The following is a 57,671-nucleotide window of genomic DNA, read 5'->3' as shown; positions in this document are numbered from 1 at the left end:
GGCCACTCTATGGTGCCCACCCTCCACGACCGGGATCTCCTGCTTCTCCAGTCCATCGGCTACACCCCCCGGCAGGGGGACGTGGTGGTTCTGCGGAAGGAGGGCTTTATCGAGAGCGACGCCCCCATCGTCAAGCGGGTCATCGCCGTGGGCGGACAGCACGTCCAGGTGGACTATTCCACCGGCACCGTGGCCGTAAACGGCAAGACCCTGGATGAGCCCTATATCAACGAGATCATGGTGGACCCCAACAACCACTTCATGAACGTGCTGGACGTGACGGTTCCCGAGGGCTCCATCTACGTTATGGGGGACAACCGCAACCACTCCTCGGACAGCCGGGACGAGCGGCTGGGCACCGTGGACGAGCGTTACGTGCTGGGACGCGCCCTGTGCGTCATGCTTCCCTTCCGGGATTTCGGCGCCATTGAGTAAGGCTCCCGCTATAAAAACGGCATAGAAAAGCCCGGCAGCGTTCGCTGCCGGGCTTTTCTTCTATTCTTATCAGAAATACTTCCGCACGCCCTCGGAGGCCAGCTCCGCGTCCGCGCTGATGGTGACGGTGAACTTGATGTTGTTCTTCTCGCCGAAGTCGTTGAGCCAGTCCAGGAAATGCTCCACGGAGGCGTCCTCCGCCTCGGTGGGGACGATCTTGGTCAGGCTGTCGATGAACACGTGGGTGATATCGTAGTTCCCGGCGTGGAGGCCGCTGATGAAGCCCCGGAGCACGTCGAAGTTGGTCATGTCATACTGGCTGGCTTCCACCAGACGGATCTTGTAGTGGATATCATAGGTCAGCTTGGGGCCCCGCTCGATGCAGACCACGTTGCCGTTCTCACTCTTCACGGCGGAATTAATGAGCTCGATCATCTGCTTGGTCTTGCCGGTGCCCTTGACCCCCATGATCACTCTCACCATAATAATCACTCCTTACTTTGTCCACCGGAAAAGGTTCTCCGGTCTATGGCATTATGGTACCATTTTTCCGGGGAGATTGCAACCGTTTTGTGCAGGTCTCTAAAAATTTGAGAGGGCCGTTCTCAGCTGTCCAGCCGCTTCTCCAGCGCCGCCTTCTGCGCCTCGTAGCCGGGCTTGCCCAGGAGAGCGTACATGTTGTTCTTGTAGGCCTCCACCCCGGGCTGGTCGAAGGGGTTGACCTCCAGCAGATAGCCCGACAGGCCGCAGGCGAACTCGAAGAAGTAGATGAGTCCGCCCAGGCTCCGCTCGTCCCGTGCGGGGGCGGTGAGGAGGATGTTGGGCACGCCGCCGTCCACATGGGCCAGGATGGTCCCCCGCATGGCCTGCTCGGCCACGAAGCCCAGGGACCGGCCGGAGAGGAAGTTGAGCCCGTCCACGTTCTCCGGGTCGTCGGGGATAGTGATTTTGCTCCTGGCGGTGTCGAAGCGGACCACGGTCTCGATCATCAGCCGCTCCCCCTGCTGGATGTACTGGCCCATGGAGTGGAGGTCGGCGGTGAACTCCACGCTGGCAGGGAAGAGGCCCTTGCCCTGCTTGCCCTCGCTCTCGCCGAAGAGCTGCTTCCACCACTCACCGAAGAAGCGGAAGGAGGGCTCGTACCCGGCCAGAATCTCGATGCGCTTGCCCGCGTCGTAGAGGGCGTGGCGGGCGGCGGCGTACTGCCAGGCGGGGTTGTCCATGCCGGGCTTGGCCAGCAGCTCCATCTCCTCCCGGGCGCCGGACATCAGCGCGTCGATGTCCACGCCGGCGGCGGCGATGGGCAGCAGGCCCACGGCGGTGAGGACGGAGTAGCGGCCCCCCACGGCGTCGGGGACCACGAAGGTCTCGTACCCCTCCTTGTCGGCCAGGCCCTTCAGGGCGCCGCGCTTGGCGTCGGTGGTGGCGTAGATGCGGCCCTTGGCCCCCTCCTTGCCGTACTTCTCCTCCAGCAGGGCCTTGAAGATACGGAAGGCCACGGCGGGCTCGGTGGTGGTGCCCGACTTGGAGATGACGTTGACGGAGAAGTCCACGTCCTTCACCAGCTCGATGACCTCGTTCATGGCGTCGGCGGACAGGCCGTTGCCGGCGAAGTAGACGGCGGGGCCGTCCTTGTGGGTGAGGTTATAGTTGTTGGAGGTCAGCGTCTCGATGACCGCCCGGGCGCCCAGGTAGGACCCGCCGATGCCGATGACCACCAGGGCCTTGGAGTCGGAGCGGATCTTGGCCGCCGCCTTCTGGATGCGGTCGAACTCCTCCCTGTCATAGTCTGCGGGCAGGCGGACCCAGCCGGTGTATTCCCCGCCGGCGCCGGTGCCGCCCAGCACATAGTCATGGGCCTTCCTGAGACCGGGCTCCTGTCCGGTGCGCCAGCCGCCGGGAAGGAACTGGGCAACGTTGGAGAGATCAAGATTGAGCATAGCGGTTACCTCCTATGTATAAGCTTGTCCTGATAAATTCCAGTATACACCATCGGCGGAAATTTTCATAGCCGTTTTTGGCGGATTTTAGCCTGTCCCGCACTTTACGGATTCCGGGCAAGTGTGATATGATGGGTCCAAAAAAGGAGGCCGCTCTTTATGAAATTACAGCTCTACGGCTCTCACCTGTGCAAGGACACCATCTACGCCATCACCGTTCTCACGGGCCGGGGCGTGGATTACGACTTCGTGGACATCAGCGGCGGCATGCCGAATTTGAAGGCCTTCCTCCGCATCCGGGACGGGCACCCCGAACTGTTTGACGCCGTCCGGGCGGCGGACAAGGTGGGCATCCCCTGCTTCGTCCGGCCGGACGGCGGCGTCACGCTGAAGCTGGAGGACGTGCTGTAAGAGGAAGCAACGGGCACGGTTCCACACAGCCCTCTCAGTCCGGCGAAGCCGGACACAAGGTGAAGTGGCCCCAAGGGTCAAGAGCGGGCACCTTGGGGTGGCTTCGGAAGGGAAACCCTTGGCAATAGGCTTCCCCTGGGGGAAGCTGGCGAGCGGAGCGAGACTGATGAGGGGAACTTATCGTTTCGCAAGGCCTTTCCCAAATCGTACCTTTCCCCTCATCCGTCAGCGGCTTTGCCGCTGCCACCTTCCCCCGAGGGGAAGGCTTAAGGCGGCGGATAGCCTCCCCTACGGGGTGAGACGGAATATGATATGGTTTTCCCATATGAGGTGGTATTGGGACATGCGAAACGCCAGCAGCTTGTATCTTTCCCTTCTTGCTTTGGACGAGGCAAATAGAGATTTCAAAGCGGAATAAGACAGTGAAACGATTCCCCTGTCTATGTGCGAAGGAGGCCCGCATCTTGAAAGACAATATCGTTATGGAGAAAATTTGGCAAGAAAGCGACCTGCTGGAACTGCGCATTATCTGCGGCTCCGAATATATTACCGCAAACCAAACATGCTACATCCAGTCCTCGGCGCTGGAAACAATACGCGGACAAATTGCGGAATATGTGGAGAATCCACATCAAAGCCGCAGTGTGGAATTCGGAGATAAGCACGGCAATCATACGCCCGCATTTTCAATGGACATTTTGGAAATCAGTGCGTCTGGACACGTAAAAATTGAGGTCGATATGGAAATAGAGGATAATGACACGCGAAAGCACAGATGCCTCTTTTACGTAAAAAGTGAGTTGGGCATGCTTGAGAGATTTGGAAAACGGCTCAAAAAGTTGATCCATAGGGATATTGGGAGTCAAGTAATCTTAAATGAGGTCGGCTAGCGGGCTAGGCGACCCTTCATTTTGTAAAGACAAGGGGGCGGTTCTCCCACTCGTCTCCCCCTGCCAATCCACAGTGTTAAAGACGCGGCGGGCCGAATGGCCCGCCGCGTCTTTTTCCTCTTTAGTTTTTCAAGCTCTGCATGGGCGCCGGGATACGGCCGCCCCGCCGCACGAAGGCGGCGCTGGACTCCGGGTGGACCGGCATCACCGGGGCGGAGCCGAACAGGCCGCCAAACTCCACCGAGTCCCCCACGCCCTTGCCGGGGGCGGGGATGAGGCGCACGGCGGTGGTCTTGGAGTTGACCATGCCGATGGCCGCCTCGTCGGCAATGATGGCGGAGAGGGTCTCGGCGCTGGTGTCCCCGGGGACGGCGATCATGTCCAGGCCCACGGAGCAAACGCAGGTCATGGCCTCCAGCTTCTCCAGGGTCAGCACTCCGGAGGCGGCCGCGGCGATCATGCCCTCGTCCTCGGACACCGGGATGAAGGCCCCGGACAGCCCCCCCACGTGGGAGGAGGCCATGACGCCCCCCTTTTTCACCGCGTCGTTCAAAAGGGCCAGGGCGGCGGTGGTGCCGTGGGTGCCGCAGACGGCCAGGCCCATCTCCTCCAGGATGCGGGCCACCGAGTCCCCCACGGCGGGGGTGGGGGCCAGGGACAGATCCACGATGCCGAAGGGCACCTCCAGCCGGCGGGAGGCCTCCTGGGCCACCAGCTGGCCCATTCGGGTGATGCGGAAGGCGGTTTTCTTGATGGTCTCGGCCACCTCGTCGAAGGGCCTGCCCTTCACGCTCTGAAGGGCGTGGTACACCACCCCGGGGCCGGAGACCCCCACGTTGATGACGCAGTCCCCCTCCCCCACGCCGTGGAAGGCCCCTGCCATGAAGGGATTGTCCTCCACTGCGTTGCAGAAGATGACCAGCTTGGAGCAGCCCGCCCCGCCGCTGGCGGCGGTCCGCTCCGCCAGCTCCTTGACCACGATGCCCAGCTTGGCCACGGCGTCCATGTTGATGCCCGCCTTGGTGGAGCCCACGTTCACCGAGGAGCAGACCCGCTCGGTGACCGACATGGCCTCCGGGATGGAGGAGATGAGGGTCTCGTCGGCGGGGGTGGCCCCCTTGTGGACCAGGGCGGAGAAGCCGCCGATGAAGTCCACCCCCACGGTCTTGGCCGCCTGGTCCATGGCCTGGGCGAAGGGGACGTAGTTGCCGGCCACGCTGGCGGCGGCCACCAGGGAGATGGGGGTCACCGACAGCCGCTTGTTGACGATGGGGATGCCGAACTCCTTCTCAATGGCCTCCCCCGTGGGCACAAGCCGCTCCGCCCGGCGGCAGAGCTTGTCGTAGATCTTCCGGCAGGCGGCCTTGGGATCGGGGTCGGCGCAGTCCAGCAGGGACACCCCCATGGTGATGGTGCGGATGTCCAAGTGCTGCTGGTCGATCATCTGGATGGTATCTAAAATCTCACTGGTATTGAACATAGCCATTTCTCAACACCTCAAATCCGATGCATGGCGTTGAAAATATCTTCCCGCTGGGCGTGGATCACCAGGCCTTGGGCCTTGCCCTCCTCCTCCAGCAGGGTGACCAGCTCGGCAAAGGGGACCTTGGCGCCGGCGGCGTCCACCAGCATGATCATGGTGAAGTACTCCTGCAGGATGGTCTGGCTGATGTCCAGCACGTTGACCCCCTGGCCGCTCAGCAGGGCGCAGACCCGGGCGATGATGCCCACCTGGTCCTTGCCGATGACGGTGACGATAGCTCTCATTCTCATTTCCTCCCTATGATGTTCCTTTGATTGCTTATTGCAGCTCATCCAGCGTCAGTGTAAAGCCGGGCAGAAATTCCTCCATAAAATACCGAAGGGCGGGCAGGTCGATGTCCTCCAGGGCGGCCCGGGTCTGGTCGGCGGCCTGGTTGAACTCGGCGTTCCCCGCCTTCTGCTCCTCCAGGCACTTCAGATGGGCCGAGAGCTTGTCGGCGGCCTTTACCACCCGCAGAAGCTCCGGCTCCAGCTCCTCCCGGACATAAGGGCCGAAGGCGGGCCGCAGCTCCTCCGGCAGCAGGGACAGGAGCTTGTCGGCAGCCACTGTCTCCACCGCCTTGTAGGCGTCCCGGATGGCGGGGTTGTCATATTTCACCGGCGTGGGCAGGTCTCCGGTCAGGATCTCCGGCGCGTCGTGGTAGAGGGCGGCGATGGCCGCCTGGCCGGGGTCCACCCGGGAGCCGAACTTCTCCTTCCCGATCACCGCCAGGGCGTGGGCCAGCACCGCCACCATGTGGGAGTGCTCCTGGATGTTCTCCGTGTGGGTATTGCGCATGAGCCCCCAGCGGTCGATGTACCGCATCCGGGCGATCAGGGCGAAAAAGTTATAGGGCATGGGGTCTCTCCTTCTCTGTACAACGGGGGTTTCATCCTGTATAATGAATATCTGATTATACACCATAACAAGACTGTTGTACAAGAGGACGATTTCCATGAAAGTAGCCATATACACCCTGGGCTGTAAGGTCAATCAGTACGAGACCCAGGCCATCGAGACCGAGCTGCGCCGTCGGGGCCACTCCCTCGCCCCCTTCGAGGGGCCCGCCGAAGCCTACATTATCAACACCTGCACCGTCACCGCCGTCAGCGACCACAAGTCCCGGCAGGCCATCCGCCGGTGCCGCAAGTGGAACCCCGCCGCCGTGGTGGGGGTGTGCGGTTGTTACGCCCAGACCGACCCCCAGGCCGTCTCCCAGCTGGGGGTGGACCTCATCGCCGGAACGGCGGGCCGCATGGGCTTCCTGGACGACCTGGAGCGGCTGGCGGAAGAGCGGGAGCCCCGGCCCATGGTCACCGTTGGAAACATTATGTCAACCAGAGAGTTTGAAGAGCTCCCCGCCGGGGGGCTGGAGGGCCGGACCCGGGCCATGCTAAAGGTGGAGGACGGCTGCGTCAATTTCTGCTCCTACTGCATCATCCCCTACGCCCGGGGGCCGGTGCGCTCCCTCCCCCTGGACCACGCCGCCGCCGAGGCCAGACGCCTGGCGGATTTGGGCTACAAGGAATTGGTGGTCACCGGCATCGAGATCTCCTCCTGGGGACAGGATTTGAAGGACGGCACGGGGCCCATCGACCTCATCGAGGCGGTCTGCGCCGCCGCCCCCGGCTGCCGGGTCCGGCTGGGGAGCCTGGAGCCCAGGACGGTCACCGAGGACTTCTGCCGCCGGGCATCCGGTTTACATAACCTTTGTCCCCACTTTCATCTCTCCATGCAGTCGGGCTGTGACGCCACCCTGAAGCGGATGAACCGCAAATACGACACCGCCCGGTATCTGGAGAGCGTGGAGCTGCTGCGCCGGTGGTTCGACCGCCCCGGCATCACCACCGACCTGATCGCGGGCTTCCCCGGGGAGACCGAGGAGGAGTTTGCCGCCACCCTGGACTTTCTCCGCCAATGCGCCTTTACCTCCATGCACATCTTTCCCTACTCCGTCCGCCCCGGCACCCCTGCCGCCGGGATGGAGGGCCAGGTGCCCAAGGCGGTCAAGGAGGAGCGGGCCCGCCGGGCCGCCGCTGTGGCGGAGGAGATGCGGGGGGACTATCTCCGGGGGTTCCTGGGGGAGACCTTGCCGGTGCTTTTTGAGGAGGAGAAAAACGGGCTTTGGCGGGGGCACGCGCCCAACTATGTGGAGGTGCGGGCGAGTGCCGGACATGATTTACATAATGTTGAGGCCGATGTCCACATTATGCATATAGATGGGGAAATACTTGTCGGAGAGTTGGCATAAAATAATTCCTGGTTGCACGTCGGGACGTGCGTGGTTCTGAAAGGCCATTCTTTTCTAGAAAAGAATGGCCTCTCAGACTCTCCAAGAAAAGTCTCTGGTGCAAACCTGCTCGCAGATTCCCTTTTTAGTAGAAGGTCTGCTGCCCGTTGATAGGGGGAAAAGCACGGGAGCGTCTGTGCGACCCGTGGTCCCTCTTGCACCGCTCGGCCGCTGATCTGTGCTTGACAAAAGGTTGGCCTTTCGCCTTCCCCTCGGGGGAAGGTGGCAGCCCAAAGGGCTGACGGATGAGGGGAACTGAGGAAAACACGAAAGGCTCTACTAAAGAGATAAGTCCCCCTCATCAGTCTGCTTCGCAGACAGCTTCCCCCAGGGGAAGCCTAAGACCTGCCGAACCCCGGTGCCGCTACGAAGTGCGGCCCCGGGGTTTTCTCACGCTCTTGTGGACAGCCTGGGGAGGTTTCCAAAGGAGGGGGGAACCGCAGTTTCCCCTCCTTTGGCCGTTGAGAGAGGGGGCCCCGGGGGAGAGAGAGTCGAAACTCTCTCCCCCGGGTGCTTTTCTGGGGGGTCTGGGGGGAGGTCTTTTCCAGAAAAGACCTCCCCCCAGGACTTCCCCCGCCTCCCGGAAGGCGGGGCCAACGCAAACTCTTGTCATCCCGCCCAAATCGTGATAAAATACATCAGAATTTCAAAGGAAAAGGAGCTATCTCCATGTTTTCTTTCAACCACTTTAATTTTAACGTCCTGGACCTGGAAAAATCCCTGGCCTTTTACCGGGACGCCCTGGGCCTCTATGCCGTCCGGGAGAAGAGCGGCGAGAACGACCTGGGCCCCTTTAAGCTGGTGTACCTGACCGATGGGGCCAGTGACTTCACCCTGGAGCTGACCTGGCTGTCCGGCCGCACCGAGCCCTACGACCTGGGCGAGGGAGAGTTCCACCTGGCCTTCACCGTCTCGGACATGGCCGCCGCCCACGCCAGGCACGAGGCCATGGGCTGCATCTGCTTTGAGAACAAGGCCATGGGCATCTACTTCATCGAGGACCCGGACGGCTACTGGATCGAGATCATCCCGGAAAAGAAGTAATGGCCCGGAAAATCGACGGACGTCTGGCCTACGCAGACCTGCTCCGGGCCTTCGCCACCCTGGCGGTGGTGGTCCTCCACCTGGCGGGGAGCCAGATGGGGGCGGTGGCGGTAAGCTCCTCGGCCTGGGGCGTGTTTAATCTCTACGACGGACTGGTACGCTGGTGTGTACCGGTTTTTGTCATGCTCTCAGGGATGTTCCTGCTGGACCCCAAGCGGGGGCTACCCCTGTCCAAGCTTCTCTTTCACAACGCCCTGCGCATCCTGGTCTGCCTGCTGTTCTGGGGGACGGTGTACGCCCTGGCGGAGTTCTGGGCTGCGGGGGACCTATCCATCCGCGCCCTCTGCGTGGCCGCCGCCTCCGTCCTGACGGGGAACACCCACTACCACCTGTGGTTCCTCTATATGATCCTGGGGCTCTATCTGGTCACCCCCGTCCTCCGGGCCTTTGTCCGGGGGGCTTCCCGGGGGGATTTCCACTGGTTCTTCCTGCTGGCCTTCCTCTTCGCCTCCCTCCTGCCCACCGCCTTCCGGCTCTGGCCCAACGCCACCCACATCGTCAAGATCTGGTACGACCGGCTGGCCGTCCAGACGGTGCTGGGCTACGTGGGCTTCTATGTGGCGGGGTATTATTTGAAGGAATACACCCTGGGCCGCCTGGCCGAGGCGGTCATCTACGTCCTGGGCGTCCTGGGGGCCGTGGCCACCGTGTGGGGCACCCGAGTCCTCTCCCTCCGCTCCGGCGGGCTGGACGACACCCTGTACGGCTACTTCTCCCCCAACGTGGTCTGCTTCGCCGTGGCGGTGGTGGTCCTCTTCCGCTACGTGCTGGGCGTCAGCGACGAGCGCTCCCGCCGGCAGCGCTTGGGGGGCGTGGCCCGAATCGCCTTCGGGGTCTATCTGGTCCACGACCTATTTTTGATGCTCCTGCGCCACTTCGGCGTCACCACCCTCTCTTTCGCCCCGGTGGCCTCGGTGCCGGTGCTGGCGGCTGGGGTCTTTCTCTGCTCCCTGGCCGTGGCCTGGCTCATCTCCAAGATCCCCTTTGTGGGCCGCTGGCTGACGTGACCTGCTTTCTCCTGAAAGAGAAAGCAGGCAAAGAGAACTATCATAGACTGCCACTTTGAAAAGGGGGTGCGCCCGTGCTTTTTTCCAGCTCCGTTTTTCTCTTCGCCTTTTTCCCCGCCGTGCTGGTGGGGTACTACGTCCTCTTCCGGGGGATGCGCCGGGCGCAGAACCTATTTCTGCTGGCGGCCTCCCTCTTCTTTTACGCCTGGGGAAAGCCCGCCTTCCTGCTGGTGATGCTTTTTTCCATCGGCATGAACTACGGCTTCGGCCGGTGGGTCCACGCCTGGAAGCGCCAGTGCCGTTATCTCACCACCCCCGTGGCCGTGGCGGTGGGGTGCAATCTGGCCCTCCTCTTTGTCTTTAAATACCTGATGTTCACAGTGGAGACCCTGAACGCCCTGGGCCTTGGGCTTCTGGTCCCCGTTATCGAGCTGCCCATCGGCATCTCCTTCTTTACCTTCCAGGCCCTCAGCTACGTGCTGGACGTGGCCTCCGGGAAAACGGAGGTCCAGCGGTCCCCCCTGAACCTGGGCCTCTACATCTCCTTCTTCCCCCAGCTTATCGCCGGGCCCATCGTGAAATACTCCACTGTGGCCCGCCAGATCGAGGGCCGCAGGGAGACTTGGGCGGACTTCTCCGCCGGGTGCTCCCGCTTTCTCGTGGGCCTGGGCAAAAAGGTGCTCATCGCCAACCAGATGGCGGTGGTGGCCGACCGGGTCTTTGCTATGGACCCCGCCGCCCTGGCCACCCCCCTGGCCTGGATCGGCTCCCTCTGCTACACCTTCCAGATATACTACGACTTCTCCGGCTATTCCGATATGGCCATCGGCCTTGGGAAGATGTTTGGCTTCCACTTCCTGGAGAACTTCGACCACCCCTACGCCGCCCGCTCCATCTCCGAGTTCTGGCGGCGGTGGCACATCTCCCTGTCCACCTGGTTCCGGGACTATGTGTACATCCCCCTGGGGGGCAACCGGGTGGAAAAGGGGAAGCACATCCGCAACCTCTTCGTGGTGTGGCTCCTCACCGGAATCTGGCACGGGGCCAACTGGACCTTCCTCCTGTGGGGACTTCTCTACTTCTGCCTGCTCTACATGGAAAAGTTCCACCGTCTGGGGGCGGGCTGGCCCTCCCTCCTGCGCCGGGGTTATACCCTGCTGGCGGTGAATTTCCTCTGGATGCTCTTCCGCTCCGACACCCTGGCCTATGCCGGGCAGTTTTTCCTGGTGATGCTGGGACTGGGCGGGACCGGGGGCTGGAACGGCACCTGTTCCCTCTACCTCCAGGAGAACGCCGTCATTCTGGCCTTCGCCCTCCTCTTTTCCGTCCCCTTCGCCCGGCGGCTGCGGGAGTGTCTGGAGACCTGGAGGCCCTGCGGGAAAGACCTCTCCCTCCTGTGGGACATGCTGTACGCCCTGGGCCTGACCGCCCTGGGCCTGCTGGCTGTGGCCAGCCTGGTGAAGGGCACCTACAACCCCTTCATCTACTTCCGCTTCTAAGGGCTTTTCCATTTCCACAGTTTCCCTCATCCGTCAGCCCTTCGGGCTGCCACCTTCCCCCAAGGGGAAGGCTTTCGGGCTTTGGCTTCCCCTGGGGGAAGCTGTCGAGCGAAGCGAGACTGATGAGGGGAACTTATCCTCTCGCAGAGCCTTTCCCATTTCCGCAGTTCCCCCCATCCATCAGCCCGACCGGCTGCCGCCTTCTCCCCGCAGGGCATGAGCTGTCTATAAGCGGCAAAGCCGCCAACGGACAACCCCACCCCCGAGGAAAAGGCTATTCTCCATCAAAGGAGGTGTCCCCATGTCCGCCCGCCGAAATACCCTTACCGCTGTCCTCTTTCTCGCCGGCCTCTTCACGGCAGTGGTCTTTCTCTGCCTGGGGATCCTCCCCCAGGCCCGCGGCTTCCTGGAAGCCGCGAAGCCGGGGCGCCTGAGCGCCCCGGAGTTCTCTAAAACGGAGCTGGCCCTGCCGGCTGCCCCGGCTCTGGCCCGCCCCCTGACCGTCCGGCCGGTGAAGAACCATCTGCCCACCCCCCTGCCCGATGTGGGGGAGGCGGTGGACCGATTCATCGACGGGGCGGAGCCCGCCATCAACGACCTGCTGGACCGGGAGCACGGGTTCATCCAGCTCTACGGCGGGGCTCAGCGGCTCATGCTCCGGCGGGTGGTGGAGGACCCGGAGCCCAAGTATACCGTGGTCAAGCTCACCGACCAGGTCCTCACCTTCGCCAACCTGGAGGCCCGGCAGGAGGACATGACCCGGCGCGCCGACGAAATGGCCGCCTTCGCCCGCCGGGCGGAGCGGGAATACCGCACGCCCCTGCTCTATATCCAGGCCCCCTCCAAGCTGGATATGGCCGCCCTTCCCGAGGGCATCCCGGACTACTCCGACGCAGAGGCCGACCAATTCCTGGCCGGCCTGGAGGCGGCGGGGGTGGACACCCTGGACCTGCGCCCCGTTTTCCGCTCCGCCGCGGAGAAGGACCCGGAGGCCCTGGGCCAGCTCTTCTTTCATACCGACCACCACTGGACCCCGGAGGGGGCCTTCCTGGGCTATCAGGCCATCTGTGAGGCCCTCCGCTCGGACTACGGCTTCCAGATCGACGACGCCCTCACCGATCCCGACAGCTTTGAGCGGTTCACCTTCGCCGGTCAATTCCTGGGCAGCCAGGGCAAGCGGGTGGGCACCCTCTACGCCGGGACCGACGACGTGGAGATCTGGTCCCCCAAATTCGACACCGACTTCACCTACACCGTCCCCCTGAGCGGGATCGAGCGGAAGGGCCCCTTCGCCGTGAGCCTCCTCTTCCCCGAACGGCTGGCCGAGACCGGGCTCTACGACACCAACCCCTATACCATCTACGCCGGGGACGACTATCTCCTCTCCCGGGCGCTGAACCACACCGATCCCGACGCCCCCCGTGTCCTGATCCTCCGGGACTCCTTCGGCTGCGCCCTCACCCCCTTCCTGGCCCTCACCACCGGGGAGCTGATGGCGGTGGATCCCCGGAACTTCAACGGGGACCAGGACGACATGATGGACTATATCGACTGGCTGGAACCTGACCTCATCATCGTGATGAACACCACCAGCTCCCTGCGGGTGGATGAGCTCTACCCCTATCTCCCGTCCGCCCGGGCCGCCGCCCTGGAGGCCAAAGCCGAGGAGGACAAGTCATGACCGTGGACGCCAAGCGGCTGGACCTGCAGTACATCGCCCTCCAGGCGGGCTTCTGGGCTATGTTCGCCGCCATCTGCGCCTATCAGGCCAGTCTGCTGCAAACCCGGGGCTTCACCAACAGCCAGATCGGCGTCCTCATTGCCGTGCGGTGCCTGGCAGGCATCTTCTTCCAGCCCCTCCTGGGGGGCTGGGCCGACCGCCACCCCCAGGTGCCCCTGAAACGGATCGTCAACCTCTCCCTGGCTTTCTCCCTGGCCGTGAGCCTCTTTTTCACCGCCCTGCCGGGGATGGGCTTTGCCCCTACGGCCCTGGTCTTTGTCATCCTGGGCGGCTTCGAGATCTCCGCCTACCCCCTCATGGACGCCATGGCGGTGCAGTTCATCCGGACCGGGGTCCCCATCCGGTACAGCCTGGGCCGGGGGGTGGGCTCCCTGGCCTACGCCGTGGCCTGTGTCTTTCTGGGCTTTCAGGCCGGACGTTTCGGGGTGGAATCCACCCTCCTCACCCACGCCGTTTTGATGGTGGTGGAGATGGCTCTGGTGGGAGTCTTCCCCGCCTGTCCCGTCCCCCCCGCCCCGGCGGGAGCGGGGGCAATCCATCCCCACTCCACCCGGGAGATTCTCACTTCCAATCCCCGGTTTTCCCTGATGCTCCTGGCCATCCTCCTGGGCCTCACCGGCGTGCTGCCCCTCTCGAACTTCCTCATCAACGTCCTCCAGGCCAAGGGGGGCGGGGAGGAGCAGCTGGGCCTGGCCCTCTTCCTCATGGCCTCCGCCGAGCTGCCCGGCTCCATCGTCTTTGCCAAGCTCCGGCGCCGGGGTGTGGGCAGCGACCGGCTGCTCCTTTTAAGCCTCGTGTTCAGCGCCCTCAAGGGCCTGGCCCTTCTGCTGGCCCCCTCGGTGGGCTTCATCCTTCTGGCCCAGCCCCTCCAAATGCTGGGCTACGGCATGTTCACCCCCGCCTCGGTCTACTTCGTCAGCGAGTCGGTGCCCGAGGCGGACCAGGTGAAGGGCCAGACCCTCATGATGGTGGCCTCCAACGGCCTGGGGGGCGTGCTGGGTAGCCTCCTGGCGGGCCGGACCCTGGACCTGGGCCAGGCCGCTGGGGCCGGGGCTTCCTGGATGCTTCTGGCCTGTGTCCTGTGCGGGACGGCCGGCACCCTTCTGGCCCTGCTGGCCATCCGCGGGGGCAGAAAAGCACCTTGAATCCTTTTTCCGATTTGTCATACAATTTGCGGCAAAACCACTACTTTTGGTGGTTTTGCCGCTTTTCATTTTTGATCGGATATAGTATGATAGGCCCGTATGTTGTGAAAAATAAAACAATCTGAACCAGAAATACCCGACGGAGGTAAAAGAGAATGAATATGAGAAAAACAAAGATCATCTGCACTCTGGGCCCTGCCGTGGACAGTGACGACATGCTGCGCAAGCTGATCCTCTCCGGCATGAACTGCGCCCGTTTCAACTTTTCCCATGGTACCCACGAAAGCCAGCTGGCCACCCTGACCCGCCTGAAGCGGGTGCGGGACGAGCTGGGCATCCCCGTGGCCGCCCTGATGGACACCAAGGGCCCCGAGATCCGCATTAAGACCTTTAAGGACGGCCCCATCTCCCTGGCCGAAGGGGACAGCTTCACCCTGACCACCCGGGAGGTGGAAGGGGACGGCAAGCAGGTCTCCGTCACCTACGCCAATCTCCATAACGAAGTGGACAAGGGCACCCGCATCCTCATCGACGACGGCCTGGTGGAGCTGCTGGTGGACGACATCAAGGGCCAGGACATCCACTGCACCGTCCAAAGCGGCGGCGGGCTGTCCAACAACAAGTCCATCAACATCCCCGACACCTCCATCCAGCTCCCCGCCCTCACCGACAAGGACCGGGAGGACCTGAAGTTCGCCGCCGAGAACGATTTCGACATCGTGGCCGCCTCCTTCATCCGCAAGGCCAGCGACATCATCGACATCCGGGAGGAGCTGGCCAAGTGGGGCGGCGAGGATATGCGCGTCATGGCCAAGATCGAGAACCGGGAGGGCGTGGACAACTTCGACGAGATCCTGGAGGTGGCCGACGCCATCATGGTGGCCCGGGGCGACCTGGGCGTGGAGATCCCCGCCCACGAGGTGCCCGTCATCCAGAAGGAGATGATCGGCAAGTGCATTGCCGCCGGCAAGGCCGTCATCACCGCCACCCAAATGCTGGACTCCATGATCCGCAACCCCCGCCCCACCCGGGCCGAGGTCAGCGACGTGGCCAACGCCGTGTTCGACGGCACCTCCTGCGTCATGCTCTCCGGCGAGACCGCCTCCGGCAAGTATCCCATTGAGGCTCTGGAGACCATGGTGGACACCGTGGTGGCCGCCGAGGGGGCCACCAACTACTGGGGCCGGTTCCTCCGGAAGTACGACTTCCTGTCCGACCTGCCCCACTCCATCAATCAGGCCATCAGCCACACCTGCTGCATGACCGCCATGGACCTGGACGCCACCGCCATCCTGGCCGCCACCACCTCTGGCCACACCGCCCGGGCCATTTCCCGTTTCAAGCCCGCCTGCCCCATCATCGCCCTGACCACCACCGAGAAGGTGCGCCGTCAGCTGGCCATCACCTGGGGCGTGCACCCCTTCCTCTACGGCTCTGTGGACTCCACCGACCGGCTGTTTGCCCTGTGCGTAGAGAGCGCCAGGAAAGAGGGCGTCATCAAGGAGGGGGACACCGTGGTCATCACCGCCGGCGTGCCCATGAACGAGCGGGGAACCACCAACCTCATCAAGGCCCAGGTCGTGGGTTGAGCCTTTCTTCCATCAAAACAGCGCCGTGGAACGAGTTCCACGGCGCTGTTTTGATGTGCAGGGACTGAGGAGACAATATGAAATCACTTCAACAGCTTGATATAATTAAAAATTACGCTGGCGGCGGCATCTGCGCCGCAGGAACTGTCGATGCAGAGATGGTAGCTGTGCGGATCACCCCACATCCCACCGGAAATGTTGTGATAGTATGCAGCGCGGGCCGCGTCTGAACGAGCAATGCTCTTCCGCCCCGCCTCTTCCGTATCGCCGTACATCTCCATCACCTTCTTGATGCGGTATTCTTTGGGGGCGTAGATAAATACGCGAACCACATCCGGATAGTCGCTCAGGACATGATCGGCGGCGCGTCCTACGATGACGCAAGAGCCGCTCTCGGCAATTTTGCGTATGATCTGCTCCTGGGCGACGATTGCCTGCTGCACGACGCTTGTACTGAGATACAGAGAACGCAGCAGCTCCGGGGCGTTCTCGTTGAGGTCTGAAACAAATTGCCGGTCCAGGCCGCTCTCCTGCGCGGCCAGGGCGGTCATCTCCTTGTAGTAACAGGCTACCCCCATCCGCTGTGCCACGAGCTGAGCGATCCGCTTGCCGCAGGAACCGTGTTCTCTGGCGATGGTAACGATAACGCCAGGATGTGACGGGCGGATGACCACATTTTCCGTGGTCTGTTCGGATTCTTTTCCCGCCCCCATCATTCTGAAATAGCGCACAGTTAAACAAACGGCGACGACCATGCCGATAATGTCCGCGGCAGGTGCGGCAAACAAGAGCCCATTGATGCCACTACCGGCTTCATTCTGTTCAAAAACCGAGGGGAGCAGAATCACCAGCGGGACAAAACAAATAATATCACGGGTCAGGGAGGCAATGACCGCCATGACCGGCTTGCCCACAGCCTGAAAGAAGATGGAGGACATTTTGATAAAACAAGTAAAGGTGACGAGGGACAGGAACACCCGGAAGGTACACTGGGCGTACTCCAGGTAAAGCGCATCGCTCCCGGAACCGAAAATGTTGATGATGGCCTGCGGACAAAGCTCGAAAATCAGAGTGGACACGATGCCCACTGCAAGCGTCGCCGTCAGGACCGCGCGGTAAGTCTCCCGCACACGATGATACTTCTTCGCTCCGAAGTTATAGCCCAGAATCGGCTGTCCGCCCAGGACAATGCCGACGACGATGTTGATAACGATGGTAAACACCTTTGTCTCAATACTGATGACCGAGATGGGAATATCCTGCCCGTAGACCGACAACGCGCCATATTTGGCGAGCATAATGTTGCAGACCAGAGAAATGACCACAATGGACATCTGCGTGATGAAGGAGGACGCCCCCAGTTTTAGGGCGTTGCTGAAAATCTTGAAATGCGGCACAAAACTCTTTCTCGTCAGGCGAAAGCTCTTTGTTCTGAAAAAGTACAGCGCGCTGACGAGGAAAGACGCCGTTTGTCCAATGACTGTGGCCCAGGCCGCGCCGGCGATACCCCAGTTCAAAACAAAGATAAACACCGGGTCGAGAATGATGTTTAGAACGGCCCCGAGGGACATGGACGCCATGGAGACCCCCGGACTTCCGTCCGCCCGGATGACGGCGTTCATCATATTCATCAGCATAAAGGCCGGAAAAAAACAGAGTACGATGGTGAAGTATTCCACTGCCATGCCGATGGTCTGGTCTGAGGCCCCAAACAGCCGCAGAAGTGGCTCCCTCCACACAGCGCAGAGCGCCAGCATGACGATACTGAGGATCAGCGTGACCGTGATGCCAGTGCCAATGCAGCGATGGGAATTTTGGGTATCCCCTTTGCCCTGGCAAATGCTGAGGTAGGCGGCGCTGCCGTCGCCGATACACCAGGCAAAGGCCTGGGCAATGATGAGGATGGGAAAGACGATGCCTGTGGCTGCGTTGCCCAAATACCCCAGTGCGCTGTTGCCCACAAAAATTTGGTCCACGATGTTGTAGAGTGCGCTGATAAGCAGCGAGAGGATGCAGGGGATCGAAAATTTTACCAGCAGCTTTGAGATCTTCTCCTCGCCAAGCATCCGGTTTTGATTGGTTTGCTCCATGATCTTCCTCCTAATAACAAATAGATGATTTGGAGTCTTTATCAGAGAAAAGCTGCCTAAAAACTACGAAGGGCAAAAAAAGCGCGTAGAATCCGTTCGGAATTCTACGCGCTTAGCTGTCCAACTTAATCAAGATAACATATTTTTTCCGAAAAAGTCAAGACTGGTTTTCATAAAAATTGCGACACTGCACCAGGATTTTTAAGTTCAAATGTTCTTTAAAACGAATAGCGCAAAGATTATAAAGGAGCCCCCGGCGGATCACTCCGCCGGGGGCTTTTATGATCTTATTTCCGTCCGCCTCTGCGGCTGCCCTTGCGTTCGCTCATCTTCATCTCGGACAGCTTGCTGTCCGAGGCGGTCATGAACTGCTTGAGCTTATCCTCAAAGGTGGCGGGCTCGGCCGGCTTGCGCTGGCCGGTAAAGCCCATGGGCCGGCCGCCGCCGGGACGGCCGCCGCCCTGGCGGGGGGGACCGCCCGCCGGACGCGGGGGAGGATCCTGTGCCTTTTTGATGGAGAGGTTGATGCGGCCACTGTCGTCGATGCCGATGACCTTGACCTTGACCTCCTGCCCTTCCTGTAAGTAGTCCTTCACATCGTTCACGTAGGTGTACGCGATCTCAGAGATATGGACCAGACCGGACTTTCCCTCGGGCAGAGAGACGAACGCGCCGAACTTTGTGATGCCAGTGACCTTGCCCTCTACAACAGAACCTACACCAAACTCCATACTGACAGATATATCCTCCTTTAAATTTTGGGACAGCGCTCTGGGCTTCTCGACGAACTGGGCAAACCCTCAATCGGTGAAAATGATGACCTTTTCGCCCGGCGCCGCCAGCCCCAGCTTATCCCGGGCGATGTCTGCCTGCCGCGCGGGATCGTCGCTGTTGTCCACGGCGTCCTTCAGATCGGCGTTGACCTGGGTCTGCTCCGCCACCTGGGCCTCCAGCCGCGCCTTCTCGCTCTGGGCCGCCGTGATCTGCACCCGCATCCTCAGAAGGCACACCGACGCCGCGATGAGCAGGGCCAGCACGACGATCTTTGTGAGGAATCCCGCCTTTTTGACTTTCATGACCGCCTGCGCCTCCCTTGCCGGGGCCTCTCTGCCGGGCCATCCGGTCCATTTCACCTATGGTAGCCCTTATTTTATACCATTTCCAGCGATAATGGAAGGCCTTTTTCGCTTTTGACCAAAATTTTTTGCCCAAATCTCCCGCTAATTTCAAGGGAAGAAGGCACATTTTCCCCAAAAAGGACAAAAGATCCGCAAGGCGATAACCCAGGCGGAGAAAAAACCGGCTGAGGAGGAGGAAGTAGCCCGCCGCCCCGGCCAGGACCCCCATCACCAGGTAGATCCGCACCTCCCCATCCCCCGCCGCCACGGCGTAGACGAAGAGGGCGGCGGTCACCGTCAGCCAGAACACCAGGTCCAGGACGGCCCCCAGCGCCTTCCAGGGAAGGCGGACCCGGAGGACCCGGAACAGGTCGTACAGCAGCCCCACCCCCGCCCCCAGGGCCAGGGCCCCCAGAAAGGCTAGGGCCTGGCCGGTGACAGAGACCTCCATGTCAGCGCAGCAGCCGGGAGAAGAAGCCGCCCTTTTCCCGGCGGTCGTCCTCATAGGTCAGGGATTCCACGCTCCCCTCCACCTTCAGGTCTCCCCCGTCCAGGCTCAGTTTTTCGATGTGCAGCTCCTCCCCCCGGACCACCAGGGTGCCCTGGGCGGTGTTCATGACGATGGTGTTCTCGTCAAAGCTCTCCACATCTTCCACTCCGGACACCGTCAGGCGCCCCCGGTCTTCCAGGATCAAATGGTGGGCCGCTTCCGGCCGCAGCTCCTCATAGGGCATGGTACCCCCGCCTTTCCACGATCAGATACCACACTATATGGGACAGGGCGTTGGGTTATGCCCGTTTCACCGCCCGGCAGAGGGCCGGGGCCACCGCCGCCGTGGCGGCGATCTTCAGCCCGTCGCCGGGGAGGTAGACCAGCATCCCCGTCCGCACCACCGTCCACACCGGTACCCCCTTGCCCAGATAGACGTTGAGGATGAGCCCCATATAGGGCAGCCCCACCAGGTAGAGGACCCCCAGCCCCGCCAGGCAGGCGGGCACCACCCGGTGCCTCTCCCCCCGCTCCCCCGCCAGCGCGCCGATGACGGCGGCGGCGGGGATCAGCCCCAGGAGAAAGCCGAAGCTGGGCTGGAGCAGGTAGCCCACCCCGCCCCCCTGGGTGAAAATGGGCAGGCCCACCAGCCCCAGGGCCACATAGACCCCCTGGGAGACCGCCCCCCACTTGGCTCCCAAGGTCACCCCCGCCAGGGCGGTAAATAGAAACTGAAGGGTGAGGGACAAGGCCCCCAGGGGAATGCGGAGAAAGGCCCCCACCGCCGTCAGAGCGGTAAACAGGGCCGCCAGGGCCAGGGAGTGGGTCTGATTTCTCATATTGTAAACCTCTTTTTTATTTTAGTTTACAAGCAGGATAGCATATTTCAGAACTATTGTAAACTGTTTTTCGCTTTCTGTTGACAAGTTTACCCCTTTGGCGGTAGACTGGACCTACGAAAAAGGAGGTCCTGACCATGCTGAAAGACGAGACCCTGGGCCTGCTGCGGCAGGCCCAGGCCCCCCTGTCCGGGGAGGCCATGAGCCGCGCCCTGGGAGTGAGCCGGGCGGCGGTGTGGAAGGCGGTCACCGCCCTGCGCTCCGAGGGCTACACCATCGACGCCCTCCCCGGCAGGGGCTACCGCCTCTCCGCCTCCCCCGACCTCCTCTCCCCCGGAGAGCTGGTCCGCCCCGGACGGCGGGTGGGCGGGCAGGTGGTCTATCTGGACCGGGTGGACTCCACCAACGACGAGTGCCGGCGCCGGGCGGCCACCGGGGCCCCCGACGGGCTGGTGGTCATCGCCGGGGAGCAGACCGGGGGTAAGGGCCGCCGGGGGCGGAGCTTTCAGTCCTTGCCCGGAAAGGGGCTCTACCTCTCCCTCCTCCTCCGGCCCGACGTGCCCTTGGAGGAGGTGAGCCAGCTCACCGCCTGGACGGCGGTGGCGGTCTGCCGGGCCGTGGAGGGGCTCACCGGCCTCTCCTGCTCCATCAAATGGACCAACGACATCCTACTGGAGGGCAGAAAGCTGTGCGGCATCCTCACCGAGCTGGGCATCGAGGGGGAGACCGGGGCCCTGGACTATGTAGTGGCGGGCATGGGGATCAACGTGAGCCAGACGGCGGAGGACTTCGGGGAGCTGGCCGGGGTGGCTGTCTCCCTGGGCCAGTGCCTTCCCGCCCCGCCCCGGCGGGCCCAGGTGGCTGGGGCCCTTCTGGAGGAACTGGACCGGCTGGCCGGCCGGTTCCCCGCCGCCAGGGCGGACTATCTGGCCGAGTACCGCCGCCGGTGCGCCACCGTGGGAAAAGAGGTGCGCATCCTCCGGCCGTCGGGGGAAGTCCGGGCCACCGCCCTGGCCGTGGACGACGACTTCTCCCTCCGGGTGCGGCGGGAGGACGGGACCGAGGAGACCGTCACCGCCGGGGAGGTCTCCGTCCGGGGTCTGCTGGGGTACGTGTGAGCCCGGCCAAAAAGGCCTTTCGCCCCCCATAGGCCAACTGCGCCAAACGATGCTTGGCCCCCTTTTGGAACGGGCATATTAGTCCGGATCGGGCCCCACAGCGCCGCCGAGGCAAATTTTGGATTGACAAATCCCGCCCAACCGTTATAATGGGACAGTACAGGTGTCATGACACCTGTACTGTCCCATTGATTTTACAAGGAAACGGGGTCCTTCCCATGAACGGCTTCCAGGCATTTTTGAAACGGAAAAACATCGTGATCTCCGCCCGACGCTACGGCATCGACGCCCTGGGAGCCATGGCCCAGGGGTTGTTCGCATCCCTGCTCATCGGCACCATTTTAAACACCCTGGGCACCCAGTTCCACATCGGCTTTCTCACGACCCAGGTCATCACCATCAACCAGGTAGGCTACACCATCGGGGGGCTGTGCTCCTTCATGTCCGGCCCGGCCATGGCCGTGGCCATCGGCTACGCCCTCCAGGCGCCCCCTCTGGTCCTCTTCTCCCTGGTGACGGCGGGCTACGCCTGCAACGCCCTGGGCGGGGCCGGCGGGCCGCTGGCGGTGCTCTTCGTGGCCATCATCGCCGCCGAGTGCGGCAAGGCGGTAAGCAAGGAGACCAAGGTAGATATCCTGGTGACCCCCATCGTCACCATCCTGGTGGGCATCGGGGTGGCCTGGCTTATCGCGCCTCCCATCGGCGGGGTGGCCAACGCCTTCGGCCAGCTCATCATGAAGACCACCGAGCTCCAGCCCTTCTGGATGGGCATCCTGGTATCCGTGCTGGTGGGCGTGGCCCTGACCCTGCCCATCTCCTCCGCCGCCATCTGCTCGGTGCTGGGGCTCACCGGCCTGGCGGGGGGGGCCGCCGTGGCCGGGTGCTGCGCCAATATGGTTGGCTTCGCTGTCATGTCCTTCCGGGAGAATGGCTGGGGCGGGCTGGTGAGCCAGGGGCTTGGCACCTCCATGCTCCAGATGGGCAACATCGTCAAGAACCCCCGCATCTGGATCCCCCCCATCCTCACCTCCGCCGTCACCGGACCCCTGGCCACCTGCCTCTTCCGCCTGGAGATGAACGGCGCGCCCATCAACTCGGGCATGGGCACCTGCGGGCTGTGCGGCCAGCTGGGGGTTTGGACCGGCTGGGTGGCCCCCAGCGAGCAGGCCCTGGCCAACGGGGCCATGGCCATCACCCCGGGGGCCTTTGAGTGGCTGGGGTTGATCCTCATCTCCTTCGTCCTCCCCGCCCTCCTCACCTGGGCCTTCGGGCTCTTCTTCCGAAAGATTGGCTGGATCAAGGAGGGGGACCTGAAGCTGGACTGACGGCCCAAAGGGGCCGCCTGGCCCGGCGGGTATCCAAAGTCATAGGTTCGCCTGCGCATCGCACATGACTTGTAGAACAAAAAAGACCCTGTCTCGAACTTGGGACAGGGCCTTTTCTTCTGCTTATTTCGCGTAATCCACCGCTTTGGTCTCCCGGATGATGTTCACCTTGATCTGGCCGGGATATTCCATCTCGTCCTCGATCTTCTTGGCCACGTCCCGGGCCAGGAGGACCATCTGGTCCTCGGTGATCTTGTCGGGCTCCACCATGATGCGGATCTCCCGTCCGGCCTGGATAGCGAAGCACTTCTCCACGCCGGGGAAGGAGGCGGCAATGCCTTCCAGGGTCTCCAGGCGCTTGATGTAGTTCTCCAGGTTCTCCCGGCGGGCACCGGGGCGGGCGGCGGAGACGGCGTCGGCCGCCTGGACCAGCACCGCCACCAGGGTCTTGGGCTCCACGTCGCCGTGGTGAGCCTCGATGGCGTTGATGATCTCCTCGCTCTCGTGGTACTTCCGGGCCAGCTCCACGCCGATGGCCACGTGGGAGCCCTCCACCTCGTGGTCGATGGCCTTGCCCAGGTCGTGGAGGAGTCCGGCCCGCTTGGCGCTGGCCACGTCCCCGCCCAGCTCGGCGGCCATGAGCCCCGCCAGATGGGAGACCTCCACCGAGTGGTTCAGCACGTTCTGGCCGTAGCTGGTGCGGTACTTCATGCGGCCCAGGAGCTTGACAAGCTCGGGGTGGAGGCCGTGGACGTTGGTCTCAAACACGGCCCGCTCGCCCTCGGCCTTGATGGTGGCGTCCACCTCCCGCTTGGCCTTCTCCACCATCTCCTCAATGCGGGCGGGGTGGATGCGGCCGTCCTGGATCAGCTTCTCCAGGGCGATGCGGGCGATCTCCCGGCGCACCGGGTCGAAGCAGGAGACGGTGATGGCCTCCGGGGTATCGTCGATGATGAGGTCCACGCCGGTGAGGGTCTCCAGGGTGCGGATGTTGCGGCCCTCCCGGCCGATGATGCGGCCCTTCATGTCGTCGCTGGGCAGGGGCACCACGGAGACGGTGGCCTCCGCCACGTGGTCGGCGGCGCAGCGCTGGATGGCCAGGCCGATGATCTCCCGGGCCAGGTTGTCCGATTCCTCTTTATAGTGGTTCTCCGCCTCTTTGATCTTGGCGGCGGACTCGTGGGTGACCTCCACCTCCAGCTGGCTGATAAGGAAGTTCTTGGCCTCCTCGGCGGTCAGGCCGGAGATCCGCTCCAGCTCGGCGCGCTGCTGGGCCTTGATGGTCTCGATCTCCTCCCGGCTCGCTTCCAGCTCCGTGAGCTTGTTTTGGAGGTTCTCTTCCTTCTTTTCAATGTTGTCGGTCTTGCGGTCCAGATTCTCTTCCTTCTGCTGCAGGCGGTGCTCCTGCTTCTGAAGGTCGCTCCGGCGCTCCTTCTCTTCCTTCTCCCACTCGTTGCGGGCGGTAAGAATGGCTTCCTTGGCCTCCACCATCGCTTCCCGCTGCTTGTTCTCGGCGGTCTTGATGGCCTCGTTGAGGATGCGCTTGGCCTCCTCCTCGGCCCCCGAGATCTTTTTCTCGGCCACGTTTTTCCGGTACGCGATGCCCACAAAAACGCCAATGATCAGGGTGACGATCCCCACGATCACAGTCAACAGATTCAATTCCATGTCGTTTTTCTCACACCTCCGTGTTTCTTATCTTATTTTTTACAATCAAACGCAAAGAATGAGCCGCCAGGGGCGGCCCGCTAAAAATGAAACGCGCCGGCGGCGCGTTTCAAAAAAATGCACCAAACTTATTTTAAGGCCCAACCGCTTTTCTGTCAAGGAATTTCCCATACGAAAGGCAAATCCGTCTCCTTTCTTCGTCACGATTCGTGCCAAGGGCTGTCATTGACAAACGGCCGGCGGCGGTTTTCTTCCTTTTTCGCCTATGTTATGTTGGATTCAGCAAAAGTACCCACGCCGCCCCGCCCCGTCCGCCGTTCCACGGTAAAAACGACGAAGAGAGGAGGATACGGTCACCGGGCGGCCGATGGAGGTACCTGCGGACAAAAGAGAATTTGAGAGAAAGCGAGGAACCCAAATCATGATCGGTGTTATTGGTCTTCTGCTGGCGATCACCTGCCTGATCGTCCTGAGCTATAAGGGCGTCAACGCCTTTATTGCCTCCCTGATCGCGTCGGTGGTGGTCATCATCACCAACGTACTGCCCTTCTGGGGCACCCTGGCGGGCGCTTACGCCACCGGGTTCAAAAACTTCGCCGGCAATTACTTCCTGCTGTTTGGCCTGGCCGCCGCCTACGGCGAATTTTTGAAGGTCACCGGCTCCGCCGAGAGCGTGGCCAAGGTGCTCTTCAAGATCTTCGGCGTCAAGTGGGCCCCCCTGGGCGCCCTGCTCATCACCCTGCTGATGGCCATGGGCGGCGTGTCCGCCTTCGTCATCGTGTTCGCCGTCTATCCCGTGGCCGCCCCCCTGTTCCGCAAGGCGAACATCACCAAGAACCTGCTGCCCGGCATCGTCCTGTGCGCCTCGGTGACCCTGTGCCTGTGCCTGCCCGGCAACCCCACCTCCACCAACGCTCTGCTGGCCCGGCCTGAGTACGGCCTGGGCGTGAACGCCTTCTCCGCCCCCGTCATGGGCATCATCGCCTGCATCGTGGGCACCGTCATCGCCGGCGTGTACGTCACCTGGCAGGCCCGGCGGCAGACCGCCCTGGGCGTGGGCTATGTGGTCTCCGGCTCCGACGCCCAGCAGGCGGAGGACGACAAGGACCTGCCCCCCTTCCTGACCTCCATCGTCCCCCTGCTGATCGTGGTCCTGGTCATGATCCTGCTGAAGGACCGCATGGGCGCCACCGACAGCATCCTCACCTCCCTGTGCATCGCCATCGTGGCCTCCGTGGTCCTGAACCCCAAGGTGTTCTTCGGCGCTTCCAAAAAGGAAGGTGTCCTCAAGACCTTCACCGCCGGTATGTGGTCCTCCTGCACCTCCGCCCTGCTCCTCACCGGCGGCGTGATGGGCTTCGCCGGCGTGGTCCAGGCCGCCCCCGGCTTCCAGTACTTCGTGGACTTCGCCATGAGCCTGTCCAACACCTTTAACCCCTACGTCTCCGCCTCCGTGGCCGTGAACGTGGTGGCGGGCATCACCGGCACCGCCCTGGGCGGCCTCCAGATCTTTGCCGACTCCATGCTGCCCGCCTACCTGGCCCAGGGCGTCAACCCCGAGGCCTTCCACCGGCTGATGACCATCGCCTGCTGCGGCCTGGACACCCTGCCCCACTGCTCCACCTTCATCCTCATGTGCTCGGTGTGCGGCGTCACCGCCAAGGACTCCTACAAGCACGTCTTCCCCCTGACCGTCATCATGCCCATCTTCTTGACCATCCTGTGCATCTGCCTTATCATGGTAGGCATCATCTAAATAAAGGAGCGTACCGATATGGCTCTGCTCACGCAAAAAAAGACCTTTGAGATCCCCAGTTTTCCCTTCACCTGCGGCCGGACGCTCCCGGTGCGGATGGGCTACGAGACCTTCGGCGCCCTGAACGCGGCCAAGGACAACGCCATTTTGGTGGTCCACTACTTCTCCGCCTCCAGCCACTGCGCGGGCAAGTACGCCGAGTCCGATACCCTGCCCGGCTTCTGGGACGGGCTCATCGGCCCGGGCAAGGCGGTGGACACCGACAAGTACTTCGTGGTGTGCTCGGATAACCTGTGTAACACCGGGGCCAACAACCCCACCGTGGTCACCACCGGCCCCAAGACCGTGAACCCGGAGACGGGCAAGCCCTACGGCCTCGATTTCCCCGTGCCCGAGGTGCTGGACGTGGTGAACACCCAGAAGCTCCTGCTGGAGTCCATGGGCATCACCCACCTGAAGGCCGTCATGGGCCCCTCCTTCGGGGCCATGACCTCCTGGCAGTGGGCGGTGGCCTATCCCGATTGGATGGACAAGATCGTCCCCGTCATCGGCACCCCCAAGCTCCCCGTGTGGGGCGGCTTCAACCCCCTCCAATACGGCATCCGGGTGGCCAAGCTGGACCCCAAGTGGAACGGCGGCGACTACTACGGCAGAGCCGAGCAGCCCGAGGAGTCCCTCCACCTGGCCCTGGAGATGATGAACGTGGCCGCCTTCCAGGCCGGGTTCTACGAGCGGACCTACCCCCGGGAGGTCGCCCTGGACTCCGAGTGCTACGAGAGCGTCCTGGGGGAGGCCACCTACGAGAAGAAGCTGGACGCGGCGGTGAACCTGACCCAGCATCTCGTGGACCTCAACCACTGGCTCTACACCTGCCGGATGTGCCTCAACTATGACGTCTCCCGCCCCTACGGCGGGGATTTGGACAAGGCCCTTTCCCGCATCAAGGCCAAGGTGCTGGCCATCCCCTCCCGGCTGGACGTGCTCCACCCCTGGAACATGGTCCAGGACGCCGTGGACAAAATCAACGCCCTGGGCGGCGACGCCCGGTGCTACCCCATCGACTCCGACTGCGGCCACATGGCCGGCATCCTCCAGACTGAGCTTTTCGCCGATGAGGTGAAGAAGTTCCTGGAAGCCTGATCCCCCGCGCCACCGCTCTCCGCTCCTCTCCCAAGGTTCGGAGCTTCGGTTTCTCCTTTGACGACACACAAGAAGGCCGCCCCGTGGATGTTCCACGGGGCGGCCTTCTTGTGTGTCTCTCAAGCCTCTTTTTGCAGTGCGCGGATCTTTTTCAGGCATCCCCGGATCCGCTCGGCCACCGTGCCGCTGTCCTGGACCAGCTCCTCCTGCAAACGTTGGAGGTAGTCCCAGAACGCCATGACCGTATTGCCCTCCCGGATGCGGAAGATGATGTAGGGGGGCTGCTCTTTGAAGATGTAGACCTCCTGCTCCTCAAAAACGTGGAGGGAGTATCCCGCCGCCGGGGCGTCGTGCAGCACCACCTGGAACCAGGGACAGGTCTCCATGAGGCGCAGGATGTGCTCCAGCTGGGCGCAGTACTCCTCCGGCTCGTAATAGACCGGCTGGCCCAGCAGCAGCCCGGCGCAGGAGATGGGCACCTTTCCCGCCGCCACGTCCTCGGGGCGGGCCAGGCGCAGGATATGGCAGATGGGCTGGCCCGAGGGATTGCCCGTGACCCAGCTGCTCCAGGCGGCGTGGATGCGCTTGAGGGCGGCCTCCACCGTGGGGTCGGTCCTCCCCTCCAGCCGCCGGATGACCTTCTGGGGCACCGTGGTCAAAGAGAGGCTGTCCGATTCCAGGACGCTTCCCGTGTTGCGGTCCAGATACTCCTGAAAGGTCTCCAGGTAGGCCGGAGAGGTCATCTGAAAGAACTCGATGAGGGGGCGGCACAGGGCCACGTAGCTGGAGAACTCGTTGGTGAAGGAGTCCACCGCCTGCCGCTCCCTTGTCATAAAGGTGGTGGCCACCCCGGTCTGGGGGCCGATGGAGGTGGAGAAGGCGGCGGCCACCCCGGGGATCACCGACAAGGTCCGCTTATAGATGCCGTCCCGCAGGCGTGGATAGTAATAGGGCTCGATGGCCCCGGAGGCGTAGAAAGGAAGCCAGCGGCGGATGACGTCGAACATCTCGTCGATATTGCGGCTGACCTTGTGGATCACCTTCACCTTCCCGCCCCGGAGGATGATCTGCCACAGGAGGGTGCTCCACTCGTAGGAGAAGGAGGAGCTCTTGTTCATCCAGGCGGCGTCCTCGTCGCTGTACAGCAGGAGGGTCACAGGCCCGGGCTGCTGAAGGGCCAGGTTGAACAGGGCGATGGTGGACTGCCGTCGGCCCTCGTCGCCGTAGAAGGCCAGGGCCTCGTTCTGGGTGGACTGGTCCACCTGCTTTTTGGGGGCGGGGGCCATGGCGGAAAAGTCGCTGAGAAGGGCCCCCACCAGGTCCCCCTCCTCGTCGCACAGCCAGCGGACGATCTGCCGCTCCAGGCTCTCGTCCGTGACCGCGTCCGCCGCCCCCACCGCCTGGCACAGGGCCCGGCGGAGCTCCTCCCCGGCGCATTGGCGCAGGAGGAAGGCGCACAGCTTGGGCAGGTACTCGCTGTCCCGGGGCAGGCTCCGGCTGCCGTGGCGCAGGCGGCTGATATAGGACGGGTCCAGGCGCATATGACGGGCCAGCACGCTGTTGGACGTGCCCGTAAGCTTCAAAAGAAAATCAAACTTCTCCGAAAAGGTCATCCTTGCCCCTCCCCCGCCTGGATTTTTCTCCATTATCCCCTGAACGCGCCAGCTTGTCAAGAATTGTGACAGTTTTTCTCTCTTTCGCCCAAAGCTCAGCTGCCTCTTGCCCCTGACGGGTTTTTCCGCTATAATTTGAAGGAATCAATGGAAAGGAGATGGGACCATGGAGCAGGGCATCACCGAGCGGGAGATCCTTGTGGCCAACTCCGCCGCCCTCACCGGCAGCTTCGCCACCACCGGCGACCCCATCGTGGCCGGGATCCACGCCTATCTGGACATGGTCAACGCCTCCGGGGGCATCTACGGCCGGACCCTCCGGCTCCTCCATATCGACGACGGCTACGACGGGGAAAAGGCCCGGGCGGCCTTCCATGAACTGGTGGAGGTGCAGGGGGCCTTCGCCTACCTGTCCCACTTCGGCGCGCCGTCGGTCAACGCCACCCTGGACGACATCCGGCGCATCGGCCTGCCGGTCTTCGGCTTCGCCACCGGCCTGGGGCGGCTCTACGCCGAGCAGGCCCAGACCTTCGCCCAGGGCTCCAACTGCTACCCCATCCAGCCCATCTACGTCACCGAGGGGCGGGTGCTGGTGGTGCGGGCCTTGTCCATGTTTCACCCCAGGACCATCGGGGTGCTATACACCGACGACGACACCGGCTGCGATCTGCTGGCCGGGGTCCAGCTCCAGTGCCGCCGCCTGGGTCAGGCCTTTGAGGTCCAGCGGGTGAAGACCGACATGTCCACCCTCTCCCCCGCCGTGGAGGCCTTAAAGCAGGCCGGGGTGGACTGCGTGGTCATCGCCGCTCCCCAGGCCTTCTTCCCCACCGTGGCCGGAGAGATGGCGGTGCAAGATTTATGTAAACCTGTACTCACCACCTATCTGAACTCCATCATCACCATCGCCCAGGCCACCGAGGAGCGGGTCAGGGGCAAGTTCGACCTCTATGCCCTGAGCTGGCTCAACTACCAGGACGAGCGGCTGGACAACCTGGCCGAGGCCGCGGACTGGCTGGGGGACTACGCCATGAACGGCTACGCCCACTGCGGCTGGATCAGCGCCCACTTCTTCTGCGAGGGGCTGCGCCGCATGGGGCCGGGGATGCCCCGGTGGGAGGACTTCCCCGCCGTCATGGAGCGGGCCCCCCTCCAGATCCCCTTCGGCGGCCGGGTGGACTACGCCGGGGGCAAGCGCATGGGCACCCAGGACATGAGCCTGGTGAAGCTGGACCTCTCCGCCCCCACGGGCTGGCGGTTCATCGACGGGCTGAGGAGCATGGGGGAGCTGCTGGGCACGCTGTGAGAAACGCGAAAAACGCCGGAGCTTTGCTCCGGCGTTTTTATGTCAACTTATCCGCACGGCGGCGGGGTATATCTCGTTCATCCGCTCATCCGGGTAATGCTCGTCCATGTACCGCTCCCACGCGCTGTCCGCCGGGATTCCCCTGGCCCGCTCGTCGACGCGGGCCAGGGCCATCGAGCTGACGGTGACGTTCGCCAGCATGAAGACCACCATCACCCAGCTCAGGACCCTGCCCAGCTTGAGGGGCACCCGCTCGATGAGGCCGGAGAGCTTGGGGTAGCACAGCCGGAACCAGGCCACCGCCGCGAAGCCCCAGAAGAAGCAGTAGAGGAGGTTCACCCGGCCCCCCAGGTTGAAGGGGATGTGGCTGTAATCCCAGAAGACCGTGCCGAAGACCACCTCGGTAAAGACGCTGCACAGATATTCGTAGGCGCCGCCCAAGAGGGTGCCCGCCACGAATAGGAAGCTGGCGGGCCGGTCCTTGTACTGGTACAGCAGCAGGGTGGCCAGGGCCATGGCCAGGCCCCAGACGATGGAGAAAGGCCCCCACACTACGCTGGAGCGGGACATCCACACCCCCGCGGTGGCCCGGCAGAAGAGGGTCTCCACGATGTCCCCCAGGAAAGCGCCGATGAGGAAGAGCCAGAAGAGCTTATAAAAGCCGCAGCCCTGGGCGAAGATGGCGGGCTTCTCCCGGGGCTTGGCGTGAAACTGGGCCTGGGGGTGGGCCCTTTGGATGCGGCCCTCGGTCTTGCCCAGGACCCAGGTGCCCATCCGCAGGGCCAGGGCGGCCAGACGGTTCCCCGCCTCCTCCACCGCCGGGAGCCTGTGGCCCGCCCCCGCCAGGGTGAGGGCGGTGCCCAGGCAGTCCACCAGGAAGATGCCCAGCAACGCCCACAGGAGGATATGCCCCACCAGGGGCGGCAGGAGGTGCCGCAGGCCGGACAGCAGGGGCGTCAGCCACTTGACCACCCCCACCCCCAGCAGGCCCCAGAGAAGGGAGGCGCTCAGGCAGATGTAGCCGTCCAGGTTCCACCTGCGGTGGGAGTAATCCCACCAGCGGGTGTGGGTCAGCCTTTCCAGGGCGTGGCCGGCGATCCACTCCACCACCGTGGCATAGATGACGCTGCCCAGGAAGAGGAAGAACCAGTTCCCGGCCAGCTCCCGGAGGACGGCGCTGATGAGCACCCCCGCCGCGCCGTAGATGATGCACACCGGGCCAAAGAGGAGGCTGCGGTCCACATATCTGCGCTGTTTGACCGCCGCCGTGGCGGTCTCCCCCAGCCACCCCAGGAAGGAGTAGCAGAAAAAAAGCCAGAGGGCTCCGTAAAATGTCTCCAAAGCGCTGTTTCCCCCTATCGTTCCAACACGGAAGGGGCGGCCTGACGGCCGCCCCTTTTCGGTTTACTTCTTGAACTGCTCGGGCAGGGAGTCGTCCTCCCGGATCCAGTCGGCCACATCCACCACACGGTATTCCGTGGGCGTGTCCCGAATGACCACCTTGGCGATGCCGGCGTTGATGATGAGCCGGCGGCACATGGAGCAGGAGGTGGAGCCGGGGATCAGCTCCCCGGTGGCGGGGTTTTTGCAGGCCATGTAGAGGGTGGCGCCCAAGGTCTCGCTCCGGGCGGCGGAGATGATGCAGTTGGCCTCGGCATGGACGCTGCGGCACAGCTCATAGCGCTCCCCGGAGGGGATGTTCATGGCCTCCCGGGTGCAGAAGCTCAGATCCACGCAGTTTTTCCGGCCCCGGGGGGCGCCGTTGTAGCCCGTGGTCACGATCTCGTCGTTTTTGACGATGATGGCCCCGTAGCACCGCCGCAGGCAGGTGGACCGCTCCAGCACGGTCTGGGCGATATCCAGGTAATAGTTCTCCTTGTCGATCCGATTCATCTTGGACGCCCCCTTGTCATTTTTCAACAGTATATCCGCTTTTTCGTCCGGAGGCAACCCTTTTCCCAAAAACGCCGGCTGGTTCGGCTCCTTCGCGTTTCGGCACAATTCACATTTTGTTTACGTTTCCTTTCTTGACGCGGAAGGCAGAACACGCTATCATGATTTTTGTAAGAAACTGCGGGGAGGTATCCCCAGGCAAAGGCGGCGGCAAGGATGAACTGGCTGAGAAAAATGATGTACGGTCGATACGGGGCAGATCAGCTCAACTATGCCCTGATCGCCCTCTACTTCGTTCTCTACCTCCTCTCCCTCCTTTTCCGCGGGCACCTGCTCAACCTGCTCTCCTACGCATGCCTCATTCTGGCCTTCTACCGCATGTTCTCCCGCCAGATCGACCGCCGCCAGACGGAGAACGCCCGGTTCATGGACGCCGTGTGCCCCATCGTCCACTGGTACAACGTGAACAAATGCCGCCGCCGGGACAAGGACCACGCCTACTTTAAATGTCCCAACTGCGGCCAGCAGCTCCGGGTCCCCAAGGGGAAAGGAAAGGTCTCCATCACCTGCCGCAACTGCGGCGTGTCTTTTGAGGAAAAAACATAATGAAACGTTCTCTCTGAGGAGCGGCTGGAGGTAAAACGACCCAGCCGCTCCCTTTTTATGGATTTTTTCAGAAAAACTTTGTGTTTTTCTGCTTTTTGTCACTTTCCTGTGGTCTTTTTATTTAATACTGTTATAATGTGATTATATGAGTATTAAATGCGTAGTTTTATGTCAACTAAAACAGGGAAGTGAAAGATCATGAAGCGAATCCACAGATTTTCAGCCTTGCTCTGCGCTCTGGCGCTCCTCCTGGGGACCCCCATGGCCTGGGGCCCGTCCGCCGCCGCCGTGGAGGTGGGAGACACCATCACGGAGGGCAGCTACACCGCCAAAGTCAACGACGACGGCACCGGTGTGATCCTCACCGGAATCAGTTCCGCCCTCCAGGAACGGCTGGTCCTGCCCGACTCTTTGGGCGGGCTGCCCGTGACGGAGATCGCCGCCGGCTTTTTCACCGGCCCGGGCGGCTATTCCATGAATACCATCGTCATTCCCCGGAGCGTGACGGCCATCGCCCCTACGGCCTTCAACGGCTACCGGACCAAAAGCGTCTCCGCCTTTGAGACCGACCCCGAAAACACGGCTTTCGAGGCCGAGGACGGGGTCCTGTTCCAGAGGGGGGACTCCGGGAACACCCTGGTCGCCTATCCCCAGGCCAAAACGGACAGCCACTACACGGTGCCCGACGGGGTGACCGCCATTGGCGGCTGGGCTTTTTACGGCGCCAAAAACCTCTCCACCCTCACGCTGCCCGACGGGCTCACATCCATCGGGAGCAACGGCTTCAGCTCCTCCGGCCTCACCGCCCTCTCCATCCCCGGCTCGGTGACCGACATCGGAGAGGGCGCCTTCTCCAGCTGCGATTCTTTTTCCGAGATCACCCTGGCCATGAAGAAGATCCCGGACAAACTGTTCTACATGAGCAAAGGACTGGTCAGGGTCACGCTGGCGGACACGGTGGAGGAGATCGGCGGCAACGCCTTTTACAACTGTGATCAGCTGACCGCGGTCGAGATCCCGGACAGCGTCAAGACCATCGGCCACTCCGCCTTCTATGACTGTGACCAGCTGGCCAGCGTGAAGCTGGGGGCCGGGCTGACCGCCATCGACAGCTACGCCTTTTACTCCTGCGGCGCCCTGACGGAGATCGACTTTCCCGCCGCCCTGTCCACCATCGGCGACCACGCCTTCAGCAGCTGCGGCCTCACCGCGCTGGCGCTGCCCGACGGCATCACCGCCATCCAATCGGAGGTCTTCGGCGGCAACGCCTTTACCGAGCTGACCCTCTCCCCTTCGGCGGTGGCCGCCCTGGGGGAGTACGCCTTCTCCAACTGCAAGCAGCTGACCCGCGTTACCATCGAGCCGGGGGCCGTCCAGCTGCCCAACAGCATGTTTAGCGGTTGTACCGCCCTGTCCCGGGTAGACCTGCCCGACTCCCTGACCGGCATCGGCAACGGCGTGTTCTCCACCTGTACCAGCCTGACGGAGATCGCCCTGCCCGAGCACCTCACCTCCCTGGGCACCAGCGCTTTCAAGAGTACCCCCCTCGTCAGCGTGGATCTGCCCGACGGCATTCAAAACCTTAAAGCCTCCACCTTTGAAATGTGCGGGCAGCTCACCACCGTCCATCTCCCCGCCCAGCTGAAGGCCATCGACTCCTTTGCCTTCGGAAGCTGCCGGGCACTCCAATCCATCACCATCCCCCCGCAGGTGACGGACATCTACGGCACCGCCTTCAACAACTGCTTCAGCCTTCTGGAAGTGGTTTTCCAGGGCGACGCCCCGGCCAACGTGAAGAGCAACCCCTTCCCCCAAAACCTGGGTCTGAAGTTTTACCGCCCCGACGGCGCCGCCAATTATGACAAGGCCCCCTGGACCGGAATGGGCTTTGAGACCGGGCTGCCGGAAGAGCTGCCCAAGCTCCCCATCCAGATCAAGCTCACCGCCTCCCTGGCCCACAGCCGTCAGGATGACCTGATCCTGTGGCTCACCGCCGACATCACCCCCAGGACCTACGACGGGGAGAACAACCCCATCTCCCCCGCCGGGGCGCTCACCACCTACATCCAGGTGGAGGGGGAAGAGGGCGCTCTGCCGGAGGCCCACTACTACCTGGGGGGCAACACCAGCACCTTCCGCACCTTCGGTTACAGCGTGGAGCAGTACCAGGACAAGACCATCACGGTCTACGTGACCATGGGGGAGAGCATCGGCTTCCAGGCGGGGCAGAGCGCCCCCATCACCGGGGCCGTGGGCAAACTCTCCGACCTCCCCTGGGACGTGGACAAGGTCTTCGGCAACTCCGACGGCGGCGCCCACGGCTTTGATAACGAGACCTTCGTCACGCAGAGCGACCCCAATGGCACCGGGGGCCTGATCATCACCGCCCTGGACGCCCGCTCCTCCACCGCCGAGAGCGTCACCATTCCCGCCGCCATCGACAGCAAGGATGTCACCGCCCTGGACCGGGACCTGTTCCTCAACTGTGTGAACCTCCGCTCCATCACCATCCCCGCCACCGTCACCACCATCGGCGCGAACTGCTTCCAGGGCTGTATCAGCCTGGAACAGGTGACGTTCCTGGGGGATGCCCCCGACCTCAGCGGCGCGGCCCAGCCCTTCCCGGCCAAGGCCGCCATCCACATCACCCGGGAGGCCGCCGGTTTTGACCAGGCCCCCTGGACGGATATGGACCTGTGGTATCCCCTGGTGGCCTCCACCCTCACCGCCACCGCTCCCACCATGGAGGCCGGCGGCAACAAACTGTCCCTGAAAATGACCGCCGCCCTGGGGCCGGACAATTACTACGGAGACACGTCCAACGCCCCCAAACTCAGCGATCTGCGGGTGTCCATGGACACCTACGCCGTGACCAACCTGAACATCGCCGGGGACGGGACCCTCACCTTTGAGGCCCCCTGGTTCCTCTCCGGAAAAGAGGTCGTTCTGAAGGTCCGGTACGAGGGAGACGGGCGCTATTACCTGGCCGCCGTCCCCTATCAGACCAAGCTCCAGCTGCCCGCGTTCTACACGGCCCCCAGCGGGGGCGGAAGCTCCGGCGGCGGGGGCGGCGGAGGGGGAGGCGGCTCCTCCACCGCGGGAACAAGCCAGGAGAACAAAACCGACGGCAAGACCCAGGAACCCGCCGTGAACGTGGTCCTCTCCGATCAGGCGGTCCAGGAGGCCGTGAAGGCCGCCCAGCAGGGTGAGGCCGTGGTCCTCAAGGCCGACGCCCCCGAAGAGGCCAAGGCGGTGGAGGTGACGGTGCCCGCCGCCCTGCTGGACTCCGTGTCCCAGAGCGAGGGGGCCGGCGTGTCCCTCCAGACCCCTGTGGCCAACATCTCCCTGGACGCCAAAGTCCTCGAGGCCCTCCAGGCCGATGGGAAGCAGGACGTGGTGGTCTCGGCGGGACAGGCCGCTGCGGAGGCTCTGCCGGAGGCCGTCCGGGAGAGTCTGGCGGACCGGCCGGTCTACGACATCTCCATCACCGCCGGCGGCAAGGCCGTCTCCCAGTTCGGCGGCGGCACCGTGACGGTAGCCCTCCCCTATACCCCCGCCCCCGGAGAGGAGGCCGCCGCCCTGGCCGCCTGCTGGGTCGCCGGGGACGGCACCACCCAGGTGGTGCGGGAATCCATGTGGAAGGACGGCGCCCTGGTCTTTGCCACCCCCCATCTGTCCACGTACGCCATCGTCCACTCCGCCGGCTCCTTCTCCGACACCGCCGGCCACTGGGCCCAGGAGGACATCCGCTTCTCTACGGCCCGGGAACTGATGCTGGGCATGGGTGACGGCCAATTCCAGCCAGACGCCCCCGTCACCGGGGCTATGGCCGCCGCCGTCCTGGGCCGTCTGGCCGGGGTGGAGGACGCCCCGGAGGCCCGGGACTGGGCCACGCCCCATCTGGAGTGGGCCGGGAACAGCGGCCTCCTCCCCGACGGCTTCGCGCCCAACGCCCCCCTGCCCCGGGAGCAGCTGGCCTACCTGCTGGCCCGCTCCCTGGGCGGCCGCCCGGAGGCGGGGAACCTTCCGGTCTACACCGACCAGAGCTCCGTCACCGCCGGATATCTGGAGGACATCCAATACGTCCAACAGCTGGGGCTGATGCAGGGCCGCGAGGACGGCACCTTCGATCCCCAGGGCAGCCTTACCCGCGGGGAGCTCACCGCCGTGCTCCGCCGGCTGATCCTCCTCAAGCTGGGCTGATCCAAGCCATAAAAACCCCCGCCCGCGTCTGAGACGCGGGCGGGGGTTTTCGTTCCAGTCATTTGCCGACACAGAACCGCTGGAAAATGCGGGCGGTGATATCCTCCCGGACGCTCTGGCCGGTGAGCTCCCCCAGCGCGGATAGGGCCTCCTCCACATCGGTGAGGACGGCGTCGGGGGTAAAGCCCGCCCTCAGGCCCTCGGCGGCCCGCCAGACGGACTCCTTGGCCCGCCCCGCCGCCTCCGCCTGCCGGGCGTTGGTGAGGAGCTCCCCCTCCGTCCCGTCGGCGGGGCCGGGCAGGAGCCGGGCCACCGTCTCCCCCAGCTTGTCCAGGCCCAGGCCCAGCTTGGCACTGACCTCCACGCCGGGGGGCAGCTCCCCCTCCACTGTGGGGATGCCCCCCGAGGGCAGGTCGGATTTGTTCCAAACCAGAATGGTGGGCGCCAGGGCCACGGCCTCCTCCACCAGCTGAAGATCCTCTTGGGTCATCCGCCGGGACTGGTCCAGCACCACCAGGATGAGCCCGGCCCGCTCCATGGCCGCCCTGCTGCGGGCCACGCCGATCCGCTCCACCGCGTCCTCCGTCTCCCGGAGCCCGGCGGTGTCGATGAGCCGCAGGAGGACGCCCCCCAGGACGCACCGCTCCTCCACCGTGTCCCTGGTGGTCCCCGGCACGTCGGTGACGATGGCCCGGTCGTAGCCCACCAGGGCGTTCAGGAGGGTGGATTTCCCCACGTTGGGCCGCCCCACGATGGCGCAGGGCACACCCCGGGCCAGGACCTTCCCGCTGTCGTAGCTGGCCAGCAGGGCGGTCAGCCTTCCGTAGGCCTCCTCCAGCCCCGCCCACAGCTCTTTCTCCTCAAAAGGCCCGATGTCTTCGTCCGGATAGTCCAGCACCGCGTGGAAATGGGCCATCACGTCCACCAGCCCGTCGTAGATCTCCCCCACCCGGCGGGAGAGGGCCCCGGAGAGCTGGCCCGCCGCCTGGCGGACCGCACCGGGGGTCTCCGCGTCGATGAGGTCCATCACCGCCTCGGCCTGGGCCAGGTCCAGCCTGCCCCCCAGGAAGGCCCGCTTGGTGAACTCCCCGGGCCCGGCCTGCCGGGCCCCCTGGGCAAAGAGGGCCTCCAGCCCCAGGGCCAGCACCGCGGGGGCGCCGTGGCACTGGAGCTCCGCCGTCTCCTCCCCCGTATAACTGTGGCCCGCGGGGGACCAGGTGGCCAGGATCCGGTCGATGGCCCTGCCCTCCCGGTCCACCAGGGTCCCGTACACCAATGAGCGGGGCGGGTGATTCGCCAACCCCTTGCCGTCCAAGGACTGAAAGACCGCTCCGGCCGCCTTCGCCGCCTCCGGTCCCGACAGGCGGATCACGCCGATTGCGCTGCGGGCCGCGCCGGTGGCCACCGCGGCAATCAAATCGTTTTCCACGGATTCACCCCCTTTTTCTCCCATGGAGATTTTCGTCGAATTCGCCCGACAATTTGCCCTTGACAAGTCCTTATGTCAACCAAATCTGCATACCCTTTTCCACACTGTTAACATAAGCGAGTGTGGATAACGCTGTGGATAATGTGGAAAACCTTGCGGCTGCTCATTTTGTCACTTTTTGTAACCATTTCAGAAATGAATACTGCTTTGTATAACCGGTGTCAAAAAAAGATTACGGTCACGTAAAACATCCGTTCTTATTTCCCAATTTCCTTCAGCCGCCGGGTGATGACCTGGGCCACCTTCACCCCGGAGGCGCCCGCCTGGGCCAGGCCCCGGGTGACCCCGGCGCCGTCCCCGATGGCGAAGAACCGGGGCAGGGCGGTCTCCAGCTCCCCGGAGAGGGCCAGGCGGGAGGAGTAGAACTTTACCTCGGCGCCGTAAAGAAGCGTATCGTAGTTGGCGGTGCCGGGGGCCAGCTTGTCCAGCTGGTAGATCATCTCGATGATGTCGTCCAGCTGCCGCTTGGGCAGGGCCAGGGACAGGTCACCGGGCACCGCTGCCGTCAGGGTGGGCCGGGTGAAGGATTTGCTCATGCGGTGGTCGTTGGAGCGCACCCCCTTCACCAGGTCCCCGAAGCGCTGGACCAGCACGCCGCCGGCCAGCATGTTGGACAGGGAGGCGATGTGCTTGCCGTAGCGGTAGGGCTCGTTGAAGGGCTCGGTGAACCGGTTGGAGACCAGCAGGGCGAAGTTGGTGTTCTCGCTTTGGAGGGCGGGGTCGGCGTAGGAGTGGCCGTTCACCGTGTTGATGCCCTCCACGTTCTCGGCCACCACGTGGCCGTAGGGGTTCATGCAGAAGGTGCGCACCTGGTCGCCGTACTGCTTGGTGCGGTAGACCAGCTTGGACTCGTACACCACGTCGGTGATGTGCTCAAAGACCCGGGCGGGCAGCTCCACCCGCACGCCGATGTCCACCTGGTTGTTGATGAGCTGGATGCCCAGGCCCTTGCACTGGTTGGCGAACCACTCCGCCCCGGAGCGGCCGGGGCCGGCCACCAGCCAGCCGCAGTCCACCTCGTCACCCTTGGCGGTGGTGAGGCGGTAGCCCTCCTCCCCCAGGTTTTCGATCTTGTCCACCTCGGTGTTGAAGCGGAAGTCCACCCGGTCCTTCATGTCCTCAAAGATATTCTGGAGAATACGCAGGTTGTTTTCCGTGCCCAGGTGCTTGCAGCGGGCCTGGAGGAGGTGGAGGTCGAACTCCAGGGCCTTTTTCTCTAGGGCCTTGGCCGCCGGGCTGGAGGTGGAGTAGACCTCCTCGGTGGCCCCGTGGGCCACGTTGATCTCGTCCACATAGCCGATGAGGTCCATGACCTCCTTGGCGGGCATGAAGTCGGTGAGCCAGCCGCCGAAGGCGGTGGTGAAGTTGAATTTTCCGTCGGAGAAGGCTCCCGCGCCGCCAAAGCCGCACATGGTGTCGCACACCGGGCACTGGACGCACTCGCGCACCTTCCCCGCCACGATGGGGCAGCTGCGGCTGTAAATATCCCGGCCTTTCTCCAGCACCAGGACCTTCAGGCCGGGGTTCAGGCGGGTGAGCTCGTAAGCGGCGTAAATGCCCGCCTCTCCGCAGCCGATGACCGCCACGTCCACTTTTTCTCGCATGTCCATTCTCCTTTTGTATGGTGATGTGGGTAGTTACGGGATATTATATCATAGGATGCGCCGTTTGACAAAGGAAACGGCCCCCGGACCTGGTCCGGGGGCCGCTTTTTCCATAAAGTTTTTTACAGCGTGAGCACCCGGTGGAGGATGACCGCCATCTCGGCCCGGGTGAGGGAGCCGGTGGGGTTCAGCCTGCCGCTGTCGTCCCCCTGGATGACCCCGGCCTTGACCAGGGCGGCCACGGGCCCCTGGGCGTACTCGGCCACCGAGGACCCGTCGGTGAAGCTCAGCAGGCTGAGGCTCCAGCCATTCCCCAGGCCCCGTCCCACCGCGTCCAGGGTGCGGTGGAGGAGGACCATGGCGTCCTGCCGGGTCAGGGCCCCGGCGGGCTCAAACTTCCCGTCGCTGCCCTTGGCGATGCCCTGGTTTTTGGCCGAGGCGATGGCGTTGGCGTAATAGCTGTCCACAGGCACGTCGTCAAAGCTGTACCCGCTGGCCTTGGGCAGGTCGAAGGCCCGGTAGAGCATCAGAACAAAGTCTCCCCGGGTCATAAGGCCGGCCGGGTCGTACCGGCCGTCGCCGGTGCCGGTGGTGATGCCGTTCTCCGCCAGAAAATCCGCCGAGGCCGCCGCCCAGCCGTACTGGCCCATATCGCTGAACCGGGAGGAGACAGTCGGGGTGGTGACGGTGATCTCCACCGCCCCCTTGTACTCATAGCCGGCGGTATCGGTGCCGGTGTAATTGAGGGTGAAGGTGCCCTGATAGCCGTATTTGGGGACAAAGGCCACCCGGCTGACGGCGTTGCTGCCGGAAAGGCCGTACGCGGTGCCGGAGGAGACCAGGCCGCCGTAGCTGGCGGGGCCGGTATAGTCATAATACAGCTTGCCCCGGCTGGGATCGGGCAGGGTGAACTTCACCGAGGACAGGCTGGTGCCGCCCCGGGTGTCAAAGGCATTGGAAAAATCGTAGGGCTGGAACCGAACCGGGGAGATCCCCGTGGTATACCGGATGGTGCCGGGGTCCTGGCGGGGGACCACCTTGACGGACACCGTGCCGGAGACGCTCCGCTTATTGGTGTCCCGGCCGGTAAACTCGATCTCCACCGTGCCGGCGGTCCCGTTGGCGGGGACAAAGGTGACGTACTCCAGGTAGGGGCTGCCGCTGCGGTAATAGTTCGTGGAGGCGGCGACCTTCTTGTCATAGCTGCCGTCCTTGGCGTTGTACTTATAATAGAGGGTCCCCTTGCCGCTGCCGGGCAGGGTGAAGTTCACGTAGTCCAGGCTGTACCCGGTCTCCCCCTTGCACCAGTCGTTGAAGGCCCCATCGTCGAAGGTGACGCTCTGCCCGGCGGTGACGGTGTAGTTCACATCTCCCGGCTCCTGCCCTACGGCGATCTTGACGGTGCCGGAGACGGTGTTTTTGTCCGTGTCCCGGCCGGTGAAGGAGATGGAAACGATCCCGGTATAGTTCTTGGCCGGGACAAAGGTGACGTTGGACAGATCGGGGCTTTCCCCCCGGTAATAGCTGGTGGAGCTGGTGACCTTTTTCTCCCCGCTGGAGCCGTAGTTCAAATAGAGGACCCCCCGGTTGGAGGAGGGCAGGGTGAACTTCACATAGTCCAGGCTGTACCCCGTGATCTTCTTGCAAGCGCTGTTGAAGTCACTGGAGTCAAACTCCACCGCCTGGTTCGCGTCCGTGGCGTAGGTGACCTTGGCCTGCTGCTGGGTGACCGTGATGACCACCTGGCCGGTAATGCTGCTGCCGTTGCTGTCCACGGCGGTATAGGCGATGTTCACCGTTCCGGTGTAGTCGCTCTCCGGCACGAAGGTGACGTCGGACAAGTACCGGCTGCTGCTGCGGTAATAGCTGGTGGAGGCGGACACCTTACTGTCGTAGTTTCCGGTGGAGGTGTTGTAGTCGTAGTAAAGGATACCCCGGCTGGTGGCGGGGAGGGTAAAGCGGACGTAGTTCAGGCTGTATCCGGTGGAGTTGGTGACCGCCGTATTGAAATGGTCGGCGTTGAAGGCCACGGGGACCCCGGCGGAGGTGGTATAGGTCACGTCGGCCAGGGCGGCGTTGATGACGGTGACGGTGCATGTCAGATTGGAATAGGTCTTTCCGTTCACCTTGGGGGTAACGGTGATGGTGGCCCGGCCCACGCTCCGGGCCGTGAGGGTGATGGCGTTGTTATTCGTGGTGGTGGCACTGGACAAAGTAACAACGGAGGTGTTGCTGCTCTGCCAGCTCACTGTGTAGGAGGCTCCACTGGGGATGCCGCTTACGGACAGACTGGAAGTCTTGCCCGTGGTCATGGAAAGGTTGGTCTGGCTGAGAGAGAGGCTCATATCGACGACGTTGATCCTGCACTCCGCAGTCCGGGTGTCTTCCCCGGTCCCCACGGTGGCCGTGATGGTGCAGAAACTTCCCACCTTCGCGTTGGAGGGCACACGGACCGTCACCGTGGTACCGGCAGCGTCCACGGTAGCAAGGGAGGTATTACTGCTCAACCAGGTAACGGTCTGACCCGCCGGGGTGACATTGGCTGTGAGGGAAGCCGTACCTCCGATACTCACGTTGATAGCGCTGCTGCTCAGGCTGATGGCGGGGGCAGTGTCCGCCTCCACAGTGACGGTGCAGGTAGCGGTCTTTCCGTCATCATCGGTGATAGCGGCGATAGTAGTCGTGCCCACACCTACGGCGGTGACTTGGCCGTCCTTCACCGTGGCCACATTCTCCTTGGTGCTGGTCCATTTGATTGCCTTATTGGTAGCGTTCTCCGGGGACACCGTGGCGGTCAAAGTCTCCGTTCCACCCACTTTCAGGGATAGGGAGACTTTGTTCAAAACAATGCCGCTGACAGGCTCTTCCACGGTGACAGCACATGTGGCGTAAAGTCCTCCATCGGTTGTGACGAAAATATCAGCCTCCCCTGGAGACACAGCGGTAACCAAGCCATCCTCTACCGTGGCCACCGCTTCCCGGCTGCTGGTCCAGTGGACGGTTTTGTTTGTGGCGTCTTCTGGAAGCACCTCCGCCTCCAGTTTCAGGGTCTCTCCCTTTTTCAGGCTGACCTCGCGCTTGTCCAGACGCACTTCGGTGACGGCGATTTCAGGAGGCTGGCTCTCCTCCTCCCCCTCGGCCAGGGCGGCGGGCATCAGCCCCGCCGCCAGGGTCAGGGACAGCAGGGCGGCCAGCCACCGGGATCTCATCTTCTTCCTCATAACCTCAGACTCCTTCCAGTTCCAGTTTTCTGAAACGATTCTTTATAGTTTGATTGTACCGCTTTTCCCTCGGCTCTTCAACAATAGTAGACGTAAAAACCCACTGAAATGTTTCTTTTACCGGAAATTTTAAAAGCCGGGCGGTCCGCCCCCCTTTCTTGACGCTTCGGCTTTGCTGTGATAAAGTAAAGAAAATCGTTTCGTGTGATACGATTTGTGTGGAAATGGGAGGAAACGACATGAAGAAAAATAACCCCAGGGCCCTGCTGCCCATTTTGGTGTTCCTGCTTTTGTACCTGGGCCTGGGCCTCAGCTTTGAATACGTGCTGAAGATCCCCATGGGCTTCTATAACATCCCCATCGTGATCTGCTTCCTCATCGCCATCCTGGTGGCCTGCCTCCAGAACCCGGAGCTGTCCTTCGACAAAAAGCTGGAGATCATGGGCCAGGGGGTGGGGGATAAGAACATCGTCACCATGCTCCTCATCTTCCTGGTGGCCGGCACCTTTGTGGGCGTGGTGGGCCGCTCCAGCGCCGAGAGCGTGGCCTACTTCATGCTCTCCATCATCCCCGCCCGGTTCGCCGTGGCGGTGCTGTTCGTGGTCGCCTGCTTCGTCTCCACCGCCATGGGCACCAGCGTGGGCACCATCACCCTCATCACCCCCATCGCCGTCTCGGTGGCCTCCGCCTCCGGCTTCGGGGTGCCGCTGTGCATCGGGGCCGTCATGGGGGGCGCCATGTTCGGGGACAACCTCTCCTTTATCTCCGACACCACCATCGCCGCCTGCAACGGCCAGGGCTGCGCCATGAAGGACAAGTTCCGGGAGAATTTCGGCATCGCCCTCCCCGCCGCGCTGGCCACATTGGCGGTGATCCTGGTGCTGTCCTTCCAGGTCCCCCTGGCCGGGGCCGTGGTCCAGCCCTACGACCTCATCCAGATCATCCCCTACGTGCTGGTGCTCATCGGGGGCATCATCGGCTTCAACGTCTTTGTTGTGCTTTTGGTGGGCATCCTCTCCGGCTCCGTCATCATGCTGGCCACCGGCCACACCGCCGCCACCGACCTGCTGGCCAACATGGGCTCCGGCGCCGCCGGCATGTTCGAGACGGCCATGGTGGCCGTCCTGGTGGCCGCCATGTGCGCCCTCATCCGGGTCTACGGCGGCTTTGACGCCCTGCTGAACTTTATCCGCCGGGTGTTCAAGGGCCGCAAGGGGGGCCAGCTGGGCATGGGGCTCCTGGTGGGGGTCATGGACATCGCCACCGCCAACAACACCGTGGCCATCGTCATGGCCAACCCCATCGCCAAGGAGATGAGCCAGGAATACGGCGTTACCCCCCGAAAGACCGCCTCCCTCCTGGACACCTTCTCCTGCGTGTTCCAGGGGATCATCCCCTACGGCGCCCAAATGCTGGTGGCCATCTCCGCCGCCGCCGAGCTGGGCCACGCGGTCTCCGCCTTCGACATCATGCCCTTCCTCATCTACCCCTATCTCCTGCTGGTGAGCTCCCTGGTGTTCATCTTCGTCCTGCCGGAGCGGAAGAAGGCCTGATCTATGAAAAAAGGGCTGGTGGAGCGGCTTCCCCTTCTCATTCCCCTGGGGCTTTGCTTTCTGGTGCTGGGGTTTTTCCTGACCCCCCGGACGCTGATGCCGCCCAGCCGGGTGGACGAGGTCTTTTGGGTCGCCGGGCCCTCTCAAACCGGTTCCAGCACGGCCCCGGAAACCCTGGAGCGGGTAAAGGCCGCCATGGCCGATACCACGCTGACGCCGGTGGGCCTGCCCCTGCCGGAGGGATTTTACGGTCGGGCCATCACCTTCGTCTCCCCGGAGGTCAGCGAGCTTTACCTCGTCACCCTCCGCAGTCTGGACAACCGGGTCATCTCCGGGTTTGCCATCGACGAGCTGGGGCAGATCTACAAAAACCACGTCATCTACAACTACACCTGCGGCGGGGAGGAACTGCTGGACCTCTTGCGGGACGACAGCCTTTGGACCGGCATGACGGTCCTCTATCCAAACTGACAAAACAGCCGCCTCTTCCCAATGGGAAGAGGCGGCTGTTTTATAGAAATTGGGCGAACACCGACGCCGCCGCCACCGTGAGGAGGCCGGCCACGGCGATGGAAAGGCTGGACATGGCCCCCTCCACCTCCCCCAGCTCCATGGCCTTGGCGGTGCCGATGGCGTGGGCGCCGGTGCCCAGGGCCAGGCCCCGGGCGATAGGGTCGTGGATGCGGAAGAGCCGGAACAGCCCCTCGGCGGCCACGTTGCCCAGGATGCCGGTGAGGATGATGGCGGCCACCGTCAGGGCGGCCACGCCCCCCAGCTCCTCCGCCACCCCCATGCCGATGGCGGTGGTGATGGATTTGGGCAGGAAGGTGACATAGAGCTGATGGTCCAGGGCGAACACCCGACACAGCAGGAGGATGCCCGCCAGCCCGGCGAAGGTCCCCGCCAGGATGCCCCCCGCCACGGCGGGGAGGTTCTTCCGCAAAAGCCCCAGCTCCTCATAGAGGGGGACTGCCAGGGCCACGGTGGCCGGGGTGAGGAGCCAGGAGAGATACTGCGCCCCGGCGTTGTAGTCGGAATAGGGCACCCCCAGCACCTTGAGGGAGGCCATGACGCAGAGGATGGCGATGAGGAGCGGGTTCAGGACAGCCAGCTTGAACCGCTTTTTCAGGAGGAGCCCCACCTCGTAAAACAGCAGGCTGATCCCGGCGCCGAAGAAGAGGGAGCGGGCCAAAAAATCAGACATGCCGCTCCGCCTCCCCTTCGGCCTCTTCCTCCGCCAGCTCCCCCGGCTTCCGGGTGGCGCGGAGGATGCCCTGGGCGGTTCGGCCGGTGACCGCCATCACCAGCACGGTGGTGGTCACGATGATGACGGCGGCGGGGACCAGGATGGGCCGGAGAAGGCCCCAGATGTCCAGCAGGCCCACCGCCGCCGGGATGAACATGACGGGCATGATCTCAATGAGAAAGCTCGCCGCCCCCTTCACCTGCTCCGGCCGCACCAGTTTGGCGCACAGGGCCAGAAGCATAAGGGCCAGGCCGTAGACGCTGGCCGGGATGGGCAGGGGGATCAGGGCATGGAGGCCCTCCCCCAGGAAAGAGACCGCCAGGATAATCAGGAATTGTCGTAAAAAGGCCATGGACATACGCCTCCCAGAAAAATCAACCTCTTTATTATAAACGTCCTGTCAAGGACACTCCGCCGGTTTTTCTTTCCACCGGGCGGACCGGTCTCATCTCTGAAGGGAATGGCTGACCGTAGAAGAGGGGGGCCGCCGCCGGCGGTCCCCCCTCTTTTGGATTCCCGGCTCAGCCCTCCAGGCCGGCCACGGTGACGCCGGTATAGTACCACTCCAGGATCTCCTGAAAGTTTTTCCCCTGCCCCGCCAGGGCGTTGGCGCCGTATTGGCTCATGCCCACGCCGTGGCCGTAGCCGGTGACCCAGAAGGTGACCGTGTCCGCCGTGGCGGCGGCCTGGAAGTGGGCCGACCGAAGGCCGAAGATGGCCCGGACCTGGGGCCCCGTCACGGTGACCCGCCCGATGGTGACCGTGTCCACCGCTCCGGAATCGTCGGTGGTCAAGTCCTGGAACCAGCCCATGGGGTCGCCGGAGAAATCCGCCTCGGGCCGGGCGGAGAGAAATTTCTCCCGGAACTCCGCCGGGGTGAAGGTGACCACGGTGCGCCAGCCGGGCACCTCCTCCCCCTCCGGGCTGTCCACCGAGGCCAGATAGGGCACGCTGGAGCCCCAGACCTCCTGGGCGTCCGAGGTCTTGCCCGCGGCGGAGGAGAAAAAGACCGCGTCGATGGGTTGTCCCTCATAGAGGCAGAGAAGGCCGTCGGTGTCCGACACGGCTTCAGTAATCTTATCGGAATACCGCTGGGCGTTCTCCCCCCAGGCCGCGGCGGCCTGCTCCCGGGTCAGGTAGGCCTGACAGCAGGCCGAATCGGTGCACACGTCGGCGCCGGGGTGCTTGTCCCCCGCCCCGGCCCGCTGGTAGAGGCAATAGGTCCGGGCCGCCACGGTCTGGGCTTTCAATGCCTCGCTCTGGAAGGAGGCCGGCATCTCGGCGGCCACCACCCCCCAGAGGTAATCGGACAGGGTGACGGTCTCCACCGAGCCGTCGTTCTTCAGTAGCCGGAGAGTCTGTCCCCCGTCCCAGCCGGGCACCGGCGTCACCGAGGCGGGCTCCAGGATGGGGAGGGTGGCGGTGGGGACCGGCTCCGGCGTCTCCCGTCCTCCGGGTTCCTCCTCCCCCGGCAGGAAAAAGAAGGGTAGGAGGAACAGCAGCAGCAAAAGCACCGCCCCCGTCACCAACGCCTGCCGGGGCCAGGCCGGGCTTTTGCAAGTTTCATGCTTCACCATTTCAAAATCCCGTCCTTTTCCCGTCTCCGCCCCCAGGGGGCGAAGCGTCTGTTTTCTTGATTTTGTCAGCTCCGCCAGTTGACCCGCCCCACATTTTGGAGTACAATGATTTTCAACTTATATGGGCAAGGGAGTGTTCCAACATGCAGACTGCCGCCGTATCCGCCGGCTTCCTGGAGGGGCTGTGCGAGGAGTACCGTAAAAACAACCGCATCGACCCGGCCGCCTACGACAAGTGGGAGGTCAAGCGGGGCCTGCGCAACGCCGACGGCACCGGCGTGGTGGCCGGGGTCACTGAGATTGCCAACGTCCGGGGCTACTACATCCAGGACGGGGAGCGGGTGCCCATGCCCGGCCAGCTCATCTACCGGGGCATCGACATGGCCGAGCTCATCCAGGGCTTTACCTCCGAGGGCCGCTTCGGCTACGCCGAGACCGCCTACCTGCTCCTCTTCGGCGCCCTGCCCACCAAGCAGCGGCTGGCGGACTTCGAGGCCTTCATGGAGGCCCACCACGACCTGCCCTCCATGTTCACCGAGGACATGATCCTGAAGGCCCCCAGCCCCGACGTGATGAACAAACTGGGCCGGGCGGTGCTCACCCTCTACTCCTACGATGATAACCCCGAGGACATGGCGCTTTCCAGCGAACTGAGGCGAGCCATGATCCTGGTGGCCCGGGCCCCCCAGATCGTGGCCCACGCCTACGCCGCCAAACGGCACTACTACGACAACGAAAGCCTCTACCTCCACCGGCCCCAGCCGGGGCTGACCATGGCGGAAAATTTCCTCTGGGCGGTGCGGCACGACAACAAATTCACCCCCGAGGAGGCAAAGCTCCTGGACCTGTGCATGGTCATCCACGCCGAGCACGGCGGCGGCAACAACTCCGCCTTTACCTGCCGGGTGCTCACCTCCACCGGAACCGACCTGTACTCCTCCATCGCCGGGGCCATCGGCTCCCTGAAGGGCCCCCGCCACGGCGGCGCCAACAAGAAGGTCATGGAAATGTTCCAGTACATCGAGGATGGGGTCAGGGATTGGACCGACGAGGAGGAGGTCTCCGCCTACCTGGGCAGGCTCATGGACAAGGAGGCCGGGGACCGCTCGGGGCTCATCTACGGCATGGGCCACGCCATCTACACCCTCTCCGATCCCCGGGCCGTCCTGCTGAAAAAGTACGCCAAGGGACTGGCCGAGAGCAAGGGGATGCTGGACGAGTTCCAGCTCTATGAGGCGGTGGAGCGGCTCACCCCCCGTGTCATGGCCGCCCACGGGCAGCGGAAGGTGGTCTGCGCCAACGTGGACCTCTTCTCCGGCTTCGTGTACAAGATGATGGGCATCCCCATGGAGCTCTACACCCCTCTCTTCGCCATGGCCCGGATGGTGGGCTGGTGCGCCCACCGCGTCGAGGAGCTCTTCACCTCCGGCGGGCGGATCATCCGCCCCGCCTATAAGGTGGTGGCCCCCCTGCGCCCCTTCGTGCCCCTGGAGGAGCGGTGAGTCGGACCGGCAGAGTTTTCCCCGCCTGAATAAAAAACCACGCCCCGCGCCGTCCTCTCTGGACGGCGCGGGGCGTATGTTTTTGAGATTTTTCAGCGGACCGGCAGGGCCTTCACGGCCCGCTCCAGCAGCTCCAAAAGCAGCGGCATGACCGCGGGCTCCGGCAGCATCAGCCGGACCGCCCGGGTGTCCAGCCCCACGTAGGACTGGCAGCTGACGGTGAGGATGCCGAACTCCATCAGGTGCTTTTGCAGGTGGAAGTCCTCTCCTCCCCCCTCGTAATAAAGCATCATGATGGGGGTGCTCTCGCAGGTCTCCGCGATCCGCAGGGCGCGGCCCCAGGTCTTGTTGAACCCCTCGATGGCCTGGGTCAGCTCCCGTTTCCCCTTCTTCACCGGCTGGATGCCGAAGGGATCTTCCGGATTTTCCAGCTTGGTCTGGAGGGCGGTCTGGGCCAGGGAGCGGGCCAGGCCGTTGCTGTTGAAGGGGAGCACCAGCTTCTCCAGCTGGGTCAGCAGGCCCCACTGGTTGGACGCCACGCCGTACCCCAGCCGCACCCCGGCCATCCCCCAGCCTTTGGAAAAGCTGCGGGTGACGATCATATTGGGAAACCGGGGCACCAGGTTGATGGCGCTCCTGCCAAAGGGCATATACTCGGCGTAGGCCTCGTCCACCACCAGCACCCTGTGGAGCTCCAGCGCCCGCCGGGCCACCGCCTCGATGTCCTCCAGGGCCAGGATCTGCCCGGTGGGGTTGTTGGGGTTTTCCACGATAAAGAGGTCGTACTGGGGGCCCATCCGCTCCAGGTACCCCTCCGCCTCAAAGCGGTAGCCCCGCTCCCGGTTGAGGTAATAGCACTCGTACACCGAGCCGCTGCAGTTCACGTGGTCGATGTAGGCGGTGAACTGGGGGGCGTGTCCCAGGACTTTCTTCCCCCGGGTCAGGCACAGCAGGTTCAGCCCGCACAGGATGTCGTAGGAACCGTTTCCCAAAATGAAATGGTCCCCGGTGAGCCAGTCCTCCCCCACCCCGTTGCGCCGGTACCAGTCCGCCAAAGCGTCCTTCAGAGTGCCGTCATGGGGGTAATACTTGATGACGGCGTAGTCGCCGTGGTGCTCGTCCGTCCTCTGCCGGAACTCGTGCAGCCGTTGGAAGATGCAGTTGCCCAGCGGGTCCGCGTTCACCCCCAGGGAGCAGTCCACCTTGACCTCTCCCTCCGGGACGCTGCCCGCGTAGTCCTTGGAGACATAGTCCACAATGTAGGGATTCAGCGCGATCGGTTCCATCTTACCTCTCCTCCTTCTTCCCGTGGGCCGCCAAGACAACCGGCGGCAGGGTGGCTTCACCTTGTCCCGCCCTATTCAAACAGCCAGAAGAGCTCTCGGTCCGAGAGCTCCAGCCCCACCTTTTTCTGAAGGGCCAGGGAGGCGGCGTTCTCCGTCTCCACCTGGCCGAAGGCGTACTGCCCCCGGCTCAGGGCCAGCCGGACGGCTCCGGCCTCCAGCGCCTCCCCCAGGCCCCGGCGCCGGTATTCCGGCAGGACCTCCAGCATCCCGATGGAGCCCTCGTCGTGGAAGCCCACGAACCCGGCGGGCGCCCCATCCACAAAGGCCCCCAGAAGGCCCCGCTCCACCGCGCCCAGCATATAGTCCAGTCCGCCGAAATCGCTGGAGTAATGCTCCGCCGCCCACCGGGCCCACTCGGGGCCCAGCAGCCTCAGCTCCCCCTCAAATTCCGGCAGCGGGGGCGGCTGGCTGGCCGTCCAGGCCGCCGAGCGGACGATCTTCCTCCCGTGGAGCCCCAGGCGCTCCTCCAGCAGGGGCAGGCACCACAGCGCGTGGCCGGTGACCAGCTCGGCGTCCCCCGGAATGAGGTCCAGCAGTTCCGCCGCCCCCTCTTCCAGGGCAAACATGTAAGAGCCGCTTCCATGGTCCAGCAGGACTACGCCCCGCTCCTCCGCCGCCAGAACCTCCGCCGAGCCACGGCGGAGCACCTCCAGCATGTTTACATAAAACAGAGGGTCCTCCAGCAGGAACCGCCGGGCCAGCGCCAGATCATCCATGGATCGTTTCTCCTTTGAGGGGCAGTGTGATGACAAAGGTGGTGTGCCGCCCGGTGCTCTCCGCCCGGATGGAGCCGCCGTGGAGCTCCACGATCTCCTTGGCGATGGCCAGGCCCAGGCCCGCCCCGCCGGTGCGGGTGGACCGGGCCGCGTCCAGGCGGTAGAACTTCTGAAAGATATTGGACAGCTCCTTTTCCGGAATCTCCAACCCCTCGTTAGTGACGCTCACCACCGCCTGGTCCCCTTCCCGCTTGGCGGTCAGCCCCACCGGGCCGCCGGGGGCGGAATAGCTGACGGCGTTGCGCAGCACGTTGTCAAAGACCCGGGCCAGCTTGTCCCCGTCCCCCTCCACCACCAGCCGGGGCTCGATCTCCGGCACACAGGTGAGCTGTTTGCCCGCGAAGAGGGGATAAAACTCGTCGGCCAGCTGCTCCAGCAGGAAGGAGACCTGCACCTCGTCCCGCCGGTCCAGGGCCAGGTCCATGGTGTTGATGTCGAAAAACTCCCCCACCAGCTCCTCCAGCCGCTTGGCCTTGTCCAGGGCCACGCCGGTGTACTTGCTCCTCTGTTCCTCGGTGAGCCCCGGCTCGTCCCGCAGCAGCTCCAGATAGCCCAGGACGGAGGTCAGCGGGGTCTTTAAATCGTGGGCCAGGAAGGCGATCAAGTCCTGCCGCCGCTTCTCCTCCTGGCGCACCTCCTCCTGCTGGAGGAGCAGGCGGGAGCGCACGGCGGACAAATCCCCGCCCACCGGCCGCAGGGGGCGGGGCACCTCGGGCTGCCGCTCCGGGTCGGCCAGCACCTCCCGCAGGTATTTCCCCACCTGCCGCAGCCGCCGTCCGGGCAGGGCGATCAGCACGATCACCGCCACCAGCAAAACCAAAAAAGCGCCCGTCACCAGGGCGATCTTCCAAGCGGGCACGCGCACCCCTCCTCTCGTTTTTTTCATTATAATCCGCCTGGCGGAAAATGACAAGAAGGGCCCCCGGCAAAAAGCCGGGGGCCCTTCTCATGATTGGTTCTGCGCTTATGCGCTGGGACCGCCGTCGTTGGCGTTGTCGTGGTAAAGCCAGGTCTCGTCGATCCAAACGTTCATCCAGTGCTCGGGAGGCACGGGCTTGGTCTCATCGGGCCAGTAGAAGGTGTGATCGTTGGCGGCCTCGATGATCTCGTAGTAGGCCCAGTGTCCCTTGGGCACGTCGGGCCAGGTCATGTACTGGGTGGAGCCGTTTTCCGTGTTGTGGCTCGCCACGCCGCTGTGGACGTACTCCGTCAGCTCGCTGAGGCCCACGGCGTCCACGCCCCGGTTCAGGTAGCCGTTGAAGATCTTCACCGCCTCATCCCGATGGATGTTGCTCAGAGGCTTGAAGGTCCCGTCGGTGTAGCCGTTCACCCAGCCGTTGGCGTAGGTGGTGTACACCCCGTCAACCGCCCAGGAGGCGATGTCACCGGCGTCGGAGAAGGGCATCCCCTGGTTGCTCTGGATGCCCGCCAGACGGGCGATGACGGTGGCGAACTCCTGCCGGGTGATGGGCTGGCCGGGACGGAAGGTCCCGTCGTCATACCCCTTGAACACGCCGTTGATGGTGCAGAAGGAGATGGCGCTGTAAGCCCAGTCGTTGGCCACGTCAGAGTAGTTGCCGGGGTTGCCGTAGTCGCTGCCCTCCACGAAGCCCTCCAGGCAGGCACGGGCAATAATGGTGGCAACAGACCCACGGGTGATATCATCAGAGGGTCCAAAGGTACCATCAGGGTAACCAATGACGTAATGGCCGTGATCGACGGCCGTGTGGCCCTCTTCCGTCTCATAGACGGCGTAGAAGATCGTATCCGCTTCAATCTTCTCTTCTGTCGGATTCACCAGCTTAGGCGTTTTTCCCTCCTGAATCTTGGCGGGATCGGTGGTGGACCAGCCCAGGAATTTGTAGCCCTCCAGGGCGGTCACCTCCGGCACGTTGACAGGAGACTTGCCCAATTTAACCGCCTCTGAGGTCAAATCCTCACTGACTCCGTTGAAACCCAGGGCATAATCCACGCTGGCCGGGCACTTCTGGGCCGCGGCGGCCGGCAATGCCGCCGCGGTCAGAAGCAGAGTCACGGAAAGAAGGGTTCCGATGATTCTTTTCGCCTTCATCTTTTACACTTCCTCTCAAACGTTGGGGCCGCCATCGCTGGCGTTGTCGTGGTAGAGCCAGGTCTTGTCGATCCAAACGTTCATCCAATGCTCAGGCGGAATCTGCTTGGTCTCATCGGGCCAGTAGAAGGTATGGTCGTTGGCGGCCTCGATGATCTCGTAGTAGGCCCAGTGTCCCTTGGGTACGTCGGGCCAGGTCATGTACTGGGTGGAGCCGTCCTCCGTGTTGTGGCTGGCCACGCCGCTGTGGACGTACTCCGTCAGCTCACTGAGGCCCACGGCGTCCACGCCCCGGTTCAGGTAGCCGTTGAAGATCTTCACCGCCTCATCCCGGTGGATGTTATTCAGCGGTTTAAAGGTCCCGTCGGTGTAGCCGTTCACCCAGCCGTTGGCGTAGGTGGTGTACACCCCGTCAACTGCCCAAGAGCCGATGTCGCCGGCGTCGGAGAAGGGCATCCCCTGGTTGCTCTGGATGCCCGCCAGACGGGCGATGACGGTGGCGAACTCCTGCCGGGTGATGGGCTGGCCGGGACGGAAGGTCCCGTCGTCATACCCCTTGAACACGCCGTTGATGGTGCAGAAGGAGATGGCGCTGTAAGCCCAGTCGTTGGCCACGTCGGAGTAGTTGCCGGGGTTGCCGTAGTCGCTGCCCTCCACGAAGCCCTCCAGGCAGGCGCGGGCGATAATGGTGGCAACAGACCCACGGGTTATGTCATCCGACGGGCCAAAAGTACCGTTGGGATAGCCGATGACATAGTGGCTGTGGTCAATGGCCGTATGCTCCCCAGAAGCGGTCTCATAGACGGCATAGAACGTGGTCTCCTTGGTGATCTTCACCGTAGTGGGATCCACCAGGACAGGGGTCTTGCCATCCTTAAGCTTGGCGGGATCGGTCTCGGACCAGCCCAGGAACTTGTAGCCGTCCAGCGGCTTAATGGTGGGCACATGAGCGGGATACTTGTTTTTGGCCACGGTTTCAATGGTGACGTCCTCAGTCACACCGGTGTTGCCCACATAGTAGTGCACGGGGTAGGGACAATCGTCGCCGCCGCCGCCACCGCCGCCGCCACCGGTGCTGCCGGCAGGATTAATGGTGATGGTCAGTGTATAGGTGGCCACAACGTCGTCTAGCGCACCACCGTCTATGCTTTCACCCTTGGCGGTAAGCTTCAGGGTATATGTGCCCGTGGCAGTGGTCGTCGCGGCGGACAGGCCCAGGGTGTAGGTCGTCTTAGCCCCGGCGGGGGTAAGCTCATTGATTGCGGTGGGCGTCAGCGTCCACACTGCGCCAGCGGGCAGAGTGTTGGTGGTCTGTTCCACCTCGATGTCGTAGACCGTCTCTCCATACGCGCCCAGGTTGATGGTGTAGTCACTCAGGGTCCCTCCGGCGGTGATGGTGACACTGCGGGTGTGGTCCACCGCGGGACCTCTGGCGTCGCTGCCGTTGCTTACCGCGTCGTCAAACTTCAGGACGGCGGTAGCCGGAATGATTGTGGGTGCGCCGGTAAAGGTACCGGCCTCACCAGCATCGCCTGTTCCGGCCACAGTGATGGTGTTGTTGTCAACGCCATTGTTCTTACCATTGATGCTCATGTCGCCGTCCACGGAGCCCAGCTTGTGGTTCCCGTCAGGGGTCACGACGACCACCGGACGGTACTCCTTGCCAGCCTCAAACTCGGTATCCGTAGTCGTCTTCCAACCGCCAGGAGCGTTGTCGTCCTTCTCCTGCCAGGTGATGGTGACGGTGGTGCCGCCCGGCAGCGGATTGCCGTTTTTATCCGTGGCGGTATTATTAGTACCGATGGTCTTATCAATGGTTACTCCCGCGGTAGGATCCTGGGTAACGACCTTAACGCCGTCGATCTCAGCAGGCGTTACGCTCATGGTTCCCTGAGTCTGGGTCCCCGGCTTGTAGAAGCCGTTCTCATTCCCCGTACCCATGGCAACACCTGCGGCAGTGATGGGCTTATTATCGCCCACATTCGCGTTGTCCAGCGTATAGCCAGTGGCGGTAAGGCTCACGTTATCGCCAGCCAGCAGCGTGTCGCCGGGCGTCAATTTCCCATCGGCCACATTGACACTGCCGTCGTAGGTCTTGGTGCCGCTGGCGCTGCCAGTGGTATAGTTCAGCTCCCTGGCCTTCATCTCAAAGGCCACCTTCTGGTTTTCCGGCTCATCCGTAGATTTCTTACCAGACAGCTCCACCCAAAGGTCGGTCGTCGTAGCCTTTGCGAAGGTCATATCCGAGTCCGTGCCTGTAGTCGAGACTGTGACATCACCAGAGGTGCTGTGCCAGGTCACAGTACTCGTCAGCTCAGTCCCGGTGCCGTCCACCAGCTTGCCGTTGGACTGCACCGTGTAGTCCACATACTTGATGGCCTCATTCTTCAAGTCGTCATAGAACACCCGGACGACCAGGTTGGTCCGCTCCATCACTTTGGCGTCGGCGGCATCCGCCAGGCCATTCATGTAGGTACCTTCCGCAGTACCATAGGTGACGCTGTTGGTGGCGTTGTTGGGGGCGGCGGGATTCAAAAGCTGCACACCGTTGACGATTCGGTCGCTCACTGTGAGGGTAAACGTCTTCGTCGGCAGCCCATCCACGTCGGCCTTGTAGTCGCTCGTCGTTGTGTTGGCGTAAGCGGATCTGACCTCGATGGTATAGTCACCGTTCGCGTCGGGCTTAAACTTAGTGGGATCAGAGATCTCCCCCGTCGACAGGCTGCTGCCGGCCGGCACGGCGGTGAGCCAATAGGTATAGGTGTACTTACCGGTAACCGTACCGCTGGCCTTGCCGCTGTCGGTCCATTCGGCGGCGTCCGTCTCACCCTGCTTGATTGCATAGGTCATGCTGGGCTCCGCCTGGGCCTTGAGGTTGTACTCCACATCCTTCTGGGCACCGCCGGTGGTATTGCTCAGGTCCATCTCAGCTGCGGCCTTCTCAATGATCCAGGTGCCTGCCAGGGTCTTGGTCAGCGCATTGTAGTAGCTGCCCTCGGCCACGGAGACATAGATGTCATAGGTCCCGGCGTGGAGCTTTCCGCCGGTCACCGCGTCACCAGCCGCGCCGCCGGTGGCGACATAGTAGACCGTCACGGCGCCCGCGGCGCCGGTGTAGCCAATCTGAGCCGGCGTGGTGATGGCGCCCTCATCGATGGTCTGTTTGTAGCCGTGGAAGGTTGCGGTCCCCCACGTGAAGCTGCCCAGGGCGGTGCCTCCGGTCTGATCCTCCAGGGCACCGATCACCAGATCCACCTTACCGGCAGAGTTGGTGGCATTCACCTTCTCGGAGTCGCTGTACCCAGACCCCGAGGCTTTGGCCTGGACCTCCACCTTATAGTTCTTGCCGGGCAGGAGGCCGTCGGCGGCAGTAAAGATTTTCTCGTAGGTTGCAGAACCGTTGGCGTTGATCTCCACCTCGGTAATCTTTGTACCCGTGTCGGGATCTGTCACGACCACGGTGTACTTGTCCACATGGGCGTTGTCGTCGTCAGACTTGGCGATGACCAGCTTCATGCCGCCGGTGCCGTTGTCATTGGGCGCCCAGGTGGTGATCTCAGGGGCATCCACCTGGACCGTCAGCGTTCCGGTGGCCGCCGTGGCCACGCTGCTGGCCGCGCCGCCGTTGACGGGGTCTGTGTATCCGATGGTCACCCGGAAGGCAGCGTTGGCATAGGTCGCCGCGTTGTCAGCCGTAATAGCAAGGGTCTTGGACGTTCCGGCGGTCGACCAGCTGCCGTCGTTATCAGGCGTGGTGCTGTATTCCCACAGGTAGGTGATGCCGGGGGTGATACCGGGGGTGCTGTCCAGGCCATCAATGGTGACCTCGGTGTCGCCCACATAGAGGTGGCCGCCCTGCGGGATGGAGGGGCTCATGGTGACCCCCACGGCGGGGGCGGTGCCAGTGCTGTAAGCGACTTCGATCCCGCCGCTGATCTTCTTGTGGAAGGTGGCCTTCAGCGTGTCGCCGTCGCCGCGGTTGGCCAGCACGTAGCTAAACGTATTGCCGGTGCTGGTTCCATCTGTGGTAACGTCCCACCCCACAAAGCCGAACTTGTTATTGTCGGCGGGTGCAGCGGTAAAGGTAGTGTCGGCTGTGACGGTGACCGTCTCGGACCCGTCGCTCACGCCGGCGGTCTCGTTGGCAAAGACATTGGGAGCGGAGGTGACCTTGCCGCCCGCGGTAACCTCCACGGTCAGCTTTTTGCCCAGAGCCGCGTCGTCGCTGCCTCTGGCCAGGCCGTCGTTGGTGGCGGCATCCGCCAAGGCCTGGGCCGCCACGTGGACGTAGTAGGTCTGACCGCCGGTCAGGCCGGAGACCTCGATCTTGTCCCCGTCGCTGGCAGTCCATGCGGCGGTGTTGCCGTCACTGGTGGCATCCTTATAGCCGAAGGCCAGCTGGCCGGACACAGTGGCGGTACCCAGAGCCGCACTCTTGATGTCCGCGGCGGAGGGCGCTGTGCTGCTGCTGCTGATAACATAGTAGATTCGGGCGTCCACCGCGATGGCGGCGCTGAGGCTGCTCACGGTCACCGTCTCATAGTCCACCGG

General features: G+C 63.3%; 45 protein-coding genes and 1 pseudogene (2 of these 46 cut by a window edge). 20 read left to right on the top strand and 26 right to left on the bottom strand.

What is annotated here, in order from left to right:
- Positions 1-435: the 3' portion of a signal peptidase I gene (lepB, locus tag AAEU42_RS03415; protein ID WP_342232127.1), read on the top strand. 153 nt of this gene lie to the left of the window's left edge; the window shows 435 of its 588 coding nt (coding positions 154-588); its start codon lies beyond the left edge, outside the window; its stop codon occupies positions 433-435.
- Between the two features lie 69 nt (positions 436-504).
- Here lepB and AAEU42_RS03410 read toward each other — a convergent pair whose 3' ends face one another.
- Together AAEU42_RS03410 and AAEU42_RS03405 are read right to left on the bottom strand one after the other, a co-directional pair.
- Positions 505-918, bottom strand: coding sequence for a hypothetical protein (locus AAEU42_RS03410; protein ID WP_342232126.1), 414 nt, complete (start codon positions 916-918; stop codon positions 505-507).
- Between the two features lie 122 nt (positions 919-1,040).
- Entirely contained in the window at positions 1,041-2,375 is a 1,335-nt protein-coding gene (locus AAEU42_RS03405) for a glucose-6-phosphate isomerase (RefSeq protein WP_342232125.1), read from the bottom strand.
- Between the two features lie 159 nt (positions 2,376-2,534).
- On the opposite strand from AAEU42_RS03405, the gene AAEU42_RS03400 reads away from it, so the two are divergent.
- On the top strand, positions 2,535-2,786 hold the full coding sequence (locus AAEU42_RS03400; RefSeq protein ID WP_342232124.1) for a glutaredoxin: 252 nt from the start codon (positions 2,535-2,537) through the stop codon (positions 2,784-2,786).
- 464 nt (positions 2,787-3,250) lie between these two features.
- Positions 3,251-3,676, top strand: a complete 426-nt coding sequence (locus AAEU42_RS03395) for a hypothetical protein (RefSeq protein ID WP_342232123.1) — start codon at positions 3,251-3,253, stop codon at positions 3,674-3,676.
- Positions 3,677-3,797: 121 nt separating this feature from the next.
- Here AAEU42_RS03395 and AAEU42_RS03390 read toward each other — a convergent pair whose 3' ends face one another.
- Genes AAEU42_RS03390 through yfbR form a run of 3 tightly spaced genes read right to left on the bottom strand, consistent with a single transcriptional unit; the run spans position 3,798 to position 6,056 of the window.
- The gene (locus AAEU42_RS03390; RefSeq protein ID WP_342232350.1) at positions 3,798-5,156 is read right to left on the bottom strand and encodes a PFL family protein; all 1,359 of its coding nucleotides are present in this window, start codon (positions 5,154-5,156) and stop codon (positions 3,798-3,800) included.
- A 17-nt stretch (positions 5,157-5,173) separates the two neighbouring features.
- Positions 5,174-5,443 carry an ACT domain-containing protein gene (locus AAEU42_RS03385; protein WP_342232122.1) on the bottom strand — a complete coding sequence of 90 codons (270 nt, stop codon included), beginning with the start codon at positions 5,441-5,443 and terminating at the stop codon, positions 5,174-5,176.
- A 34-nt stretch (positions 5,444-5,477) separates the two neighbouring features.
- Positions 5,478-6,056, bottom strand: coding sequence for a 5'-deoxynucleotidase (gene yfbR / locus AAEU42_RS03380; RefSeq protein ID WP_342232121.1), 579 nt, complete (start codon positions 6,054-6,056; stop codon positions 5,478-5,480).
- A 97-nt stretch (positions 6,057-6,153) separates the two neighbouring features.
- On the opposite strand from yfbR, the gene mtaB reads away from it, so the two are divergent.
- The 7 genes from mtaB (at position 6,154) to pyk (ending at position 15,573) form a co-directional block, all read left to right on the top strand.
- Positions 6,154-7,449, top strand: a complete 1,296-nt coding sequence (gene mtaB / locus AAEU42_RS03375) for a tRNA (N(6)-L-threonylcarbamoyladenosine(37)-C(2))-methylthiotransferase MtaB (protein ID WP_342232120.1) — start codon at positions 6,154-6,156, stop codon at positions 7,447-7,449.
- 708 nt (positions 7,450-8,157) lie between these two features.
- Positions 8,158-8,532 carry a VOC family protein gene (locus AAEU42_RS03370; protein ID WP_342232119.1) on the top strand — a complete coding sequence of 125 codons (375 nt, stop codon included), beginning with the start codon at positions 8,158-8,160 and terminating at the stop codon, positions 8,530-8,532.
- Complete coding sequence (locus AAEU42_RS03365) at positions 8,532-9,599, top strand: acyltransferase (RefSeq protein ID WP_342232118.1); 1,068 nt, start codon at positions 8,532-8,534, stop codon at positions 9,597-9,599. Before AAEU42_RS03370 ends, AAEU42_RS03365 begins: the two co-directional genes overlap by 1 nt.
- A 74-nt stretch (positions 9,600-9,673) precedes the next feature.
- Positions 9,674-11,098, top strand: a complete 1,425-nt coding sequence (locus AAEU42_RS03360) for an MBOAT family O-acyltransferase (protein WP_342232117.1) — start codon at positions 9,674-9,676, stop codon at positions 11,096-11,098.
- A gap of 301 nt (positions 11,099-11,399) precedes the next feature.
- The gene (locus tag AAEU42_RS03355; RefSeq protein ID WP_342232116.1) at positions 11,400-12,779 is read left to right on the top strand and encodes an alginate O-acetyltransferase AlgX-related protein; all 1,380 of its coding nucleotides are present in this window, start codon (positions 11,400-11,402) and stop codon (positions 12,777-12,779) included.
- Complete coding sequence (locus tag AAEU42_RS03350; protein ID WP_342232115.1) at positions 12,776-13,984, top strand: MFS transporter; 1,209 nt, start codon at positions 12,776-12,778, stop codon at positions 13,982-13,984. Before AAEU42_RS03355 ends, AAEU42_RS03350 begins: the two co-directional genes overlap by 4 nt.
- 161 nt (positions 13,985-14,145) lie before the next feature.
- Positions 14,146-15,573, top strand: a complete 1,428-nt coding sequence (gene pyk / locus AAEU42_RS03345) for a pyruvate kinase (protein ID WP_342232114.1) — start codon at positions 14,146-14,148, stop codon at positions 15,571-15,573.
- 83 nt (positions 15,574-15,656) lie between these two features.
- Here the strand turns inward: pyk and AAEU42_RS03340 are convergent, their stop codons facing one another.
- The 6 genes and pseudogenes from AAEU42_RS03340 to AAEU42_RS03320 all read right to left on the bottom strand — a co-directional run bounded on the left by AAEU42_RS03340 (position 15,657) and on the right by AAEU42_RS03320 (position 20,110).
- A complete protein-coding gene (locus AAEU42_RS03340; protein ID WP_342232113.1) occupies positions 15,657-17,663 on the bottom strand; it encodes an MATE family efflux transporter in 2,007 nt (668 codons plus the stop codon).
- A gap of 287 nt (positions 17,664-17,950) precedes the next feature.
- Positions 17,951-18,394, bottom strand: coding sequence for a S1 RNA-binding domain-containing protein (locus AAEU42_RS03335; RefSeq protein ID WP_342232112.1), 444 nt, complete (start codon positions 18,392-18,394; stop codon positions 17,951-17,953).
- A 69-nt stretch (positions 18,395-18,463) separates the two neighbouring features.
- Positions 18,464-18,739, bottom strand: a complete 276-nt coding sequence (locus tag AAEU42_RS03330; RefSeq protein ID WP_342232111.1) for an FtsB family cell division protein — start codon at positions 18,737-18,739, stop codon at positions 18,464-18,466.
- Positions 18,740-18,971: 232 nt separating this feature from the next.
- Positions 18,972-19,232, bottom strand: a pseudogene (yabQ, locus tag AAEU42_RS14555) (spore cortex biosynthesis protein YabQ); the annotation flags it as partial.
- A gap of 1 nt (position 19,233) precedes the next feature.
- Complete coding sequence (gene yabP / locus AAEU42_RS03325; protein ID WP_342232110.1) at positions 19,234-19,515, bottom strand: sporulation protein YabP; 282 nt, start codon at positions 19,513-19,515, stop codon at positions 19,234-19,236.
- Between the two features lie 55 nt (positions 19,516-19,570).
- Positions 19,571-20,110, bottom strand: a complete 540-nt coding sequence (locus AAEU42_RS03320; RefSeq protein ID WP_342232109.1) for a biotin transporter BioY — start codon at positions 20,108-20,110, stop codon at positions 19,571-19,573.
- Between the two features lie 137 nt (positions 20,111-20,247).
- On the opposite strand from AAEU42_RS03320, the gene AAEU42_RS03315 reads away from it, so the two are divergent.
- Both AAEU42_RS03315 and AAEU42_RS03310 read left to right on the top strand, forming a co-directional pair.
- The gene (locus AAEU42_RS03315) at positions 20,248-21,228 is read left to right on the top strand and encodes a biotin--[acetyl-CoA-carboxylase] ligase (protein ID WP_342232108.1); all 981 of its coding nucleotides are present in this window, start codon (positions 20,248-20,250) and stop codon (positions 21,226-21,228) included.
- 218 nt (positions 21,229-21,446) lie between these two features.
- The gene (locus AAEU42_RS03310; RefSeq protein WP_342232349.1) at positions 21,447-22,553 is read left to right on the top strand and encodes a PTS sugar transporter subunit IIC; all 1,107 of its coding nucleotides are present in this window, start codon (positions 21,447-21,449) and stop codon (positions 22,551-22,553) included.
- Positions 22,554-22,676: 123 nt separating this feature from the next.
- On the opposite strand, the gene rny is transcribed toward AAEU42_RS03310, so the two are convergent.
- A complete protein-coding gene (gene rny, locus AAEU42_RS03305; RefSeq protein ID WP_342232107.1) occupies positions 22,677-24,221 on the bottom strand; it encodes a ribonuclease Y in 1,545 nt (514 codons plus the stop codon).
- Positions 24,222-24,642: 421 nt separating this feature from the next.
- Between rny and AAEU42_RS03300 the strand changes: the two genes are divergently transcribed.
- Positions 24,643-25,977 carry a GntP family permease gene (locus AAEU42_RS03300; RefSeq protein ID WP_342232106.1) on the top strand — a complete coding sequence of 445 codons (1,335 nt, stop codon included), beginning with the start codon at positions 24,643-24,645 and terminating at the stop codon, positions 25,975-25,977.
- An 18-nt stretch (positions 25,978-25,995) separates the two neighbouring features.
- Positions 25,996-27,117: an alpha/beta hydrolase family protein gene (locus tag AAEU42_RS03295; protein WP_342232105.1), complete on the top strand. Its 1,122-nt coding sequence runs from the start codon at positions 25,996-25,998 to the stop codon at positions 27,115-27,117.
- A gap of 119 nt (positions 27,118-27,236) precedes the next feature.
- On the opposite strand, the gene AAEU42_RS03290 is transcribed toward AAEU42_RS03295, so the two are convergent.
- The gene (locus AAEU42_RS03290) at positions 27,237-28,730 is read right to left on the bottom strand and encodes a hypothetical protein (RefSeq protein ID WP_342232104.1); all 1,494 of its coding nucleotides are present in this window, start codon (positions 28,728-28,730) and stop codon (positions 27,237-27,239) included.
- A gap of 166 nt (positions 28,731-28,896) precedes the next feature.
- Here AAEU42_RS03290 and AAEU42_RS03285 point away from each other — a divergent pair, with 166 nt between their 5' ends.
- A complete protein-coding gene (locus AAEU42_RS03285; protein WP_342232103.1) occupies positions 28,897-30,033 on the top strand; it encodes an ABC transporter substrate-binding protein in 1,137 nt (378 codons plus the stop codon).
- A gap of 42 nt (positions 30,034-30,075) precedes the next feature.
- Here AAEU42_RS03285 and AAEU42_RS03280 read toward each other — a convergent pair whose 3' ends face one another.
- Together AAEU42_RS03280 and AAEU42_RS03275 are read right to left on the bottom strand one after the other, a co-directional pair.
- The gene (locus tag AAEU42_RS03280) at positions 30,076-31,374 is read right to left on the bottom strand and encodes a putative ABC transporter permease (RefSeq protein WP_342232102.1); all 1,299 of its coding nucleotides are present in this window, start codon (positions 31,372-31,374) and stop codon (positions 30,076-30,078) included.
- Between the two features lie 63 nt (positions 31,375-31,437).
- Positions 31,438-31,926, bottom strand: coding sequence for a deoxycytidylate deaminase (locus tag AAEU42_RS03275; RefSeq protein WP_342232101.1), 489 nt, complete (start codon positions 31,924-31,926; stop codon positions 31,438-31,440).
- Positions 31,927-32,142: 216 nt separating this feature from the next.
- Between AAEU42_RS03275 and AAEU42_RS03270 the strand changes: the two genes are divergently transcribed.
- Both AAEU42_RS03270 and AAEU42_RS03265 read left to right on the top strand, forming a co-directional pair.
- Positions 32,143-32,532, top strand: coding sequence for a hypothetical protein (locus AAEU42_RS03270; protein ID WP_342232100.1), 390 nt, complete (start codon positions 32,143-32,145; stop codon positions 32,530-32,532).
- 198 nt (positions 32,533-32,730) lie between these two features.
- The gene (locus AAEU42_RS03265) at positions 32,731-36,735 is read left to right on the top strand and encodes a leucine-rich repeat protein (protein WP_342232099.1); all 4,005 of its coding nucleotides are present in this window, start codon (positions 32,731-32,733) and stop codon (positions 36,733-36,735) included.
- A 58-nt stretch (positions 36,736-36,793) separates the two neighbouring features.
- Here AAEU42_RS03265 and mnmE read toward each other — a convergent pair whose 3' ends face one another.
- The 3 genes from mnmE to AAEU42_RS03250 form a co-directional block, all read right to left on the bottom strand.
- Complete coding sequence (mnmE, locus tag AAEU42_RS03260) at positions 36,794-38,164, bottom strand: tRNA uridine-5-carboxymethylaminomethyl(34) synthesis GTPase MnmE (RefSeq protein ID WP_342232098.1); 1,371 nt, start codon at positions 38,162-38,164, stop codon at positions 36,794-36,796.
- Between the two features lie 257 nt (positions 38,165-38,421).
- Positions 38,422-39,828 carry an NAD(P)/FAD-dependent oxidoreductase gene (locus AAEU42_RS03255; protein ID WP_342232097.1) on the bottom strand — a complete coding sequence of 469 codons (1,407 nt, stop codon included), beginning with the start codon at positions 39,826-39,828 and terminating at the stop codon, positions 38,422-38,424.
- A 122-nt stretch (positions 39,829-39,950) separates the two neighbouring features.
- Positions 39,951-43,049 (bottom strand): Ig-like domain-containing protein, encoded by a 3,099-nt coding sequence (locus AAEU42_RS03250; RefSeq protein WP_342232096.1) that lies wholly within the window; start codon positions 43,047-43,049, stop codon positions 39,951-39,953.
- A gap of 239 nt (positions 43,050-43,288) precedes the next feature.
- On the opposite strand from AAEU42_RS03250, the gene AAEU42_RS03245 reads away from it, so the two are divergent.
- Both AAEU42_RS03245 and AAEU42_RS03240 read left to right on the top strand, forming a co-directional pair.
- Positions 43,289-44,602 (top strand): Na+/H+ antiporter NhaC family protein, encoded by a 1,314-nt coding sequence (locus AAEU42_RS03245; RefSeq protein ID WP_342232095.1) that lies wholly within the window; start codon positions 43,289-43,291, stop codon positions 44,600-44,602.
- Between the two features lie 3 nt (positions 44,603-44,605).
- Positions 44,606-45,073 (top strand): hypothetical protein, encoded by a 468-nt coding sequence (locus AAEU42_RS03240; protein ID WP_342232094.1) that lies wholly within the window; start codon positions 44,606-44,608, stop codon positions 45,071-45,073.
- A gap of 40 nt (positions 45,074-45,113) precedes the next feature.
- On the opposite strand, the gene AAEU42_RS03235 is transcribed toward AAEU42_RS03240, so the two are convergent.
- The 3 genes from AAEU42_RS03235 to spoIID all read right to left on the bottom strand — a co-directional run bounded on the left by AAEU42_RS03235 (position 45,114) and on the right by spoIID (position 47,422).
- Complete coding sequence (locus AAEU42_RS03235; protein ID WP_342232093.1) at positions 45,114-45,806, bottom strand: LrgB family protein; 693 nt, start codon at positions 45,804-45,806, stop codon at positions 45,114-45,116.
- Positions 45,799-46,200, bottom strand: a complete 402-nt coding sequence (locus AAEU42_RS03230; RefSeq protein WP_342232092.1) for a CidA/LrgA family protein — start codon at positions 46,198-46,200, stop codon at positions 45,799-45,801. Before AAEU42_RS03230 ends, AAEU42_RS03235 begins: the two co-directional genes overlap by 8 nt.
- Before the next feature lie 169 nt (positions 46,201-46,369).
- The gene (spoIID, locus tag AAEU42_RS03225) at positions 46,370-47,422 is read right to left on the bottom strand and encodes a stage II sporulation protein D (RefSeq protein WP_342232091.1); all 1,053 of its coding nucleotides are present in this window, start codon (positions 47,420-47,422) and stop codon (positions 46,370-46,372) included.
- Between the two features lie 146 nt (positions 47,423-47,568).
- Between spoIID and AAEU42_RS03220 the strand changes: the two genes are divergently transcribed.
- Entirely contained in the window at positions 47,569-48,927 is a 1,359-nt protein-coding gene (locus tag AAEU42_RS03220; RefSeq protein WP_342232090.1) for a citrate/2-methylcitrate synthase, read from the top strand.
- 92 nt (positions 48,928-49,019) lie between these two features.
- Here AAEU42_RS03220 and AAEU42_RS03215 read toward each other — a convergent pair whose 3' ends face one another.
- The 5 genes from AAEU42_RS03215 to AAEU42_RS03195 all read right to left on the bottom strand — a co-directional run.
- On the bottom strand, positions 49,020-50,213 hold the full coding sequence (locus tag AAEU42_RS03215; RefSeq protein WP_342232089.1) for an aminotransferase class I/II-fold pyridoxal phosphate-dependent enzyme: 1,194 nt from the start codon (positions 50,211-50,213) through the stop codon (positions 49,020-49,022).
- 71 nt (positions 50,214-50,284) lie between these two features.
- Entirely contained in the window at positions 50,285-50,989 is a 705-nt protein-coding gene (locus AAEU42_RS03210) for a GNAT family N-acetyltransferase (RefSeq protein ID WP_342232088.1), read from the bottom strand.
- The gene (locus AAEU42_RS03205) at positions 50,982-51,908 is read right to left on the bottom strand and encodes a sensor histidine kinase (protein WP_342232087.1); all 927 of its coding nucleotides are present in this window, start codon (positions 51,906-51,908) and stop codon (positions 50,982-50,984) included. The genes AAEU42_RS03210 and AAEU42_RS03205 overlap by 8 nt, the downstream gene beginning before the upstream one ends.
- Positions 51,909-52,013: 105 nt before the next feature.
- On the bottom strand, positions 52,014-53,120 hold the full coding sequence (locus AAEU42_RS03200; RefSeq protein ID WP_342232086.1) for an S-layer homology domain-containing protein: 1,107 nt from the start codon (positions 53,118-53,120) through the stop codon (positions 52,014-52,016).
- 15 nt (positions 53,121-53,135) lie between these two features.
- Positions 53,136-57,671, bottom strand: partial view of an S-layer homology domain-containing protein gene (locus tag AAEU42_RS03195; protein WP_342232085.1) — the 3' end only. Its footprint extends 9,117 nt past the window's final position; 4,536 of the gene's 13,653 nt are visible here — the last part of the coding sequence; its start codon lies off the right edge, out of view; the stop codon is at positions 53,136-53,138.

The sequence above is a fragment of the Pseudoflavonifractor phocaeensis genome (assembly GCF_038439875.1).
Classification (GTDB): Bacteria; Bacillota; Clostridia; order Oscillospirales; family Oscillospiraceae; genus Vermiculatibacterium.
This window is presented reverse-complemented; position numbering and strand designations above follow the sequence as displayed.

What these genes read in the sequence shown, in the direction of transcription:
- AAEU42_RS03410 (WP_342232126.1), bottom strand. Translation starts at nt 918, where the DNA reads ATGGTGAGAGTGATCATGGGGGTCAAGGGCACCGGCAAGACCAAGCAG.
- AAEU42_RS03405 (WP_342232125.1), bottom strand. Translation starts at nt 2,375, where the DNA reads ATGCTCAATCTTGATCTCTCCAACGTTGCCCAGTTCCTTCCCGGCGGC.
- AAEU42_RS03400 (WP_342232124.1), top strand. Translation starts at nt 2,535, where the DNA reads ATGAAATTACAGCTCTACGGCTCTCACCTGTGCAAGGACACCATCTAC.
- AAEU42_RS03390 (WP_342232350.1), bottom strand. Translation starts at nt 5,156, where the DNA reads ATGTTCAATACCAGTGAGATTTTAGATACCATCCAGATGATCGACCAG.
- AAEU42_RS03385 (WP_342232122.1), bottom strand. Translation starts at nt 5,443, where the DNA reads ATGAGAGCTATCGTCACCGTCATCGGCAAGGACCAGGTGGGCATCATC.
- yfbR (WP_342232121.1), bottom strand. Translation starts at nt 6,056, where the DNA reads ATGCCCTATAACTTTTTCGCCCTGATCGCCCGGATGCGGTACATCGAC.
- mtaB (WP_342232120.1), top strand. Translation starts at nt 6,154, where the DNA reads ATGAAAGTAGCCATATACACCCTGGGCTGTAAGGTCAATCAGTACGAG.
- AAEU42_RS03370 (WP_342232119.1), top strand. Translation starts at nt 8,158, where the DNA reads ATGTTTTCTTTCAACCACTTTAATTTTAACGTCCTGGACCTGGAAAAA.
- AAEU42_RS03365 (WP_342232118.1), top strand. Translation starts at nt 8,532, where the DNA reads ATGGCCCGGAAAATCGACGGACGTCTGGCCTACGCAGACCTGCTCCGG.
- AAEU42_RS03355 (WP_342232116.1), top strand. Translation starts at nt 11,400, where the DNA reads ATGTCCGCCCGCCGAAATACCCTTACCGCTGTCCTCTTTCTCGCCGGC.
- AAEU42_RS03350 (WP_342232115.1), top strand. Translation starts at nt 12,776, where the DNA reads ATGACCGTGGACGCCAAGCGGCTGGACCTGCAGTACATCGCCCTCCAG.
- pyk (WP_342232114.1), top strand. Translation starts at nt 14,146, where the DNA reads ATGAGAAAAACAAAGATCATCTGCACTCTGGGCCCTGCCGTGGACAGT.
- AAEU42_RS03340 (WP_342232113.1), bottom strand. Translation starts at nt 17,663, where the DNA reads ATGGAGCAAACCAATCAAAACCGGATGCTTGGCGAGGAGAAGATCTCA.
- AAEU42_RS03335 (WP_342232112.1), bottom strand. Translation starts at nt 18,394, where the DNA reads ATGGAGTTTGGTGTAGGTTCTGTTGTAGAGGGCAAGGTCACTGGCATC.
- AAEU42_RS03330 (WP_342232111.1), bottom strand. Translation starts at nt 18,739, where the DNA reads ATGAAAGTCAAAAAGGCGGGATTCCTCACAAAGATCGTCGTGCTGGCC.
- yabP (WP_342232110.1), bottom strand. Translation starts at nt 19,515, where the DNA reads ATGCCCTATGAGGAGCTGCGGCCGGAAGCGGCCCACCATTTGATCCTG.
- AAEU42_RS03320 (WP_342232109.1), bottom strand. Translation starts at nt 20,110, where the DNA reads ATGAGAAATCAGACCCACTCCCTGGCCCTGGCGGCCCTGTTTACCGCT.
- AAEU42_RS03315 (WP_342232108.1), top strand. Translation starts at nt 20,248, where the DNA reads ATGCTGAAAGACGAGACCCTGGGCCTGCTGCGGCAGGCCCAGGCCCCC.
- AAEU42_RS03310 (WP_342232349.1), top strand. Translation starts at nt 21,447, where the DNA reads ATGAACGGCTTCCAGGCATTTTTGAAACGGAAAAACATCGTGATCTCC.
- rny (WP_342232107.1), bottom strand. Translation starts at nt 24,221, where the DNA reads ATGGAATTGAATCTGTTGACTGTGATCGTGGGGATCGTCACCCTGATC.
- AAEU42_RS03300 (WP_342232106.1), top strand. Translation starts at nt 24,643, where the DNA reads ATGATCGGTGTTATTGGTCTTCTGCTGGCGATCACCTGCCTGATCGTC.
- AAEU42_RS03295 (WP_342232105.1), top strand. Translation starts at nt 25,996, where the DNA reads ATGGCTCTGCTCACGCAAAAAAAGACCTTTGAGATCCCCAGTTTTCCC.
- AAEU42_RS03290 (WP_342232104.1), bottom strand. Translation starts at nt 28,730, where the DNA reads ATGACCTTTTCGGAGAAGTTTGATTTTCTTTTGAAGCTTACGGGCACG.
- AAEU42_RS03285 (WP_342232103.1), top strand. Translation starts at nt 28,897, where the DNA reads ATGGAGCAGGGCATCACCGAGCGGGAGATCCTTGTGGCCAACTCCGCC.
- AAEU42_RS03275 (WP_342232101.1), bottom strand. Translation starts at nt 31,926, where the DNA reads ATGAATCGGATCGACAAGGAGAACTATTACCTGGATATCGCCCAGACC.
- AAEU42_RS03270 (WP_342232100.1), top strand. Translation starts at nt 32,143, where the DNA reads ATGAACTGGCTGAGAAAAATGATGTACGGTCGATACGGGGCAGATCAG.
- AAEU42_RS03265 (WP_342232099.1), top strand. Translation starts at nt 32,731, where the DNA reads ATGAAGCGAATCCACAGATTTTCAGCCTTGCTCTGCGCTCTGGCGCTC.
- AAEU42_RS03255 (WP_342232097.1), bottom strand. Translation starts at nt 39,828, where the DNA reads ATGCGAGAAAAAGTGGACGTGGCGGTCATCGGCTGCGGAGAGGCGGGC.
- AAEU42_RS03250 (WP_342232096.1), bottom strand. Translation starts at nt 43,049, where the DNA reads ATGAGGAAGAAGATGAGATCCCGGTGGCTGGCCGCCCTGCTGTCCCTG.
- AAEU42_RS03245 (WP_342232095.1), top strand. Translation starts at nt 43,289, where the DNA reads ATGAAGAAAAATAACCCCAGGGCCCTGCTGCCCATTTTGGTGTTCCTG.
- AAEU42_RS03240 (WP_342232094.1), top strand. Translation starts at nt 44,606, where the DNA reads ATGAAAAAAGGGCTGGTGGAGCGGCTTCCCCTTCTCATTCCCCTGGGG.
- AAEU42_RS03235 (WP_342232093.1), bottom strand. Translation starts at nt 45,806, where the DNA reads ATGTCTGATTTTTTGGCCCGCTCCCTCTTCTTCGGCGCCGGGATCAGC.
- AAEU42_RS03230 (WP_342232092.1), bottom strand. Translation starts at nt 46,200, where the DNA reads ATGGCCTTTTTACGACAATTCCTGATTATCCTGGCGGTCTCTTTCCTG.
- AAEU42_RS03220 (WP_342232090.1), top strand. Translation starts at nt 47,569, where the DNA reads ATGCAGACTGCCGCCGTATCCGCCGGCTTCCTGGAGGGGCTGTGCGAG.
- AAEU42_RS03215 (WP_342232089.1), bottom strand. Translation starts at nt 50,213, where the DNA reads ATGGAACCGATCGCGCTGAATCCCTACATTGTGGACTATGTCTCCAAG.
- AAEU42_RS03210 (WP_342232088.1), bottom strand. Translation starts at nt 50,989, where the DNA reads ATGGATGATCTGGCGCTGGCCCGGCGGTTCCTGCTGGAGGACCCTCTG.
- AAEU42_RS03200 (WP_342232086.1), bottom strand. Translation starts at nt 53,120, where the DNA reads ATGAAGGCGAAAAGAATCATCGGAACCCTTCTTTCCGTGACTCTGCTT.